This is a genomic window from Acinetobacter pseudolwoffii, from assembly GCF_002803605.1.
GTDB classification, from domain to species: Bacteria; Pseudomonadota; Gammaproteobacteria; order Pseudomonadales; family Moraxellaceae; genus Acinetobacter; species Acinetobacter pseudolwoffii.
This window is the reverse complement of record NZ_PHRG01000018.1, coordinates 1-48,864: the sequence shown is the minus strand read 5'-3', so window position 1 is coordinate 48,864 and position 48,864 is coordinate 1. Positions and strand designations below refer to the sequence as shown.

The 48,864-nt window shown below is 39.7% G+C and carries 39 protein-coding genes and 13 pseudogenes; 27 read left to right on the top strand and 25 right to left on the bottom strand.

Features of this window, described 5'->3' with window-relative positions; all coding sequences use genetic code 11:
• Positions 1 to 124 precede the first annotated feature (124 nt).
• The 3 genes and pseudogenes from CWI32_RS14825 to lldD all read left to right on the top strand — a co-directional run.
• Positions 125 to 1,090 (top strand): annotated as a pseudogene (locus tag CWI32_RS14825) (lactate permease LctP family transporter); the annotation flags it as partial.
• A gap of 17 nt (positions 1,091 to 1,107) precedes the next feature.
• The gene (gene lldR / locus CWI32_RS14820; RefSeq protein ID WP_100535630.1) at positions 1,108 to 1,851 is read left to right on the top strand and encodes a transcriptional regulator LldR; all 744 of its coding nucleotides are present in this window, start codon (positions 1,108 to 1,110) and stop codon (positions 1,849 to 1,851) included.
• Positions 1,852 to 1,854: 3 nt separating this feature from the next.
• On the top strand, positions 1,855 to 3,000 hold the full coding sequence (lldD, locus tag CWI32_RS14815) for an FMN-dependent L-lactate dehydrogenase LldD (RefSeq protein WP_004282143.1): 1,146 nt from the start codon (positions 1,855 to 1,857) through the stop codon (positions 2,998 to 3,000).
• A gap of 353 nt (positions 3,001 to 3,353) precedes the next feature.
• On the opposite strand, the pseudogene CWI32_RS14810 reads toward lldD, so the two are convergent.
• Positions 3,354 to 3,452, bottom strand: a pseudogene (locus CWI32_RS14810) (VF530 family DNA-binding protein); the annotation flags it as partial.
• Positions 3,453 to 3,568: 116 nt separating this feature from the next.
• Between CWI32_RS14810 and CWI32_RS15580 the strand changes: the two are divergent.
• From CWI32_RS15580 to CWI32_RS14795, 4 genes and pseudogenes are all read left to right on the top strand, one after another.
• Positions 3,569 to 3,925: pseudogene (locus tag CWI32_RS15580) on the top strand (PTS mannitol transporter subunit IIA); the annotation flags it as partial.
• A 261-nt stretch (positions 3,926 to 4,186) separates the two neighbouring features.
• Positions 4,187 to 6,433 (top strand): annotated as a pseudogene (ptsP, locus tag CWI32_RS14805) (phosphoenolpyruvate--protein phosphotransferase); the annotation flags it as partial.
• Positions 6,434 to 6,439: 6 nt separating this feature from the next.
• Complete coding sequence (gene pfkB / locus CWI32_RS14800; RefSeq protein WP_004282140.1) at positions 6,440 to 7,372, top strand: 1-phosphofructokinase; 933 nt, start codon at positions 6,440 to 6,442, stop codon at positions 7,370 to 7,372.
• Between the two features lie 4 nt (positions 7,373 to 7,376).
• Positions 7,377 to 9,059: a fructose-specific PTS transporter subunit EIIC gene (locus CWI32_RS14795; protein WP_004733119.1), complete on the top strand. Its 1,683-nt coding sequence runs from the start codon at positions 7,377 to 7,379 to the stop codon at positions 9,057 to 9,059.
• Positions 9,060 to 9,088: 29 nt separating this feature from the next.
• Here CWI32_RS14795 and CWI32_RS14790 read toward each other — a convergent pair.
• Positions 9,089 to 9,325 (bottom strand): annotated as a pseudogene (locus tag CWI32_RS14790) (hypothetical protein); the annotation flags it as partial.
• 247 nt (positions 9,326 to 9,572) lie between these two features.
• Between CWI32_RS14790 and CWI32_RS14785 the strand changes: the two are divergent.
• On the top strand, positions 9,573 to 12,920 hold the full coding sequence (locus tag CWI32_RS14785) for a DEAD/DEAH box helicase (protein WP_005093800.1): 3,348 nt from the start codon (positions 9,573 to 9,575) through the stop codon (positions 12,918 to 12,920).
• An 18-nt stretch (positions 12,921 to 12,938) separates the two neighbouring features.
• On the opposite strand, the gene CWI32_RS14780 is transcribed toward CWI32_RS14785, so the two are convergent.
• From CWI32_RS14780 to CWI32_RS14765, 4 genes and pseudogenes are all read right to left on the bottom strand, one after another.
• Positions 12,939 to 14,228 carry a type II toxin-antitoxin system HipA family toxin gene (locus CWI32_RS14780; protein WP_100535629.1) on the bottom strand — a complete coding sequence of 430 codons (1,290 nt, stop codon included), beginning with the start codon at positions 14,226 to 14,228 and terminating at the stop codon, positions 12,939 to 12,941.
• Positions 14,225 to 14,533, bottom strand: coding sequence for a helix-turn-helix transcriptional regulator (locus CWI32_RS14775; protein WP_004282130.1), 309 nt, complete (start codon positions 14,531 to 14,533; stop codon positions 14,225 to 14,227). The genes CWI32_RS14780 and CWI32_RS14775 overlap by 4 nt, the downstream gene beginning before the upstream one ends.
• Before the next feature lie 142 nt (positions 14,534 to 14,675).
• Positions 14,676 to 14,990, bottom strand: a pseudogene (locus CWI32_RS14770) (transposase); the annotation flags it as partial.
• Positions 14,991 to 15,122: 132 nt separating this feature from the next.
• Positions 15,123 to 15,318, bottom strand: a pseudogene (locus CWI32_RS14765) (IS3 family transposase); the annotation flags it as partial.
• A gap of 277 nt (positions 15,319 to 15,595) precedes the next feature.
• Between CWI32_RS14765 and CWI32_RS14760 the strand changes: the two are divergent.
• The 4 genes from CWI32_RS14760 to CWI32_RS14745 all read left to right on the top strand — a co-directional run bounded on the left by CWI32_RS14760 (position 15,596) and on the right by CWI32_RS14745 (position 19,108).
• Positions 15,596 to 16,579: a putative oxygenase MesX gene (locus CWI32_RS14760; protein WP_074382654.1), complete on the top strand. Its 984-nt coding sequence runs from the start codon at positions 15,596 to 15,598 to the stop codon at positions 16,577 to 16,579.
• Positions 16,580 to 16,629: 50 nt separating this feature from the next.
• The gene (locus CWI32_RS14755; RefSeq protein WP_004733166.1) at positions 16,630 to 17,673 is read left to right on the top strand and encodes a methionine synthase; all 1,044 of its coding nucleotides are present in this window, start codon (positions 16,630 to 16,632) and stop codon (positions 17,671 to 17,673) included.
• A 98-nt stretch (positions 17,674 to 17,771) separates the two neighbouring features.
• Positions 17,772 to 18,266, top strand: coding sequence for a flavin reductase (locus CWI32_RS14750; protein ID WP_005093807.1), 495 nt, complete (start codon positions 17,772 to 17,774; stop codon positions 18,264 to 18,266).
• 41 nt (positions 18,267 to 18,307) lie between these two features.
• Positions 18,308 to 19,108 (top strand): sulfite exporter TauE/SafE family protein, encoded by an 801-nt coding sequence (locus CWI32_RS14745; RefSeq protein WP_005093808.1) that lies wholly within the window; start codon positions 18,308 to 18,310, stop codon positions 19,106 to 19,108.
• A 40-nt stretch (positions 19,109 to 19,148) separates the two neighbouring features.
• Here the strand turns inward: CWI32_RS14745 and CWI32_RS14740 are convergent, their stop codons facing one another.
• A complete protein-coding gene (locus CWI32_RS14740) occupies positions 19,149 to 20,036 on the bottom strand; it encodes a LysR family transcriptional regulator (RefSeq protein WP_035337435.1) in 888 nt (295 codons plus the stop codon).
• A 98-nt stretch (positions 20,037 to 20,134) separates the two neighbouring features.
• Between CWI32_RS14740 and CWI32_RS14735 the strand changes: the two genes are divergently transcribed.
• Both CWI32_RS14735 and CWI32_RS14730 read left to right on the top strand, forming a co-directional pair.
• Positions 20,135 to 20,521 carry a CidA/LrgA family protein gene (locus CWI32_RS14735; RefSeq protein WP_005093813.1) on the top strand — a complete coding sequence of 129 codons (387 nt, stop codon included), beginning with the start codon at positions 20,135 to 20,137 and terminating at the stop codon, positions 20,519 to 20,521.
• Complete coding sequence (locus tag CWI32_RS14730; protein WP_074382655.1) at positions 20,515 to 21,192, top strand: LrgB family protein; 678 nt, start codon at positions 20,515 to 20,517, stop codon at positions 21,190 to 21,192. The genes CWI32_RS14735 and CWI32_RS14730 overlap by 7 nt, the downstream gene beginning before the upstream one ends.
• 947 nt (positions 21,193 to 22,139) lie before the next feature.
• Here the strand turns inward: CWI32_RS14730 and CWI32_RS14725 are convergent.
• The 4 genes and pseudogenes from CWI32_RS14725 to CWI32_RS14705 form a co-directional block, all read right to left on the bottom strand.
• Positions 22,140 to 22,601, bottom strand: a complete 462-nt coding sequence (locus tag CWI32_RS14725; RefSeq protein WP_004733111.1) for a DIP1984 family protein — start codon at positions 22,599 to 22,601, stop codon at positions 22,140 to 22,142.
• A 195-nt stretch (positions 22,602 to 22,796) separates the two neighbouring features.
• Positions 22,797 to 23,160: pseudogene (locus CWI32_RS14720) on the bottom strand (IS3 family transposase); the annotation flags it as partial.
• A pseudogene (locus CWI32_RS14715) lies at positions 23,154 to 23,435 on the bottom strand (helix-turn-helix domain-containing protein); the annotation flags it as partial. The pseudogenes CWI32_RS14720 and CWI32_RS14715, both read right to left, overlap by 7 nt.
• Positions 23,436 to 23,569: 134 nt before the next feature.
• Entirely contained in the window at positions 23,570 to 24,541 is a 972-nt protein-coding gene (locus CWI32_RS14705; RefSeq protein WP_004733159.1) for a GlxA family transcriptional regulator, read from the bottom strand.
• Positions 24,542 to 24,673: 132 nt separating this feature from the next.
• Here CWI32_RS14705 and CWI32_RS14700 point away from each other — a divergent pair, with 132 nt between their 5' ends.
• Both CWI32_RS14700 and CWI32_RS14695 read left to right on the top strand, forming a co-directional pair.
• Complete coding sequence (locus tag CWI32_RS14700; RefSeq protein ID WP_074382659.1) at positions 24,674 to 25,558, top strand: MBL fold metallo-hydrolase; 885 nt, start codon at positions 24,674 to 24,676, stop codon at positions 25,556 to 25,558.
• An 84-nt stretch (positions 25,559 to 25,642) separates the two neighbouring features.
• Complete coding sequence (locus tag CWI32_RS14695) at positions 25,643 to 26,185, top strand: cysteine hydrolase family protein (protein ID WP_005176773.1); 543 nt, start codon at positions 25,643 to 25,645, stop codon at positions 26,183 to 26,185.
• 209 nt (positions 26,186 to 26,394) lie between these two features.
• Here the strand turns inward: CWI32_RS14695 and CWI32_RS14690 are convergent, their stop codons facing one another.
• The 6 genes from CWI32_RS14690 to CWI32_RS14665 form a co-directional block, all read right to left on the bottom strand.
• On the bottom strand, positions 26,395 to 26,961 hold the full coding sequence (locus CWI32_RS14690; RefSeq protein WP_074382660.1) for a recombinase family protein: 567 nt from the start codon (positions 26,959 to 26,961) through the stop codon (positions 26,395 to 26,397).
• A 477-nt stretch (positions 26,962 to 27,438) separates the two neighbouring features.
• Complete coding sequence (locus CWI32_RS14685) at positions 27,439 to 28,332, bottom strand: LysR family transcriptional regulator (protein WP_100535628.1); 894 nt, start codon at positions 28,330 to 28,332, stop codon at positions 27,439 to 27,441.
• 204 nt (positions 28,333 to 28,536) lie between these two features.
• Entirely contained in the window at positions 28,537 to 30,234 is a 1,698-nt protein-coding gene (locus CWI32_RS14680; RefSeq protein ID WP_100535627.1) for an NAD-dependent malic enzyme, read from the bottom strand.
• Positions 30,235 to 30,395: 161 nt separating this feature from the next.
• Complete coding sequence (gene ttdB, locus CWI32_RS14675; protein ID WP_100535626.1) at positions 30,396 to 31,004, bottom strand: L(+)-tartrate dehydratase subunit beta; 609 nt, start codon at positions 31,002 to 31,004, stop codon at positions 30,396 to 30,398.
• The gene (ttdA, locus tag CWI32_RS14670; protein WP_100535625.1) at positions 31,001 to 31,900 is read right to left on the bottom strand and encodes a L(+)-tartrate dehydratase subunit alpha; all 900 of its coding nucleotides are present in this window, start codon (positions 31,898 to 31,900) and stop codon (positions 31,001 to 31,003) included. Before ttdA ends, ttdB begins: the two co-directional genes overlap by 4 nt.
• A gap of 36 nt (positions 31,901 to 31,936) precedes the next feature.
• On the bottom strand, positions 31,937 to 33,238 hold the full coding sequence (locus tag CWI32_RS14665) for an MFS transporter (protein ID WP_100535631.1): 1,302 nt from the start codon (positions 33,236 to 33,238) through the stop codon (positions 31,937 to 31,939).
• 246 nt (positions 33,239 to 33,484) lie between these two features.
• On the opposite strand from CWI32_RS14665, the gene CWI32_RS14660 reads away from it, so the two are divergent.
• Entirely contained in the window at positions 33,485 to 34,390 is a 906-nt protein-coding gene (locus tag CWI32_RS14660) for a LysR family transcriptional regulator (RefSeq protein ID WP_100535624.1), read from the top strand.
• Between the two features lie 315 nt (positions 34,391 to 34,705).
• Here the strand turns inward: CWI32_RS14660 and CWI32_RS14655 are convergent, their stop codons facing one another.
• Positions 34,706 to 35,410 (bottom strand): IS6-like element IS1006 family transposase, encoded by a 705-nt coding sequence (locus tag CWI32_RS14655; RefSeq protein WP_001067784.1) that lies wholly within the window; start codon positions 35,408 to 35,410, stop codon positions 34,706 to 34,708.
• A 301-nt stretch (positions 35,411 to 35,711) separates the two neighbouring features.
• Between CWI32_RS14655 and CWI32_RS14645 the strand changes: the two are divergent.
• A pseudogene (locus CWI32_RS14645) lies at positions 35,712 to 35,813 on the top strand (IS5/IS1182 family transposase); the annotation flags it as partial.
• Between the two features lie 37 nt (positions 35,814 to 35,850).
• Here CWI32_RS14645 and CWI32_RS14640 read toward each other — a convergent pair.
• The gene (locus CWI32_RS14640; RefSeq protein WP_100535623.1) at positions 35,851 to 36,750 is read right to left on the bottom strand and encodes a LysR family transcriptional regulator; all 900 of its coding nucleotides are present in this window, start codon (positions 36,748 to 36,750) and stop codon (positions 35,851 to 35,853) included.
• Positions 36,751 to 36,868: 118 nt separating this feature from the next.
• On the opposite strand from CWI32_RS14640, the gene CWI32_RS14635 reads away from it, so the two are divergent.
• From CWI32_RS14635 to CWI32_RS14620, 4 genes are read left to right on the top strand one after another with little or no spacing between them, the layout of a single operon-like run.
• A complete protein-coding gene (locus CWI32_RS14635) occupies positions 36,869 to 37,600 on the top strand; it encodes an SDR family NAD(P)-dependent oxidoreductase (RefSeq protein ID WP_100535622.1) in 732 nt (243 codons plus the stop codon).
• Between the two features lie 56 nt (positions 37,601 to 37,656).
• Positions 37,657 to 38,730, top strand: a complete 1,074-nt coding sequence (locus tag CWI32_RS14630) for an alkene reductase (protein ID WP_100535621.1) — start codon at positions 37,657 to 37,659, stop codon at positions 38,728 to 38,730.
• An 11-nt stretch (positions 38,731 to 38,741) separates the two neighbouring features.
• Positions 38,742 to 39,473, top strand: coding sequence for a pirin family protein (locus CWI32_RS14625; RefSeq protein WP_100535620.1), 732 nt, complete (start codon positions 38,742 to 38,744; stop codon positions 39,471 to 39,473).
• A gap of 24 nt (positions 39,474 to 39,497) precedes the next feature.
• Positions 39,498 to 40,103, top strand: a complete 606-nt coding sequence (locus tag CWI32_RS14620) for an isochorismatase family protein (protein ID WP_100535619.1) — start codon at positions 39,498 to 39,500, stop codon at positions 40,101 to 40,103.
• 98 nt (positions 40,104 to 40,201) lie between these two features.
• Here the strand turns inward: CWI32_RS14620 and CWI32_RS14615 are convergent, their stop codons facing one another.
• Together CWI32_RS14615 and CWI32_RS14610 are read right to left on the bottom strand one after the other, a co-directional pair.
• Positions 40,202 to 40,906, bottom strand: a complete 705-nt coding sequence (locus tag CWI32_RS14615) for an IS6-like element IS1007 family transposase (RefSeq protein WP_001067794.1) — start codon at positions 40,904 to 40,906, stop codon at positions 40,202 to 40,204.
• 62 nt (positions 40,907 to 40,968) lie between these two features.
• A pseudogene (locus CWI32_RS14610) lies at positions 40,969 to 41,130 on the bottom strand (helix-turn-helix domain-containing protein); the annotation flags it as partial.
• A gap of 204 nt (positions 41,131 to 41,334) precedes the next feature.
• On the opposite strand from CWI32_RS14610, the gene CWI32_RS14600 reads away from it, so the two are divergent.
• The 3 genes from CWI32_RS14600 to CWI32_RS14585 all read left to right on the top strand — a co-directional run bounded on the left by CWI32_RS14600 (position 41,335) and on the right by CWI32_RS14585 (position 43,861).
• Positions 41,335 to 42,660 (top strand): ISNCY family transposase, encoded by a 1,326-nt coding sequence (locus CWI32_RS14600; RefSeq protein WP_100535617.1) that lies wholly within the window; start codon positions 41,335 to 41,337, stop codon positions 42,658 to 42,660.
• A gap of 549 nt (positions 42,661 to 43,209) precedes the next feature.
• Positions 43,210 to 43,566, top strand: coding sequence for a type II toxin-antitoxin system RelE/ParE family toxin (locus CWI32_RS14590; RefSeq protein WP_004668307.1), 357 nt, complete (start codon positions 43,210 to 43,212; stop codon positions 43,564 to 43,566).
• On the top strand, positions 43,559 to 43,861 hold the full coding sequence (locus CWI32_RS14585; RefSeq protein WP_001140620.1) for a helix-turn-helix domain-containing protein: 303 nt from the start codon (positions 43,559 to 43,561) through the stop codon (positions 43,859 to 43,861). Before CWI32_RS14590 ends, CWI32_RS14585 begins: the two co-directional genes overlap by 8 nt.
• Before the next feature lie 41 nt (positions 43,862 to 43,902).
• Here CWI32_RS14585 and CWI32_RS14580 read toward each other — a convergent pair.
• Positions 43,903 to 44,064, bottom strand: a pseudogene (locus tag CWI32_RS14580) (IS6 family transposase); the annotation flags it as partial.
• Between the two features lie 93 nt (positions 44,065 to 44,157).
• Positions 44,158 to 44,550, bottom strand: a complete 393-nt coding sequence (cadR, locus tag CWI32_RS14575) for a Cd(II)/Pb(II)-responsive transcriptional regulator (protein ID WP_000550240.1) — start codon at positions 44,548 to 44,550, stop codon at positions 44,158 to 44,160.
• 89 nt (positions 44,551 to 44,639) lie between these two features.
• Between cadR and CWI32_RS14570 the strand changes: the two genes are divergently transcribed.
• On the top strand, positions 44,640 to 45,920 hold the full coding sequence (locus CWI32_RS14570; protein ID WP_004668302.1) for a cation efflux transmembrane domain-containing protein: 1,281 nt from the start codon (positions 44,640 to 44,642) through the stop codon (positions 45,918 to 45,920).
• Between the two features lie 274 nt (positions 45,921 to 46,194).
• Positions 46,195 to 47,529, top strand: coding sequence for an ISNCY family transposase (locus CWI32_RS14565; protein WP_015060273.1), 1,335 nt, complete (start codon positions 46,195 to 46,197; stop codon positions 47,527 to 47,529).
• Between the two features lie 320 nt (positions 47,530 to 47,849).
• Here CWI32_RS14565 and CWI32_RS14560 read toward each other — a convergent pair whose 3' ends face one another.
• Entirely contained in the window at positions 47,850 to 48,554 is a 705-nt protein-coding gene (locus tag CWI32_RS14560) for an IS6-like element IS1006 family transposase (protein WP_001067786.1), read from the bottom strand.
• A 97-nt stretch (positions 48,555 to 48,651) separates the two neighbouring features.
• Positions 48,652 to 48,864 (bottom strand): annotated as a pseudogene (locus CWI32_RS14555) (transposase); the annotation flags it as partial.

The following is a 48,864-nucleotide window of genomic DNA, read 5'->3' as shown; positions in this document are numbered from 1 at the left end:
CGGTTAGCACAATTAAAGTACGCCAATAATAAATGAGAAGTGTTTTCATTTGCAACTACTAATCATGCCTTTCACTGACTTTTTTTGCATCAAAACAAAAAAGGCACACTAAAAGTATGCCTTATCTTTTTCTTTAGCGCAATATCTAACATCAAATTTTGTTGGGCCTGAGTTACCCGATATCACTGCTGCAATTGCATCATTAATCAGTTTAACTATCTTACTTAAGTATTGGAAACCAAAACATATTTTTCTTTTTGAGGACAAAAATATACAGGTAGATGAAACTATTATCAAGCAAGCTCGTAAACAATATAGTGTGGCACAGATAGCCAAAGCCTGGTCTCCATTTCTGATACTTACAGCAATGGTGACGATCTGGAGCATCAAACCTTTTAAAGATTTATTTGTTAAGGACGGCCCATTAAGTGATTTAGTAGTTTCAATTAAAGTGCCGTATTTGCATCAATTGATTCAAAAGCTACCACCTGTCGTGCCTGAAATTAAAGATTATGATGCGATTTATAAGTTTGATTGGTTATCAGCAACGGGTACGGCGATTATATTGGCGGCATTGATCACGATTATTTATTTAAACATGAAACCTAAAGAGGCAGTTTCGACATTCTTTGAAACCGTGAATGAACTAAAAACCCCAATTTATTCGATTGGTATGGTACTGGCTTTTGCATTCATTGCAAACTATTCAGGTCTGTCAGCAACGCTTGCTTTAGCACTGGCACATACGGGTCAGGCTTTCACCTTCTTCTCACCATTCTTGGGTTGGGTTGGAGTGTTTCTTACAGGTTCAGATACTTCAGCTAACGCATTGTTTTCAGCGTTACAAGCAACTACAGCACAGCAAATCGGTGTGCCTGAAGTCTTGTTAGTTGCTGCCAATACCAGTGGTGGAGTAACAGGTAAGATGATTTCCCCTCAATCAATCGCGATTGCTTGTGCAGCAGTGGGTTTAGTTGGTAAAGAATCTGATTTATTTAGATTTACAGTAAAACACAGCATTATCTTTACGGTGATGATTGGTATTATTGTGACCTTACAAGCTTATGTTTTCCCGTGGATGATTCCGTAAACGGGTCAAGGAAAAAAATGAAAGTCTCCGACAAAGTGGTACAGCGTTTACGTCTGTTGATTGAAAAAAATAATGTGCAAGTCGGAGAGCGATTGCCTGCTGAACGCCAACTCTGTGAACAGTTAGGTGTGTCTCGTAGCTCTTTACGTGAGGCGATTCAACAACTGATTACCGCAGGGATTATTCAGAGCAAAGCGGGTGCAGGCACCTATTTAAAGCAGTTGCCTGCACATTGGTCACAGTATCAAATCGTTGAGCCATTATCCGGTTTGATGGATCAGGATCCTGAATATCGTTTTGATGTACAAGAAGCTCGTATGGTGCTTGAAGGTGGTACAGCATGGTATGCCGCACAACGTGCCACACCCAGTGATTTGATCAATATTCGTCAATGTTTTGAGCAGATTAGCCATTTTCAGGCTTTAGGTGATGATGCCCACGCAGCAATAGCGGATGCGAATTTTCATCTGGCGATTGCAGAAGCATCCCACAATCTAGTGCTGATCCAAATGATGCGTAGTTTGTTTGATTTATTGCAAGACAACGTGATGTTAGGGCGACGTAAAGTTTACACCACACCACAACATTTTGAACAATTGTATGACCAGCATTTTGAGGTGATGGACGCAATTGAACGTCAAGACTCAGAGACTGCACGTAAGGCAGCTTGTGGGCATATTGAATTTGTTGTTCAACGCGTACGTATGATCGATGAAGAAGAAGCTCGTCGTCAACGTTCGAGTCGATTAAATAGGACATAAGTTATGATTATTTCTTCTGCAAATGACTATCGTGAAGCTGCGAAACGTCGTTTACCGCCATTTTTATTTGAATACATCGATGGTGGTGCCTATGCGGAATATACTTTAAAGCGTAATGTAGACGATTTATCAAAAATCGCTTTACGTCAACGTGTGTTAAATGACATGTCTGAGCTGAGCTTAGAAACGCAATTGTTTGGTGAAAATTTGGCGTTGCCAGTGGCATTGTCACCTGTAGGTCTAACGGGTATGTATGCGCGTCGTGGTGAAGTTCAAGCCGCGGTTGCCGCAGATAAAAAGGGCATTCCATTTACCTTATCAACAGTTTCAGTTTGTCCAATTGAAGAAGTGGCACCTGCGATTCAACGTCCGATGTGGTTTCAACTGTATGTACTACGTGACCGTGGTTTTATGAAAAATGCCTTGGAACGTGCTAAAGCCGCAGGCTGTTCTACCTTAGTATTCACAGTCGATATGCCTGTTCCAGGTGCGCGTTATCGTGATGCACATTCAGGAATGAGTGGTAAAAATGCTGCAATACGTCGTTATATGCAATCGTGTATGCACCCACACTGGGCTTGGAATGTCGGTTTATTGGGTCGTCCGCATGATTTGGGTAACATTTCGAAATATTTAGGTAAGCCGACAGGTCTGGAAGATTATATCGGTTGGCTGGGAAATAACTTTGACCCTTCAATTTCTTGGAAAGATCTTGAGTGGATTCGTGATTATTGGGAGGGTCCCATGGTTATTAAGGGGATTTTAGATCCTGAGGATGCCAAGGATGCGGTACGTTTCGGAGCAGATGGAATTGTGGTCTCCAATCACGGTGGTCGTCAGCTTGATGGTGTTTTGTCTTCTGCTCGTGCGCTTCCTTCAATTGCAAGTGCGGTCAAAGGTGACATCAAAATTTTAGCAGATTCAGGGATTCGTAACGGTCTTGATGTGGTACGTATGTTGGCTATGGGTGCAGATATTTGCATGCTTGGTCGTGCATTTGTATACGCACTTGGTGCTGCCGGCGGTTCTGGGGTAAGTAATTTACTAGATTTGATTGAGAAAGAAATGCGTGTGGCAATGACATTGACTGGTGCAAGAACCATTGCAGATATTACATCGGATTGCCTGGTCAAGCTAGAGAAAGAGTAAGCGATTTAATTACTCACATTACTAAGGCTTTGCCAACTTTCCTTTGAAAAAAGAGATTTTTATCTGAATAATTTGGGTAAACAAAGCTTCCTTTTGAAAAAAACCAACCTTGGCAAGAGTCACCGACATAAAATACACTAAATAACATAATTGGTACGTTAATAAACTCTATATATAACAGTTATATAGAGTTTTTATTTTGTGTGACGTAATTTAAGGTGGGGTCGGATACTTTGATTTTTGGTCACTAATTTATTGTGATAATCAACAATAATAACCAACATACATATGCTTAATCTAAGGGTATTTTACTGACTGGTATAATTTTATGATGAGAGGGGTGTTGCCTGAGGTTACGGTTTCTGTTTGGCCTTTTGGCGTAAGACGTACAAATATAAGCTTTCTACTTTTTCACGTGCCCATGGTGTGGTACGCAAGAATCGTAATGATGATCATGAAGATAAAATCAAAAAATACAGATTTTTGTGTAAATCCTGAGTAGAATTCGACTTATTTTTTCTGCAGTAAAAAAGCATCTTCTCACTATGCTGCTTTGCAAGGACGTTTTATGCTCGCGCTAGATATACAACATGTTCGAATGAAACAACACGCCACTGATAAGGCACAAGCGTTGCAATGTCTAGTCGATATCTTGGTCGAAGACCAATTGGTTACACCTGATTATATTCATGGGTTGACCGTGCGCGAACAACAAAGTGCAACGTATTTAGGGCAAGGAATTGCCATTCCGCATGGGACGCCTCAGTCTCGCCAATGTATTTTAAAAACTGGTATTCGTCTGGCACACTTTCCTGAAGGAGTTGTTTGGGACGGTGAAAATAAAATTTATTTAGCAGTGGTGATTGCTGCGAAATCAGATGAGCATTTGCAAGTCTTACAAATTTTGACGCGAGCTTTAATTAATGATGTCGCTGATCAAGTGAAACAGGCTCAATCTGCAGAGCAAATTATTTCATTATTACAAGCCCAACCCGCATCTTTGGCATTGCATGAAAATTTAATCGCCACCCAAGTTCCCGCACTTGATGTAGAAGATTTAATTTGGCAGGCAACACAGTTGCTGAAACAGCAAAAAATGGTGGAGTGTGGTTTTCTGTCGGGTTTAAATCTAAACAGCATGATTCATTTAGGGGAGGCGGTCTGGTCGATCACTTCTAACCAGCATGTTTTGAGCCCAGCTGTAAGTTTGGTAAAAGCGGAACAGGTTTTAAGCCATCAGCAGGAAATGCTCAAGACTTTGGTGTGTATTGCCAGTAATGAGCAACTGGATATGCAACGGTTTCAACGGTTAATGGATATTTTGTTTGATACTGAACAAGTTCATACCCTCAACCAAGAGCAAGATAGTCACCAATTGGCGCAGTTAATTGGTGCTGAACTGATTCCTGATTGGCCATCTCGTCGTATTGTCTTAGCTAACGCTCATGGTCTACATGCGCGTCCCGCGACACACTTGGTCAATATGACCAAGAAATTTGCAGGGGATATTCTCGTTGCTGTAGATGAGGGGGCTTACGTTTCGGCAAAAAGTTTAACCAAATTATTAGCCATGGGATGCCGTCGTGGTCAAACTCTGACTTTTATTGCACAACCTGATACCGATGCTGTAGCAGGCTTAGAACAGATTATTGATGCAGTTCAACAGGGCTTAGGAGAAGAGGTTGAAGCTGTTGACCTTGTATCTCATCAGCATAGCAGTAGTGACCCAGTCGTAAATACTTTGGAATTAATGCCTTTTGAATCACATGGCGATACGGGTAGCTGCGGTATTGCTGCATCAACTGGCCTTGCTTTTGGTCCTGCACATGTGGTGAAGCCACGTGAATTTAGTTATGAACGTCGCGGACAGAGCTTTAAAGCTGAGAATGAAAAGCTTGAAATTGCGCTTCATCAGGTGAAAAATAGCTTACGTCAATTCATTGCACATACTGAATCTACTGCCATTAAACAGATATTCATGGCACATTTGGAAATGCTGGATGATCCAGACCTCCTCCAAAGTGTACAACGCGGTTTAAAACAAGGGTTGTCTGCTGCTGCAGCTTGGCATGATCATATTGAAGTAGCTGCTACCGCACAGGCTGCACTTAGCGATCGTTTACTGGCAGAGCGTGCGGCTGATTTAAGGGATATTGGTGAGCGTGTTTTGGCTGCTTTGTGTGGTGTGGCCGATGTCACAGAACCCGAGCAACCTTATATTTTAATTATGCATGATGTTGGTCCGAGTGATGTAGCGCGTCTGAATAAAGATCGTGTTGCAGGCATTTTGACCGCGGTTGGTGGAGCGAGTGCCCATAGCGCCATTGTGGCACGTGCTCTGGCTATTCCAGCAGTCGTAGGTGCAGGTGTAGCTGTTTTAAATATTGAGAACCATGCCACCGTGCTAATTAATGGGGATACTGGGGAGTATGTGGTCTCACCCGAGCAAAATCAGATTGATCATGCCATTGCAGAGCGCCAACGCCAGCGTGAGTTGCGAGAACAAGCGGAACAGCATTGTTTAGAACCTGCCATCACACTGGATCAACATCAAGTTGAAATCGCAGCCAATATTGGCAAAGTGGGCGCTACGATACAGGCTGTGGCCGATGGGGCAGAAGCAATTGGTTTGCTACGCACAGAATTGGTCTTTATGTCACACAGCAGTGCGCCTGATGAGGCTACACAGGAAGCCGATTATCGGGTGGTGTTAGATGCTTTGGCAGGTCGTCCATTGGTGGTACGTACACTTGATGTGGGCGGGGACAAACCTTTGCCGTATTTGCCTATTGAAAAGGAAGAAAATCCATTCTTGGGCTTACGTGGTATTCGTCTGACTTTACGTAAGCCAGAGTTGTTACGTCAGCAATTGGTTGCTTTACTTAAAGCAGCGGATAATCGCCCATTAAGAATTATGTTTCCGATGATTGGGCGGGTTGAAGAATGGCGAGCAGCAAAAGCAATTTTGGATGAGGTTCGCATACAGCATCCATGTGAAAACTTACAAGTCGGTATTATGATTGAGGTTCCTGCGGCAGCATTGTTGGCTCCAATTCTTGCTCAAGAAGTTGATTTTTTTAGTATTGGAACCAATGACTTGACTCAATATACTCTGGCGATTGACCGTGGTCATCCACTGTTGTCTGCTGAAGCTGATGGCTTACATCCGAGTATTTTGCTATTGATTGATCAAACTGTTCGGGCAGCACATCAGCATGGTAAATGGGTGGGCATTTGTGGTGAATTGGCTGCTGATCCAAAAGCTGTGCCTGTATTGATAGGCTTGGGCGTGGATGAGTTGAGTATGTCGAGTACCAGTATTCCATTGGTGAAGGCGCAAATTCGTGGTTTGAACTATATAAATTGCAAACAGGTCGCACAGCAAGCCTTAAGTTGTGACAGTGCGTCTGCCGTACGTGCATTGGTGGAGTAATTACGAATGGCTAAGATATTAAGCATTACTCTGAATCCTGCAATTGACCTCACCGTGCAATTGGATCAACTAAAAGTTGGCGAGGTCAATCGTCAGTTAACGGCCCAAAGCCATGCAGCAGGTAAAGGCTTAAACGTGGCACAGGTCCTTAAGGATTTGGGACATGAACTGATTGTGAGTGGCTTTTTGGGGCAAGAAAACCGTCAAATTTTTGACCATCATATCCAGCAAGAGCAATTTGATAACCAATTTATTTATGTTGCAGGTGAAACACGACAAAACATTAAAGTTGCAGAAGCTTCTGGTCAGATGACTGACATCAATGGCAAGGGCTTTTTTGTAGATACCTCAGCAAAACAACAACTATGTGAACGTTTATCTCAACTGATTTTAGAGGTTGATGTGATTGTGATTGCTGGCAGTTTGCCACAAGGGTTTTCTGCAGAAGAGCTTTCGACACTGATTTTATGGTTACAGTCTGCGGGTAAAAAAGTCGCAGTAGATACCAGTGGTGTTGCGTTGAAAGCAGCAATTGCTGCCCATCCTTGGTTGATTAAGCCTAATACAGATGAGTTGACGGAAACTTACCATTTGCCAGCAGAAACGTTTGCAGAACAGCAGCATCTTTTTGCCAGTTTAAATAGTCAGATCGAACATATTGTGGTCTCGATGGGTGAAAACGGGGTGAACTGGCTTCACCGCACGCACCCCCTGCATGCTACTGCACCGAAGGTCACCGTCCAAAGTACTGTGGGTGCGGGAGATTCTTTGCTGGCAGGTATGATTCATGGGTTGTTGAGTTCAACTTCCCCAGAAGAAACATTGAAAACAGCAACCGCAATTGCGAGCAATGCTGTGACCCAAATTGGGTTTGCCCTTCCAGACTTTGCTGTTATTGAAGATTTGAAATCGCAAATCTCAGTCCAATCATTGAGTTAATACGATGCCAGAGATAAAACATATTTTATTTGTGCCACATAGTCCCGAGCAGCCGATTAATGCAGTGATTTTGTCCAAAAAACTGTCCAAAGCAGCGACAGCACTTGGTATTTCCAATCATGTGGCGACATCAGTCGAGCATCTCGATTTATCAAATGTTATTGATACGGTTGTTTTTGTAGGACAGAAGTCGGCAGAAGCGGATCAACTGCGTGACAAGGTTGTGAAAGTCATTGGTTTGAATAACGCACAACACGATGCGATCATGCTTTTGCAACAAGTTCTTGAGCATTCAGATGCTTTAGATGAAACTATTGCAGCCAATGTAGGGGTTACACGGTTTGTCGCCATTACAGCATGTCCAACTGGTGTTGCGCATACGTTTATGGCGGCCGAAGCCTTACAACAAGGTGCAGTAAAGTACGGTTATCAGATTGATGTTGAAACCCAAGGATCGGTTGGGGCTAAAAATGTTTTATCGGCAGAAAGTATTGCCAAAGCAGATGTCGTGATCTTAGCAACGGATATTGAGGTCAATACAGATCGCTTTGTAGGCAAACGTGTATATCGCTGCAGTACAGGATTTGCTCTTAAGCAAACGGATAAGACTTTTGCAAATGCAATTGCTGAAGCCAAAGTGCTTGAAACGGGTAAGCAAACAGCCACTAAGACAGAAAATGAAAACAAAGAAAAAACTGGAATTTATAAACACCTTTTAACAGGGGTGTCTTTCATGCTGCCGATGGTGGTGGCGGGCGGTTTGATCATTGCCATCTCGTTTATGTTTGGCCTCAACCCTGTTGAAGGAAGCTTTGCCGCATCCTTAAAGCAAATAGGTGCTGCAGCATTTACTCTTATGGTACCTATGCTGGCAGGTTACATTGCTTATTCTATTGCGGATCGTCCGGGTTTAACTCCAGGTTTGATTGGCGGTTTACTTGCAACACAATTAGAGGCAGGCTTTCTCGGTGGATTAGTTGCAGGTTTTATTGCAGGTTATATTGCGTTATTTTTATCGAAACAGCTTAAACTCCCAAGTAGCCTAGAAGCATTAAAACCAATTTTGATTATTCCACTATTAGCGAGTTTAGCTGTTGGTTTAATCATGATTTATGTGGTTGGACAGCCTGTTGCACAATTGTTTGAATTACTCACACACTTCCTTGCCAATATGGGGACGACCAATGCCATGATCATGGGGATTATCCTTGGGAGTATGATGTGTATTGATGTTGGGGGGCCAATAAATAAAGCGGCTTATGCCTTTACGGTGGGCTTACTTACGTCACAAACATACGGACCGATGGCGATTACCATGGCTGCGGGTATGGTACCGCCATTGGGTATGGCAATTGCAACTTTTCTGGCAAAGCATAAATTTGCCAAACCTGAGCAAGATGCAGGGAAGGCTGCTGTAGTTCTGGGCCTATGTTTCATTTCGGAAGGGGCTATTCCGTTTGCTGCCAAAGACCCGATTCGAGTGCTTCCATGCGCGATCGCAGGTGGTGCTGTAACTGGGGCTTTGGTTGCATTATTTAAATGTGAACTAGTCACTCCTCATGGCGGTGTAATGGTACTGATCATTCCGAATGCGATGAATTATCCATTAAAATATTTATTGGCGATTGCGATTGGAAGTGTGGTGACTGGTGTAGCTTATGCCGTGATAAAACAACGGTTAGAGTAAGCCCTTCATAGAAGCTTTGTGAAGGCTATTTAGTGCAATAAATGAATATTATGCTCAATCCTATTTTGGATCAGTTGGAGAGTCTCTGCTTGAATTTGTCCAGGTAATAGGTCATGAGCGATATTGCTGAATCGGATTGCAACCTTACAAATCGAGCCAATAATTTCATCGACTTCTTGGACACAAAGTTCCGCTTCCTGAGTACCAAGTTTCACAAGAGCTTGTCGAGGAATATTCAGTGCCTCACCCATGATATCCATTTGATGTGCAGGAAAGTTCTAAACCTTTACTGATCGCTTCTGCACTGTATTCAAAGGCGATTAATGGCCGACCTGTGATTGCGGTTGAGGAGACCAATGTACCCCAAAGCCAATATTCACCCCATCCATTGTAGTAAACATTAAGTTTTTGAGCATGGATTTATTTCCTTTTGATACGTTGGCGAGCACTACTGTTCTGAAATGACAGCTTTGTCCGTTATAATTGTATAAACATTTTTGGTTTCTGGTAATTATGTCCTCATTGATCAATTTTCTATCTCGCTTTAGTACTGCAACTCTTCAGCGCAGTCTGAGCTATGCTAAACACATTGATAGAGAAACAATTGAGTTCTTTGAAGAAAATGATGATGTCACGATGTATGCTCAAATTGAAGGGACAGATTATTACGATACCGCGATTACCTATAATCTTAAAAAAGACCGTTTAATCGATGACGACTGCACTTGTCCGGTTGGATATAACTGTAAACATGCTGCTGCTTTAGCGCGATTATTCTTTCAAGAATATCGTCAGGAATTTCAACAGCGTTATGCTGAATCTCAATCCTCGCAGGGAATCGCAAAACGCCAACGGGGGGATGATCAGGCGCAGCGCTGGTTGAATGATTTTAAACGGTATTTACAACAGACTGAACCAGAGCAATCTGTCAAAACAAACAATTATTTAATTTACCTGCTAGATCAGTCTGTCAGCTTAAAGAAATTGACAGTTGATGTTCAGAAGGCCAGACGCAATAAAAACGGCTCAATTGCGGGGGAAAGTTATTATACCCAATATGAAAATATCACCAGAAAGCATCTGACTTTACCTGAACAAAAACGACAATTATTTAACCAGATTTATTATTATGCCAAAATAAACAGTGACGAACGCTTTTATCAAAGCAATCTTGATATCTCCAGAATTTTATTGGAACATTTCAAATCTTTTATTCAAAGTGGCGATGTGTACTGGCAAAAAAAGAGCCATACTGCACTTCAATGGTCAGAACAAGGCTATCACATCGAACTGATCTGGCAACAAGGTGTAAACAAACAGACAGAGCATTTAAACATTGAATTGGTCAATGGTGATATTCGACTCGATTTGAAATCAAATCCACATATTCAGATTCTCGCGAGCCATCCCCCATGTTATGTGGATATTCAACAGAACACGGTGGGCCAGTTATATGGTGAATATACGGCAAATCTTCTGTACCATTTTTTACAGATGCCTGATCTTCCATCTATGCTCTTGCCAGAGTTTGAGAAACTGACTCATCAATATTCAGACGTGAAAAATCTGCCTCAGCCCGAGTCTATTCAGCATATTGATGTCCTTGAGGGAAGTCCCCAGCCAATTTTACGCTTCGGTGTTTTAGATAAATTTGATTGGAAATGGGAAGAGTCTGTTTGTGCCGAAATTGAATTCTCCTATGTAGGCGGACGAATAAAAGCAGGTACATCAGGTGACAGTTTTATTGGTGAGCAGCATGGCAAAATGGTGCGACAGCTTCGGGACTTAGTTCAGGAACAACAGTCAATCCAGCGTTTACAGCTATTGGTCGAATCACTGAAGTGGGTGAAAGATCTTAATTATTACCAGCAATTAAAACTGGATAAACAACGTCTTGATTCTATGGTTTTTGCGTTCTATGGAGACTGGATCAAACAGCTGATGCCCATCAATCAAATTGAATTGATTGGATGGCAGATAGAGCATCTGGAACACAGCCCATTTAAGCTGCAATATGTTGAAAATTTAAATATTTCCATCACTGAATCTGAAAGCCAACAAGACTGGTTCAATATCGGGGCGACCGTTCAGGACAGTGCAGGCAATAGCTATGATTTACTCGATGCACTTGTGGCTTTGGTGAAAGAACAGCCTGATTTACTTGATCCACGGATTTTTGGTCATCTGAATGACAGTCAAATTTTCACCCTGAAAACTGCAGCGGATCAACCAGATTTGGCTTTATCCGCAAAGGACATTAAGCCGGTATTGTTGCATCTGCAGAGCATTTTACAGCAAGAAGAGCGTAGCATAGATCGCTATGATGCGAGTCAACTATTAGAATTACAGCATCATCTGGGGATGGTGTGGCAGGTCAGTAATCGCCTGCAGCAATTTGCGCAGAAATTCAAACAAGGCTATCAGCAACAACTGCCGACACCACAAGGTTTTCAGGGGGAATTACGTCCATACCAGCAGCAGGGCCTAGGCTGGTTACAGTTTTTAAGGGAAACCCAGCATGGCGGGATTCTGGCGGATGATATGGGTTTGGGTAAAACAGCACAAACTTTAGCCCACTTACTCATGGAAAAGCAGGCTGGTCATTTGCAGGACAGACCCGCCTTAATTGTTGCACCCACATCGCTGATGCATAACTGGTTCAAAGAAGCGGAAAAATTTACCCCTGAGCTCAAGGTACTGCTGCTACAAGGCCCCGACCGCCATCAGTATTTTGAGCAGATTTCACACTATGACATTGTGTTAACCACCTACCCGCTCTTGGCGAGAGATGAAGAGCAACTGAAGCAATATGAATATCATCAACTCATTCTGGATGAAGCGCAGAATATTAAAAATCCGCGTGCCAAAGCTGCACAGGTAGTACGGCAATTAACAGCGCGACATCGTCTATGTCTAACTGGTACACCTATGGAAAATCATTTGGGTGAGCTGTGGGCACTATTTTATTTTCTAATGCCAGGATTTTTATATTCACAAGAAATCTTTAATAAAAAGTACCGCTATCCTATTGAAAAACGCGGCGATCAGCAGTTAAGGCAAAAGTTGGTAAACCGCATTAAACCCTTTATTTTACGTCGCTTGAAAACTGACGTTGCCAAGGAATTGCCTGAAAAAACCACGATTGAAGTCAATATTGACATGAATGAGCAGCAATCCAAGCTATATGAGGCTGTTCGCGCCACGATGCAGGCAAATATTCAGAAAATTGTGGCAGAAAAAGGCTTTAAGCGTAGTCAAATCCAAATTTTAGATGCCTTGCTGAAGCTGCGTCAGGTCTGTTGTCATCCTAGCTTGCTGAAACTGGATTCAGTTAAAACCGGGCAGGCGTATTCTGCCAAACTTGAACAGTTGATGGATATGGTTGTTCCAATGGTGGAAGAGGGACGAAAAATTCTTATTTTCTCTCAGTTTACCTCAATGTTGGAACTGATTGAACAACAGCTCTATCACGCAGAAATTGGCTATGTGAAGCTGACTGGAAAGACCAAAAAGCGAGATGAAGTCATTACAGCATTTCAGTCTGGACAAGTGCCAGTATTTTTAATCAGTCTGAAAGCAGGAGGGGTCGGTCTGAATCTAACTGCCGCAGATACGGTCATTCACTATGATCCATGGTGGAACCCTGCTGCTGAAGATCAAGCTTCAGATCGTGCATGGCGGATTGGACAGGACAAGCCGGTATTTGTGTATAAGCTGATTACCAATAAAAGCATAGAAGAAAAAATTATTGCCTTGCAGCAGAATAAAGCAGAACTGGCACAGTCTATTCTAAGCACAGATCATGAGGGAGAAGCGAAACTGACGGAAAATGATGTGATGAAATTGTTTGAGAAATTTTAGCTTGGTTACAGGTTTCCTCTAATCATCTGTAAGTATCTGAAAGTCTGGATGCAATTTTTTCCAATGTTCTCTTAATTTTTCTTTATGAACAGAAATCATAGGTAAGTCTAGTAATAGCGCTGGCCATACTGACCGTGCTTTGTCCATAATGGCGTGAAGTTGTTTTTCAATAACACGCCATGGAACACCGACTTTTTCAGCCCATTGTTCAAAGTGTTTCATCTCAGCTAAATACCAATCTTTATTTTTGGCAAGATTCAATGCGAAATGAAGCTCATTTTCAATATATACACTAGTCATCAATATATCGTATGCGGGAGATAATCTTGGTGTTCTTTTGTCCTGATAAATCATACTCCAGTTTTTTAAGTGTGCATCTCCATTGGCGAGCAAAATGTTGACAAGTAAGCGGCTGGCAAATTGCTGAATATCAAGAATTTTGTTATCTGAAAATTGATAAATGATCTTTCCTATCTGCTCATAATTTGTGGTGCTGTATTTCTGCTGTGGATATGCACCGAAGATCTGAGCAAAGTCTTCGATGTGAATAAGCTCTGTAGTATCAGCAGTACTCTGTCTATCAAATCTTTTGATTGCGAAAGCATATTGCTCTTGGGGTAAATTTAATGGTGGAAGGTCTTGTAAAAGGGCCATATCCACCAAGCGAATCTCAGGGACATCTATTCCGACCGTTTTGGCAAGGCTCATCATAGAATATTCATTTAGCGGAACAAAAGCATGTCTGGAAGAAGGAGTTTTGATAATCCAGTCCCCGAGTAGAGACGATTCCGTTGCCTGGACTAGTGTAAAACGCCCATCTTTGGCTTTCATGGAAAACTTCATTTGGACGCCGGCCAAGGAAAACTTATTATCTGTTCGAATCTCTTGCTTTAAGATCTGATCTGGATTAGAGATCTGCAGTTTGAATTTTATTTCATCTGGAATTTCTTCTGGATCTAATGGAGTCGCAATGAGTGCTCCAGGTAAATCATGACCTAAAGCTGCCAATAACTGAAATTCATTGTCTATATGTACTTTGAGGCTTTGTGCAATCAGTTCGCGTAATGCACCTTCTGGTAGCAAGTTTGATAGCAAGGGATGTAAACGCTGATGTGTAACATAGGTCTTTTCTAAAATTTTATCCACTTGAGGATACAAGGGGGAAGTCAGCAGGCTCAAGGTCGGGCGTTGCTGATCAGAGCGGAAAGAATCTGTAAAAACCAGAATATTTTTTCCGCTCTGAAATCCTGCCAAGTATCCAACGATACCGTGATGTAATGTTAATTTCAGGACGGCAACAGTATTCATGGTTCCTCTCCTCCGAGAAGACCCTTCCATGGGTTAGTCATTAAGTCATCCTGATCTTCAATAGTGACTTTAATTTCATCATTCAATAATTGTCTGATCAAATGAACCTTATCATCAGGGATGAGCATCAGTTGAGCATTTAATCCTGCCGCTATAATTTCTAAGGTCTCTAATCGAGGGTTGCCCTGACTTTCCAGTTTTTGGTACTGCTGTCTTGAAATGCCTGTACGGGATTGCATATCAACTTGTTTTAAGCCCAATTGGGTTCGTCTTTTTTTGATTTGCTGAAGTAAAGACTTATTCATTGTAGATGCATTTATTGCTTTTAGGTTCTGTAAGAAACATATTAGTTTCTTTTTTTTTGAAAAGCAATTTATGACTTTATCATTTCGATCGGCTTTGTTGCACAAAGATTTGAAATGCAAAGCGCCCCTAATTGAGCCAAATTTAAGGCGTAACTTGGGTAAGTGGTCGACCTAATTCCGTAAATCTGTTAAGGACTGCTACACGTGCATGGATCTCATTCACTTGGCTATCAAAACTCCTTGCACTGATTTTATCTCCTAATAATTTGATGCAATGCATCTTAGTTTCAACCAAACTTCGCCGATGATAGCCTGACCATTTTTTCCATAGTGTCCTGCCTAAACGCTTAACTGTTCGAAGTAATTCATTTCGCTCTAGCGAGCTACTCTTTGTATCTTTCCATGGTTTCGCATTTTTTCTAGGTGGAATCACCGCATGCCCTTGCCGATCTGCAATGAACCGTACCGGGTTTGTCGGAGACTTTTATTTAAGTTAGGCCACCTGACCTAACGGGTTAATCTTATAATCGTACATTGCTTCAAGCTCAAAAGACGACACATAACTCAGCGCATCAAGCACCATATCTGTATTATTACCACGCCATACACCTTGTATTTCAAGATTTTGCATCAATCGAGAACTGTATAGCGCGCAATAACATAACTTCTCGTTGCAGTTGTTGCCAGACTTTACGAACGCCATACCGGCCCGAACTTTCTTTCCAAATTCGTTTGATTTGCTTAGCATGATGAAAATCATGTAGATCTCGTTTTGCTCGATGTTCCCTTGCGAAGTGATGCGCTTCTCATCGCAGGAAAGTTGGTCTCCGACAAACCCGGTACGGTTCAAGTTGCAAAAAACATTACCAATTTCAGATAAAGATTTTAGATAGCCGCTTAGCTTACTGAATAACTAAAAATCCTCAGCATCTTTAATTTATTAAGATGAGTATTTCTCATCTTAAGCTGAATTTATATCGTTTTACTCATGTTATGATTCACGCTTAAATACAGCCATACAGAAATTTAGCTTTTTATAAAAATTTAGGGTGGCCTATCTCCATGAGTACAGCATTTCAATGTTCAATTAAACGTATCCGTTTTGATGAGAACTATACGCCTGCAAACAACACACGTTTAACCACCAACTTTGCTAATTTGGCACGTGGCGAAAGCCGCCAAGAAAACCTTGCTCGTACCCTTGCAATGATCAACAATCGTTTCAATAGCTTGGCCACCGTGGACAATCCAAAAGGTGATCGCTATTCACTTGAAATCGATATCATCTCGGCTGAAATTGATATCGAAGGCAATGGTCAAACCTTTCCATTTATTGAAACTTTAAAAAGTACCATCCTTGACCACCACACCAATGAGCGTATTGAAGGCATGATCGGCAATAGCTTCTCATCTTATGTGCGTGATTACGACTTCAGCGTGGTATTGCCACAATTGGGTTGTGGTGTAGGTGAAAAACCTGAAGATTTTGGCAATCTACATGGCAAGCTTTATCAACATTTAGTCAATTCAGATGTATTTAAAGCAGAATTTAAAAAACAACCTGTCATTTGCTTAAGCGTTTCAACCTCTAAAACGTATTTCCGTACAGCCAACGTACATCCTATTTTGGGTGTGGAATACAAAAATGATGAATATTCACGTACCGATGAATATTTTGCAAAAATGGGTTTACGTGTACGCTACTTTAAACCAGAAGGTGGTAATGCACCATTAGCATTCTATTTCGCTGGCGATTTGGTCCGTGATTACACTGATTTTGAATTGATCAGTGCTATTGCGACCATGGAAAGTTTCCAAAAAATTTATCGTCCTGAAATTTACAACACCAACTCTCCGGCAGGTGTGGAGTATCAACCAAGCTTGAGCTATGGCGATTACTCACTGACACGTATCGTTTATGACCGTGTTGAACGTGGTGAGTTAGCGGTTAAGCAAGGTAAATGGACAGAAGAAAACTTCATTAAGCCTTATCAAGACATTTTAAATGAATGGGCTGCAAATTTCGAAGTCGAAACAGCTGCTTAATCCATTAAATTGATAAACAGATTTACGAATTTAGACAAAGAAGATTAGACATGGCGCTTACACAACCGAAACTTTTACTCCCAACTTCAACTGCGGGTAGCTTGCCAAAACCGTCTTGGTTAGCTGAACCTGAAAAATTATGGTCTGCATGGAAGCTTGAAGGCGAAGAATTATTAGAAGCTAAACGTGATGCTTTGAAATTATCATTACATGAGCAAGTCACTGCAGGTATCGATATCGTGAGTGATGGTGAGCAAACCCGTCAGCACTTTGTAACCACGTTTATTGAACATCTTGAAGGTGTAGATTTCGAAAAGCGTGAAACCATGCGTATTCGTAATCGTTATGATGCAAGTGTACCTTCAGTTGTGGGTGAAGTTTCTCGTAAAAAAGCAGTGTTTGTAGACGATGCGAAATTTTTACGCAGCCAAACCAGTCAGCCAATTAAATGGGCGTTGCCTGGTCCAATGACCATGATTGATACACTTTTTGACGGACACTACAAGAGCCGTGAAAAACTGGCTTGGGAATTTGCCAAAATTTTGAACCAAGAAGCTTTAGAACTTGAAGCAGCAGGCGTAGACATTATCCAATTTGATGAACCTGCGTTTAACGTATTCTTTGATGAAGTGAATGACTGGGGTGTACCAACCTTAGAACGTGCACTTGAAGGTCTAAAATGTGAAACTGCAGTTCATATTTGCTATGGTTACGGCATTAAAGCCAATACAGATTGGAAACAAACTTTAGGTAATGAATGGCGTCAATACGAAGAGTCATTCCCGAAACTACAACAATCTAAGCTCGATATTATTTCACTTGAATGCCAAAACTCACGTGTACCAATGGATTTGATTGAATTGATCCGTGGTAAGAAAGTGATGGTGGGTGCCATTGATGTAGCAACTAGCAAAGTTGAAACTGCAGAAGAAGTGGCGAATACCTTACGTAAAGCACTTCAATTTGTTGATGCAGATAAACTTTATCCTTCAACCAACTGTGGTATGACACCACTTTCTCGCCAAGTTGCACGTGGCAAGCTTGAGGCTTTAAGCGCAGGTGCTGCCATTGTTCGTAAAGAGCTAGAAGCTTAATCAAACGTAGTCTCGTGCGAAGCAGGGGCAAATTATTGCAAGATGATTTGTTCTACTTAAAGCACGAGCACGTGATATGTACATTTGAGATGAAAGAGATGATTGAAGCAACAGACTTTAGAAATGCAATGTCTTTACTCACCACAGCAGTGAATGTTATTACGACTGCGAGTAAAGCAGGTATGCATGGATTTACTGCATCTGCCGTATGTAGCGTGACGGATACACCGCCAACGTTATTGGTCTGTATGAATCAATCCTCCCGTTCACATGCCCATTTTGTTGAAAATAAAGTCTTGGCTGTAAACGTACTAAGTACTCAGCATGAACAGCTTTCAAATGCTTTTGCTTCAAGTAAATTCAGTTCTGAAGAGCGTTTCAACTTAGGTGAGTGGAGTGCGTTGGAAACTGGTTCACCTATTTTGCAAGATGCCTTGGTCAGTTTTGACTGTGAAATTCAGGACATTCAGCAAGTGGGTACACACAGTATTTTCATGTGTCGTGTGCTTCAAGTTCAACAAAGCGATCAAGAAGAAAGCCTGGTGTATTTTAACCGTGCTTATCATCAAGTGGGTCAGTTGGAACACGCTTAATTCAACGCCTTAATCCTTTCATTTTTTAAAGTTAGTCTATTGTGGAACTTATAACCTTTTTAGTCATCGGTGCTTTTGCTGGTTTTGCAGCAGGGCTGTTTGGTGTCGGCGGTGGTACGATTATTGTGCCACTGCTTTTTATTGTCTTTACTCAAATGGGTTATGACCCCGATGTGGTTATGCACCTCGCATTAGGCACATCTTTAGCAACCATTGTTGTTACTTCGATTAGCTCATTGATGGCGCATCATAAAAATGGGGCTGTGATTTGGTCGGTATTTAAAAATCTAGCACCACCCATGGCGATTGGTTGCTTTTTTGGGGCGGGTATTGCAGGTTTGATATCAGGATTACATCTACAAATCATTGTTGGCTTATTTCTGATTTGGGTTGCCTATACCATGTTTACAGGTGCCAAAAAAGTAATTGATCCAACGAAAACTTTACCTTCATCAGGTCAACAAATTGCTGCTGGTAGTGTGATTGGAGTTGCATCAGCAATCTTTGGGATTGGTGGCGGTAGCCTGACGGTTCCGTACCTGAATCGCTATGGTGTGGTCATGCAGAAGGCGGTTGGAACATCTGCGGCATGTGGACTCCCCATTGCTGTTGCTGGTGCATTAGGTTTTATTATTTTTGGTATAAATGCTGAGATTAATGTACCTAATACCATTGGTTATGTGCATATTTATGCATTTATTGGCATTAGCATCATGAGTTTCATTACGGCTAAGTTTGGTGCGAAGGCGGCACATGCTTTATCACCAGCAATGTTAAAGAAATGCTTTGCAGTTTTATTGGTCATTGTAGCAAGCTTCTTCCTTGTGAAGGGATTAATTTAATATTGGACTTCGCATAAGAGATTTTATGCTAAATGTAATTTTAAAGACTTATTTCATGACTATATTTATTTACTAAATTTAACCAGGCTTTTGTTGCATGAGAGATCTCTAATCCTTTATGCCAAGCCATATGTAATTGCCAGGTCATATCATCACTATTGAAGTATATTTTTTTTAAGTTACTAAATTTTCTACAGTAAATTTCTGGAAGAATAGCTATGCCCATATTTGCCTCTACCATTTTTACTATGAAATCCCATTGGCTACTTTTACAGACAATATTAGGTTCAAATCCTGCTTTTTGAGCTTCACTTAATATGATGGGGGTTAAACTGAAATCATCTGTATAAAATATAAAATTCTCATTTTTTAAATCATCAAAATTAATTTTCTCGTATTTCGTTAAATGTGAATCTTGTTTTGCTAATAAGCATAAAGGGGAATTTAATATTTTTATTGAGTACAGATCACTATGTGGATTTCCTAAAACTATTCCTACATCAATTTTTTTATTCACTAAGGCTTCTTCTATTTTTAACGAGCCTACTTCCAAAAAATTCAGCTTAATTTCAGGATAATTTCTATGATATCGCGCAATCAAACGATGCATTAAAATTGCACCTAATGGAGGTAAACCTAGACTCAATTCTCCTGCTTTGAGAGATCTTATATTTTGAATACTGTCTAGCATATCCTCATGTTGCTGCAATATAGATAGTGCATGTTTATAAACATGTTCCCCTATAAAGGTCAGTTTAACGTGACGTTTCCTATACCCAGTGATGAATAATTTTTCACCAATTTGTTGTTCTAATTGTTGTATAGATTTACTTATCGTTGGTTGTGTATAGCAGAGTTGTTCAGCGGCTGCTGAAAAACTACCTGATTTAACTACTTGTACAAAAATTCTAAGAAGCTTCAATTCCAAAATCAAAATATTCCTATTATGAATAATATTTATAGAATTATTCATAATAGGAAAATAATTAAAAGAATACAATTATATTTATTTAGGAAGACTTAGCTATGTGGAAATTCACACGATTCTTTTTACAATTGTCCTTGATAATGATTTTTTGGGGGTTAGGAGGGGGTATACAACATCTTTTTCATCTTAAAATTAGCGGTGATATTATAGGGTTAATATTATTACTATTTTTCTTATTAACCGGTTTTCTAAGGCTACAATCAGTTGAAATTGCCGGAAAATTTTTAATTCAGCACCTAGTACTATTTTTTATCCCTTGTGTAGTTGGATTGATCCAATTTAAAGAGCTATTTATTTTCTATGGATTTCAGGTAATTATTACTGTAGTTCTTAGTACTATCTGTGTCCTTATTAGCACTGCATATAGTGTTTATTGGGGGATTAGACTAGAAGGTCAATTTGCTAAGGAAAAAAACGAATGTTAAGTATAATTTTTTTATTACTTACGGTATTTGGCTACATTGTTTTCCTACGCATTTACCATAAATTTCCTAATATGTTATTAGCACCAGGTATCGCAGTACCACTCATCCTAATTATATTATTGTACGTGCTACAGGTTAAATACCAGCAATATATGCAATTTAACCAAGGTCTAGTTTGGATGATCGGACCAACTACTGTAGCTTTTGCTCTCCCTATTTATGAATATAAACATATTCTTACTAAACATTTTATTTCTATTAGCTTAGGGATTGTATTTGGTATGTTAAGTGGTGTGTTGAGTTCATACGCCTTAGCTCAGTATTTTTCTTTAGATAGAACACTAACACTTAGTTTAATGACCCGTTCTATTTCAACTCCATTTGCAATGGAACTCGCAAATCAAATTAATGGATCGATTGAGTTATCTATTTTATTTACTATGCTGACTGGAATTGCAGCAGTTTTAGTAGCTAATTTAGTTTTTGGACTTATTAACTTAAAGAATAATGTCGCACAAGGTGCAGCACTAGGAAATGCAGGTCATGGTTTTGGAACAGTAAAAGCTTTTTTGCGTCATACAGATGAAGGAGTAGCAGCATGTTTATGCATGATCTTATCTGGAATTTTAATGGTATTTGTTGGTCCCTATTTGATATTGATGCTGATTTAAGGCCTAGCTATAGAGATTAAGCAGTATAGAGAGTTATAGATTTCTCAGAAATAAGAAGTATTAAATATTTATAAAATTGACATAATTATATTAAGTAAATTCTAAAGCATGGCTTTCAGCCATGCTTTTCTTTATCAAAAAAGTATAGCTGAATGATTACGAGCCAAATCGCATACAATACCTATCATTAAACTTAATGCAATAATTAAATGATAGTAATAGACCTCTTGCGAAAGTCGTTATTACAAGTTCATTCGGTTTACCAGTGCAGCGATTAAGTTAGCCACTGATGTATCTGGCTGCTGGCATTGCTGAATAAGTTGATGTTTAAATTCAGCCGTGAAGGTTCGACGGGGCTTTTTTAGCATTGGTGTGCTGTCTATAACTGTCTTTAAATCCATAAATAGGTGTCCACTTAAAGTTTAGTGGACACTATCGTGGTATTCATGAGTGAGAAAAAGTGGGGCTCAGCGGACGCTTACTTTCATCTTGAGAGAGTTGGGTGTATTTCTTCATTGCGTGCTTTCCAATTGCGAGTTGAAAAAGTCTAATGATTCTACGAATACACCTAACTTTTTCACCTAACTACAAATGTGTCGCACTTGTGATTTGAATCCGCTATTTTCAAAATCTGTCTTTCAGCTCGTTATGCAACAAAGCCGAACCGAATTAAAAATAGGAATGTGCTTCAGCTGATGCTTGCTCATTTCTTTATTTTTAGTAATTGAGGTGAACATACTGTCAGTACATGGTAGTTATAAGTAACGTGTAACTTTGTTTGCACAAAGATTTGAGTTCTGCCAAGTGATGGATTGATTTGTACTTAAAATTTTAAGCTTATCCACTTGCTTTGCAAGCCACTACACTTTATTTACAATCCTATGTTGTGGAAGTAAGGGATCTTGTACTCGCCCAGTATGTTCAACTTGATTATATCTAAAGGACTATTAGGCTTCAATCAAATCAATTTTCCAATTATTCGACTGAATTAACACATTTAAATCACGTAATTTAAGACTAATATCATCAGCTTGTTTTTGTAATGATGAAACTGGAATAACTTTATGCCACTTTATTTCCCGCGTACTATAACGATCAGATTCACGAGATGTATTACTTATTGCTGCAGTTAGGGTTTTGTGCTGTTCTACAAATTCATCACGCAAAGACAATAAAGCAAGTAGAGAACGACCATCATTTAATTTTGTTAAAGCATTAGTTTCATGAATTGCATAACTTAATTTTTGAAATTCTTGAATTAAAGAAAATACTTGTTTTAATAGTTCATTAGGATCTTCAGATGGTTTATCACCATCTTGTACCAATACATTTGCATTGATACGTTGTTTTAGTGAAATAATTTTTTTTTGTTGATCACTTCGAAGTAAGAGAGCTTCTGCTAATTTCATTTTTCACCTATTAACCAATTAGAATTAAGTTTTAAGCAGCTAAGTAATTTCACAAATACTATATCCTCATTCTTTAAAGATCAAAACAATTGATTTTTTATAATTTTCAGAGGTAGAAGTCTTATATTTTGTCATTAGTCGAAGCTCAGAATTAAGCTAAAGGCCTTTTTCAGATGCAGAATCCTTTATCTGATCCTAGACAGTATTGTGGACAGTCGATCCCTCTAAATTCTTACAATATTTTTGTTCAAAGGCTTCAGGACTTAACCAGCCATTTGCAGAATGTCTTCTGATTCGATTGTAATAAATCTCGATATAGTCAAACAAGACAGCATTCGCTTCTTTTCGAGTGGCAAACACACGCCATGGATTACATGACCTTTCAATGTATGAAAGAAGCTTTCAGTCACTGCATTGTCCCAACATGAGCAGTGTACTGCGCAAGACTGCGTGACATACTTTGAATACAGTTATTCGTCAATAATAGTGCTCTAAAAGCACGACTACAGTACTGACTGCCTTGGTCAGAATGAACCATAACTCCTGTTGAATAAGCTTTTCATGCGCCAAGGTTGGTCCGAAACCATGCAGTTGATCAGAAACAATATTGAGGCACTTGAGTCTGAGTTCTTCAGAAAGCCTGGAATTGCTGGTTTGGCCACGACCCGTATGGGCTAATGCAGCTGGACCTTGAACTTTGTATTTCTGCAGTAAGCGTCTGACCTGACATTCTGAAATATGAAGTAGAAGTAGCTGAGCAGCCTGGGATTGAGTTATGCGTTGATCGCAGATTTCCTGCAAGACCGACAATCGTTTAAGTTCTTTATCCGACATAGACACCAACATATCAAACCGTCCGCTTCAATAATCGCAAAAGTGCATATTCTAAAAGCGGACATTTTTACTTTGGAGAAACCGGACATTTCTATTTTGGGCTTACAGACTGATTTCGTATAATATCCATTATGTTAAATGGGTGGATTATTTTCATTAATGATCCCAAAAGCTTTTCTCCATGCCTGAGGGCTGGTGCCATATTTTTCACGAAAATTTTTTCTAAATGACACGGTATTATTAAAACCTGAAAGCTCGGTTATCTTTTCGATAGACAAGTTTGTCGTTTCTAAAAGTTCACAACTTAATCTGATTCTTTCAGTATTCAGCCAATCGACTAGGGTCATGCCTGTCGCTTTCTTAAAATGCCGTGTGAACGTCCTGCGTGTCATATGTGTCCGTTCAGCGAGGCTTTCAATATTATGTTGTAAAGCTAAATTCTTTCTTAAAAAATCAAGTAATACATTAATTTGTGCATCTTGGCTCGATTCTGCGACTGGCTGTTCAATAAACTGAGCTTGCCCACCTTCACGGTGAGGCGGGATCACCATTACTCTAGAGACTTTATTCGCAATTCGTGCATTATAGATTTCACGTACCAAGTACAAGCAGCAGTCTAACGCTGCGCCTGTTCCAGCAGAGGTTACGATCCTTTGGTCCTCTACATACAGGGCGTCATTATCAAGCTGAACCTGTGGAAATCGTTCACTAAAATCTTGTTCAGCCATCCAGTGCGTAGCTGCTTTTTTATGGTCAAGCAGCCCTGCATATGCCAATGCATAAGTTCCATAGCATAACCCTACAATTCTAATTCCAGTCTGATATGCACAATTTAGGGCATTGATAAGTACTTCTTCAGGCTCATGATTAAAATCATCCCATCCAGGAATAATAATAAGATCCGACTCTTTAATGAGTTCGATCCCCCCATCAGGGATAATCATCATAGACTGTTCTGTTTTTACGGGTTGGCCATCTATAGAAAAAATTTTCAGATCAAATAAGCGTTTATCTTCAATCCTGATATTGAAAATGATATGGGGGATAGAGAAGTGAAATGGATTTATATTGGGATAAACGAACAATCCAATCACTGGTATAGCCATTCGGTCTACCTCTCTAAAATAATAAATATAGCATGTTGTCCCAATAGTTTCGATGATTGTCCTTAAAGACAATTTTATTGCTTAATTTTTCCTATCATGATTCGAGTATGACTAAATGATTGGATCTGGAACATGAATAAAATTTTAAGTAGCTCTGTTATTGCACTCTCTCTGGCAATGGCTTCAGTCCATTTATATGCGAATGATAAGGTGGTTCAGCGAGATACTTCTAAAGTTACGCATATACAAGAAATTCGCAATGCAACGATTAAAGTAACCTATGCTGATACGACTTTTTTAATTGACCCAATGTTTGCTAAAAAAGGATTCTATGAAGGTTTTCCTGATACTCATCGTAGCTATTTACGGAACCCATTAGTCGATTTGCCTATCAAGCCCGAAACGATTTTAGAAGGTGTAGATGCGGTAATCGTGACCCATACCCATTTAGATCATTGGGATGATGCAGCACAAGCGACTATTCCGAAAAACATGCCGTTGTTTGTACAGAATAAAGAAGACCAGAAAATCATTCAGTCACAAGGCTTCAAAGATGTTCGTGTATTAACTCAAGCGACCTTTGAAGGGATTAAGCTCACTAAAACTGGTGGTCAACACGGTACTGATGCCATGTACCGTATTCCTAAGCTTAAAGCTGGATTAGGTGAAGCAATGGGTGTGGTATTTGAAGCTGCTGGCCATGAAACTGTTTATGTGGCAGGAGATACCATCTGGCGTTCTGAAGTTGATCAAGCGATTCAAACATTTAAACCTGATGTGATTGTCTTGAATACAGGTAACGCCTTGGTTGATGGCTTTAAAGAATCCATTATTATGGGCAAAGAAGATACTTATCGTGCAACTCAGAAAGCACCAAATACTAAAGTGGTTGCTGTTCACATGGATGCAATTAACCACATGTCAGTAACACGTGCTGAGCTTGCAGAGTACGTAAAAGACAAAGGGATTCAAGATAAGGTTTTAATTCCTATTGATGGTGAAACGCTTTCTTTCTAAAGAAACTTAAAGAAGTGGAATACTTCCACTTCTTTAAAATCCTAAGCAGAACAAAACAAATATTAGTTAAGTAAAGGAATAGATATGTCAAAATCAGCTTTATTAGTTATCGACTTACAAAATGAATATCTACCTACAGGTAAATTACCATTGGTAAATATTGAACAAGCTGCTGCTAATGCAGTGAAAGTAATTGCGAAGGCCCGTAAACAGGGTACTCAAGTGATTCATGTCCAACATATTGCTGATGCTGAATCTCCTATATTTGAACCTAGCTCAAATGGTATTGAATTTCAGGACACAGTTAAGCCGCAAGAAGATGAATCTGTGATCATTAAAAATCACATCAATGCGTTCTTAAACACGAATCTCAAAGAAATTTTAGATAGCAATCAAGTGACTGAGTTAGTCGTGATTGGTGCTATGAGCCATATGTGTGTTGATGCTGCTGTTCGTGCTGCTTCTGATTTTGGTTATAAGGTAAAAGTTATTCATGATGCTTGTGCAACACTAGACTTGGAATTTAATGGCGTTAAAGTACCTGCTGGTCATGTCCATGCAACATTAATGGCCGCTTTTGAATTTGCATATGCTCAAGTGATATCAACTGAAGATTATGTTAGTTAAAGATTAAGATTTTCTAAAATCAACATAATACACCTTATACGTAATGCTTGATATTTCTCTTTAAATATCATTATATTAAAGCAAGCCGTTCTGGAATATAGGGCACCAGAGCGGCTTTTTATTGATTATTCATGTTCCACGCTTAAAATTCGAACAGTGTTTCATGATTTTTATAAGTTAAACTAAATTTAGTTGCTAATCCCAATAAGCTATTCACTAACTTGTAAATATCGGTATACCGCCTGACGACTAATCCCAAAAGCTTTCCCTAATGCCATTTTCGATGGATACTTCCCCTCCTTCCATGCTTCTCGTAAAGCTTCAGCTTGGTCAGGCTTTAGTTTATGCACCCGACCTTTGTACTTCCCCTGAGCAGAGGCGAGTTTTATTCCTTCCTTTTGCCGCTCTAAAATGATCTCACGTTCGAACTGTGCAAAAGCACCCATCATTTGAAGCATCAAATTATCCATCGGGGTGGATTCGGCTGTAAAAGTAATATTTTCTTTTACAAACTGGATGGAAATCCCTCGTTTGACCAGTTTATCTACTTCAGTGACCAAATCTTTTAAGCTTCGCGCAAAACGATCCATGGAATGTACTATCACCCTGTCCCCTTCCCGGACATAGTTCAACATTTCTTGAAATTTCGGTCGGTCAGTATTTTTACCCGAAGCACGGTCAACAAAAATCCGGTCGACTTCAATCCCCTCAAGTTGACGCCCAGTATTTTGCTCGACCGAACTCACTCGCACATAACCTACTTTTTGGCCTTTCACTCTTTCTCGCCCCAATTGGATAAAAATGAACAATTTTGTAAATTATAAATCTTTAATATCAAAGTTACATGTTACTTATGATTAAAAATCATTTAAATGGTACATGGTTTTACGAACTTTTAAAGTGTTACTTTAGGGTATACTTTAAAGATACATTAAAGCTTATAAAATACGATAAGTGACTCTTGCAAGATATCTTGTATTCGAATCAGTCATCTTAAGAATAGGTTTGTCTTATATCTAGAATTTTGGTGGTTATTCATGCAGATGAAAAATACCAACTTCATCTCACTACTTAGGAGATAAATCGAATGGCTAAGATTCTACAAAAATTGTTAGCTAGTCGCTCTCCAGAGGCCAAGCCCGTATTCAAAAAATGGCAGATGAATTACTGCTAAAAAATCAGCTTCTGAATAGCCACCTTTAAGGTAGCTTTTCTCTTTTCAAAAGAAAAATTTGCAAATAATGATCTGTTCGCTATTTTCTTAAAATTTCATAGAAGGTATGGCGTAGCCATTGATGACTAATTTTATGATGACAGGACATGTGCCAATATTGCTTGACTGAATATGACGGAAAAATAATCGGTGCATCAAAAATCTTCAGGTTGCCTCGTGATAGCAATACTTCGCTCAAATAATAAGGAACTGTAGCAATCGCATCTGTTTCCTGTACTACGAGACCCACCCCAAGATAACTCGGCAAACGCATCAGAATATCACGCTTGAGATTTAAGTTAAGCAATTCATTTTCAATATGGTAATGCCCCATGCCTGCATCAATATCAATATGGGTTTCGCGTAAATAATCTTCAGTCGTTAAACAATCGCCTGTCAGACGTGGATGGTCTTTTGCTGCAATAACTACATAATATTGTTCAAATAGTTTTTGCTGATAAAAACCATTTTCTAGGTTAGGTAAAAAGCCAAATGCCAAATCAATTTCACCATTGGCCATTTGATAACTGGTTTCTGATGTAATTGGTCGTACATTCAATCGTATACGTGAGGCATGCTGTTTAATATATTGAGAAATTTTAGGCAAAAATACCAAGTGCGAAACATCAGTCATAGCTAATGTAAACTGTTGCTGTGAAGTTGTTTGATCAAAATCAATACTAAAATTATTAATTGCTTCGACATTGCTTAGAGCTTCACTTACCAGTGGAAAAAGCTGTTTTGACAATTCCGTTGGCAGCATTTCATTGCCAATTCTCAAAAACAAAGGGTCATTATAATGTTGACGGACTTTATTAAGCAGATTGCTTACCGTTGGCTGGCCCATATTCAGATGCTCGCCAGCCAGTGATACGCTCTTAAATTTATAGATATAATAAAAGATCGTGAGTAATTTATAGTCAATATCAAACACAGCAACGCATTTCCTTTCGCTTTTCCATCATTCAGGCTGACTCATCATTCGCAGAATATTTCTGAATGCCAAAATAATAGTTATTACTGGTTGTTTTCTAAGCAATATTACAATGTCACCAACAGCTCCTGATCTGAAGATCTCCTAAAAAGTTTATAAGAAATGATTTCATAAACTTGATATTCACCAACTAACTCTTATCAATTAAACGATACGACTATAAGTTCTATACTCGGGTTTCCAGAAGTTATCTTCAATTTTTTGTTCTAACTCAATTAAGCTCATTTTCGATGCTATTTCATCATGCATTGCTGCTTGAGCAACTTTCAAGGCAATAATTTTTGAAATCTGCTGTATTTGACTTAAATCAGGCAATAAATCCGCTTCTGGATTTTGTAATTTTGGTGAGCAGTCAGCCAAAGCATTTGCTGCTGCCATTAGCATATTTTCTGTCACCCTTCTTGCTCCAGAAGCAATAACGCCGAGTCCTATACCCGGGAAAATATAAGAATTATTACATTGTGAAATATTATAGATTCGGTCTTGATATAGAACAGGGGCAAATGGACTTCCTGTTGCAATAAGTGCCTTACCTTTGGTCCATTCAATAATATCTGAAGGTACAGCTTCAGCTCGGCATGTTGGATTAGACAATGGGAATACTATCGGATATTCAGTATTCTCCACTAAAGCTTCAATAACATCTTTTGTGAAGAGACCTGGCTGCCCTGATACACCAATTAATACTGTCGGCTTCGCATGCTTTACTACATCTAATAGAGAAATAGCATCACTCTTATTTTCCCAAAGAGGAGTATTATCCAGTTTTTGTACAAGTTTATACTGAAAATCTAAGAGATTAGGCTGATTTTCTGTAATTAAACCATAGCGGTCAACCATGAATATACGTTTACGTGCTTCTGCTTCACTTAAACCCTCTCTCACCATTTGAGAGACAATTCGTTCTGCTATACCACAGCCAGCCGATCCTGCTCCAAGGAATGCAATGATTTGATCTTTTAATTGTTTTTTTGTAGCACGTGAAGCCGCAATTAAACTACCTATTGTTACTGCAGCGGTACCTTGAATATCGTCATTAAAACAGCAAATCTTGTCACGATATTTTTCTAGAAGAGGCATTGCATTCTTTTGTGCAAAATCCTCAAATTGAATTAATACGTTAGGCCATCTTCGCTGAATTGCTTGGATCACCCTATCTACAAAATTATAGTATTCTTCACCTGAAATACGTGGCTGCCGATATCCCATATATAGGGGATCATTAATTAATTGCTGATTATTAGTTCCTACATCAAGTGTAATTGGTAGTGTATATGCAGGACTGATTCCACCGCACGCTGTATACAATGATAGTTTACCTATCGGTATGCCCATTCCACCTATTCCTTGATCTCCTAGACCAAGAATACGCTCACCATCCGTAATCACAATGATTTTAACATTGCGACGGTTTACGTTGTGTAGGATTTCATCAATATGATCACGATCAGGATATGAAATGAAGATTCCACGATGACGACGATAAATATCAGAAAAACGCTGACAGGCTTCACCCACTGTTGGGGTATAAATAATTGGCATCATTTCAGTTAAATGATTACCAATTAAGTGATAAAAAAGTGTTTCATTCGTGTCTTGAATATTGCGTAAATAGATATGCTTATTGATTTCTGTGTTGAACGCAGAATACTGTTGATACGAGCGATGACTTTGCTCATCAATGGTTTCAATAGCATCAGGAATTAAGCCAAATAAGTTAAATTTACGACGCTCGTGAAGAGTGAAAGCAGAGCCTTTATTTAATAAAGGAAGCTCCAAAAGCATATTTCCAGCATACGGAATATATAACGGCCTTGTTAATACAGAACTATTTGTTTCCATTGTCCATCTCGTCAAATAAATTTAAAATCTTAAATCCTGTTTTTGAAACTCTATAAACTCAGCTCTACATAGCTACATATTGAGTTCATGAATTATTATTTTTATGAAAGATATTTGCAGATAACACACTCCAACTGAGTGTGTTATCTCTAATTAAAGTCTTATTTAATAAAACTTAATTGCTTACTGATACGATCAAGTACCGGTTGTTTCTTTTCTTGGAAATTAACTTTATTTTGTTGGATTAAATTATTTCCTTTAGTATCAATTGAAATAATTAAAGGACCAAACACTTTAACTCGATTTATCCAAAGTGTTTCCGGCATGCCTAAATCTAACCACTCTGCCCCTTCGATTTCCTCAACTTTAGTGGCTGCTAAAACTGCACAACCACCTGGGAAAATAGCATGTACAGCTTTATGCTCTTTGCAGCCTGCAGCTGTTTCTGGGCCCATGCCACCTTTACCAACAATCAGTTTTACGCCTGTTTTTTGGATAAACTCACGCTCAAACTTTTCCATACGCATACTTGTTGTTGGACCAATAGAAACCATTTCATATTTCCCATCCTCTATTTTTCGGACAATTGGACCAGCGTGGAAGATAGCACCACCTTCGAGGTTGACAGGCAGTTCTCGTCCTTGCTCAATTAAGCGACGATGAGCAACATCGCGACATGTCACTAGACGGCCCGTCAAATAGACAACGTCTCCAATTTTCAAATCTTCTAAGTCTTCATCTCTGAGTGGAGTGGTTAAAATTTTCTTCACAGTACAACTCCTTCGTGAGATAAAATTTCATATGACATATCTGGATTAATCTTGATTTTTCCACGTCGATGAGCCCAACATCCTGTATTTACTGCCACACCGATCGTTGAGGGATGACGTGCTGAGGACTCAATATTCACCCCCATAACACTATTATTTCCAGTCAACCCTTGTGGTCCAATCCCAATTTCATTCAAACCTTGTTCTAACAGATCTTCCATAAGTGCGGCTCGAGCATTGTCACTTTTAGAATCTACAGGACGCATAATTGCCAGTTTCGAAAGACGAGCTGCTGTTTCTACAGAGGTCGAAACTCCTACACCAACCAAAAGCGGTGGACATGCATTGACTCCGCGTTCAGTAATGACATCCATAACAAATTCGGCTACACCTTCATAACCTTGGCCTGGCATTAGAACTTTAGCTGCACCAGGCAAAGTACATCCTCCGCCTGCCATGTATACGTCTATCGTGCAAGTATCTGAATCAGGTACGATTCGCCAATCCAGCCAAGGAATTTGAGTTCCGGTATTAGTTCCTGTATTTTTTTCATCGAAAGTTTCTACAGCATTGTGTCGTAAAGGACCAGAACGGGTTGCCTCTTCAGTTGCTTCTCTTAGAATGTCTTGTAATTCACCTAAAAGTGGAAAATTAGCTCCTGCTTCAACAAAATATTGGATGACACCTGTATCTTGACAACTTGGGCGGTTTAGTCGGTCCGCAGCTTCTTGGTTCTCATCCATTGAATCATAAATTGACTTTGCCAATGGATTTGTTTCTAAGGTCCGCAGCTCAATCAATTTACGCTTAACATCTTTTGGTAAACGCTTACCAATATATGCAGTAAATTTCGCCATGGTATCAGTCAAAGACTCGACTGCAATATTCTTATCCATGTTGTGTTCCTCATTAAACATCTGAATAGTTTGAAATTAATTCTCTAAGACCTTAGACACACTCACTTTTGGTTTGTTCGTCATGCTGAGAATTAACGTTAATACGGTAGAAAGTACGAGTAATCCAGCCACAAAGTAGAGACCGCCTGCATAGCTTCCTGTTTGATCCTTAACCCAACCAATCATTACAGGTCCCGCAAAGCCGCCTAAATTTCCAATAGAGTTAATTGTTGCAATTCCTGTAGCTGCAGCAGTACCTGATAAAAATAATGTAGGCATACTCCAAAGAGGCGGTTTAGAACAGCTAATCCCAACATTGACAATTGTGAGTGCTGCAATTAGACCAACCATATTGTGAGTGCTAGCCGCAATTACTAAGCCAATGGCTGCAAGCATGCACGCTATAGCTACATGCCAAGTACGCTCACCTGTTCGATCCGAATGTCTAGACCAAAGCACCATTGCGACTACAGAAATAATTGGTGGAATAGCATTCACTAAGCCAACTGTCATAGATGACACACCCAAGTCTTTAATGATTTGTGGTGCCCAAATACTTAATGTATATAGACCAGCCGAGGTGCCAAAATACACAAGTGCTAATGCTAAAACGCGAGGATTTAACAGACCACGAAGAATGCTATGATGCTGATTATTATTCTTTCCAACATCTTCATCCTGCATTGTTTTAACGAGCCAGTTACGTTCATCTTCTTTTAACCATTTCGCTTTTTCTGGTCTATCAGTCATATAGAAAAATACGACAATACCTAAGATAACAGCAGGTATAGCTTCAATTAGGAACATCCATTGCCAACCTGCGAATCCCCAAATACCATCCATTTGGAGCAATGCAGCGGAAATAGGTGAACCAATCGCAACAGCTATTGGGGCAGCAGCCATAAACATAGCTATTACGCCGGCTCGATGACGGGCAGGGAACCAGTATGATAAATAGAGAATAATCCCAGGGAAAAAGCCGGCTTCTGCTACCCCTAATAAAAACCGCATGACATAAAAACTGGTTGTGCTATCAACAAAGGCCATACCACCGGCTATTAAGCCCCAAGTAAGCATTACACGAGCAATCCAGATACGTGCTCCAACTTTGTGTAGAATGACATTTGAAGGTACTTCAAATAAAAAGTAACCAAGAAAGAAAATTCCTGCACCAAATCCTAAGACTGAAGCGGTAAAGCCTAAATCTTCTTTCATAGTTAATGCAGCAAAGCCAATATTGACTCGATCTATGTAGGCAATTAAGTACAAAATCATGATGAAAGGAACGATACGCCAAGTAATTTTCTTGAGCGTCCTTTTTTCAATTTCCATATCCATCCGCATCTCCATATATTTACATCTATCGGTTAACCGTTTCCTATACAGCGGTACTTGATTAACCTGATGTCTCTGCTCTCCTCCCCAGTTAGTTATATTCCTTATATAACTAATTTTTGCTTATAAATTCAGCTTTCCTAAATCATTGGCTTATGTAGGGAGTAATGTCTGAAAAAATAATAGAGTGTTTGCAAAATGAATAAATCGATATAAAGTTAAAACACTATTGCAAAAATTTTACTAATCATGCAAACAGATAATGAATTAGCTTTCTTTTGTTTACTAATAAAGCAAGGTAGCTTAGTGGCAACAGCCAGAGAACTAAATCTGACACCCCCTGCAGTTTCACGTAGGCTCAGTCATTTAGAAGAACGTTTGGGTATTCGGCTCTTAAATAGAACCACAAGACGTATAAGTTTGACGCCTGAAGGAGAAATTTATTATGAAAATGCTGTGCGTATATTGAAAGAAATTAATGATATGGAACAACTGGTTGCAAGTAGCCGTACTTCACCTAAAGGGTTATTACGAGTAAATGCGCCTTTTGGTTTCGGTCGTAAATATATAGCAGCAGCCGTTTCATCTTTTATAAAAAAATTCCCTGAGATTGAGGTACAGCTTCATTTAACAGATCGTCCAGTTCATCTCCCTAGTGATACTATTGATGTTTCTATTCATTTTGGGCAAATCCCAGATTCAAGATTAATAGCAAAACGAATCGCAGCAAATAAAAGGCTAGTATGTGCCTCACCGTTTTATTTAAATGCAGCTGGAACTCCTTTAAATCCACGAGACCTTACGACTCATCAATGTATCGTATTGAGACAAAATGATGGGGCTTATGCCAATTGGCGTTTTTCTAAAGGTGATAAGGAAGAAACAGTTAAAGTTCGTGGAAAACTTAGTAGTAATGATGGGCAGGTGACACTAGACTGGGCTCTTGATGGTCATGGAATACTAATGAGGGCAGAATGGGATGTCTTAAAGTATTTAAAAAGTGGAAGATTAGTACAAATTTTAAAAGAATATGAAACTTTACCTGCTGATATTTACGCTGTATATGCAGACAGATTGGAGCATTCACCTCGAGTAGCACATTTTCTTGAGCATTTAAAAGACTATTTAAAAGATTATATTAATTCTCAAATGTAATTTTTAGGATTCTCTATATATTCAGTTACTTATATCATCCGGTACTAAATGAAGACTTTTTCCTATTCCTCTCCCTCCTTTAAAAAGTAAGCAAGGAGTTAAATATAGATTAAGCAGAGGAGCTAATCAAAATCGTGAAACATGGGAAAAGTATTAATCGTGGAACATAAAAATCAACAAAAAAGCCCACCTTGGGGAGGTTGGGCAAAAAAGGAACTACAGCTTTGAATTTTCAAGAGAATTATAACAAACGCATTTCGTATGGCACTGTTGCAAATAGAGATTTGAGTCGATGATGTTCCCTTTAAAAAGTACTTAGAGACCGAAAACCCTGTTGATTAGACACACTTCACCCTGAGGCTGACCATAATAAAATGACGATGCTTGGCCTTTACGTAGTGCACGCATGACTTCAATACCTTTAATTGTGGCATAAGCCGTCTTCATAGATTTGAATCCTAATGTGGCCCTGATGATCCGCTTTAGCTTGCCATGATCACATTCAATCACGTTATTTTTATACTTAATCTGCCTGTGCTCAAGGTCTGGTGGACATTTACCTTCCCGTTTTAACCGTGATAAAGCACGTCCATATGTGGGTGCTTTATCCGTGTTGATCACTTGTGGAATTTGCCACTTCTTCACATTATTTAAAATTTTTCCAAGAAAACAATATGCTGATTTGGTATTACGTCTAGAAGAAAGATAAAAATCAATGGTATCGCCACGTTGATCGACTGCACGATACAGATAAGACCATCGTCCATTCACTTTTACATAGGTTTCATCAATATGCCACGAGCTCAGATCTGTAGGATTACGCCAATACCAGCGTAAACGTTTTTCTATTTCAGGAGCATAACGTTGAACCCAACGGTAAATAGTCGTGTGATCAACATTCACACCCCGTTCGGCCAGCATTTCCTGCAGTTCACGATAGCTAATGCCATATTTACAATACCAGCGCACAGCCCAAAGAATGATTTCGCCCTGAAAATGCCGACCATGGAAAGGATTCATATGCTGCACCTTTAGCTAAAACAGTCTTCAGCTTACCATTCGTGGTTATTTGCAACAGTGCCTGTTTTTGTAACATATTGGTTCTCAAGACAAAATGTTATAAAACAAGGCTTCTCAATGGATCATATTACCGAATTATTTTGTATTTTGTATTTTGTATTTTGGATGATTTCTGCAAAAAATTTAATGAATCTTTAGAGAAAGCTTTAATTTCTAATCAAAAAACCAGGTTGAAAAAGTCAGCTTTAACCGTGATAAAGCATGGCCATAGGTCGCTGCTTTATCTGTATTGATGACCCCAGCAAGGAGTTTTCCTAGTCAGGTGAATGAGATTCATGCACGCGTAGCCGTCTTGAACAAATTCACAGAATTGGGGCGCCCTCACACCCAAGTTGTCACTTGAATTTGGCTCAATTAGGATCGCTCTATCTTTCAAAACTTTATGCAACAAAGCCAGAGTGACTTGTAAAATTCATTAATTTTTCTCGTAAAAAATCAATAAAAACTCGAACTTTTGCAGGAAGTAAACGAGTTTCTGTCAGTGCATAAACAGGTAAAAAATCGCCCTGCCATTCAGTAAGAATTGGTACTAATAACCCCTTATTAACATCATCATGAACTATCTCATGAGGTGTAAAAATAATTCCCTGGCCCAGAATTGACAATTTTCGCATCATACCAACACTATTCAGCATGAATCGTCCACTAATCTTAACTTCTACAGCTTCATTTTTATGATTCAATTTCCACACTAAATTGTTAGGAAAGCTCAGACATTGATGATGTGCTAAATCGTTAGGATGATTAGGGTGTCCATGTTTTTCTAAATAATCTGCGGATGCATAAAGTTGTCCTCGAAATTGCATTAATTTATGGCCGATTAAATTTGAACCTGGTGGATTCCCCATTCGAATAGCTACATCAATATTCTGTGCAACTAGATCAACCAGTTTAGAGGTCAAATCAATTTCAAAGTTAATGCCAGGATAAAGTTCTGCGAATTCTGTTAGTAGTGGAGCCAAAATCATTGCTCCAAAATCAACTGGTAAAGAAATACGTAGCAATCCACTGGGTTTAGATAGCATTTCTCCAAGCTGTTCATGAGCCAGTAGCGCTTCACTTACAATTCGTTTACAACGCTCAAAATAGACTTGGCCTGCTTCTGTTAGCTCCACTTTCCGTGTTGTCCGATGGAGCAATCGTAAACCTATTTCTTTTTCTAAATGACTAATTCTTCTTGATAATGTTGAACTTGGCATATTCAAGTTATCCGCAGCTTTTCTAAAACTCATCACTTTGCAAACTTCTACGAACAACGCCATATCATTAAGAAATTCCATCCGAATTATCCCATTAATGGATTAATGATTTCCATTTTACCATATTTATCCCAAAGGCTAACTCGTTAATACTATTTCTACTTACTGGCATATTTAACTTTTAATAAGGAATAGTGACATGTCTAAAGGAACTGCTGTCATCACTGGTGCAGCAAATGGTATTGGTCAAGCTTATGCTCAACGATTAGCTGCCGATGGTTTCGATATTGCTGTTGCAGACGTTGTAGATGCAGCCGCAACTCGTCAACTTGTTGCAGCAGAAGGACGTAAATTTTTCTCCGCTATTGTTGATGTCACCTCACCAGAGTCCACTCAAAAATTTGCAACTGAGGTTGCAGCTAATATGCCTCCTGTTGCCGCATTAGTGAACAATGCTGGAATTTATCCATGGAAATCATTTGAAGATACCGATTATGAAACATGGAAAAAAGTGATTTCTGTCAACTTAGATGGCGCATTTCTGATGAGCAAAGCATTTGTTCCTGTCATGAAAAATAATCATTTTGGCAGAATTGTAAATGTAGCAAGTACAACATTTTGGCTGAATGCGACAGAGATGACAGCTTATATCGCAAGCAAAGGTGGTGTGATTGGTTTTACTCGTGCGTTGGCTAGTGAAGTAGGTGCTTTTGGCATAAACGTTAACGCGATTGCACCTGGTTTAACCAATACCAAAACTATGCATGGAATTAACGCAGATATTTTTGAGTACTTACCAAAACAGCAAGCAATTCCTCGAATGATTGAACCACAGGACATCGTTGGAGTGGTTTCATTCTTATGCTCTACAGACTCAGGCTTTGTTACAGGTCAAACGATTGCAGCAGATGGCGGTCAAGTTCGTATCTAAGAAAATCAGACTAAGTTACATCAAATTATCTAAATCAATTTATTGGACAATGAATCATGAATCAAATATTTAAACCTATTCGTATCGGTCAGTATCAATTAGCAAATCGACTAGCTATGGCACCAATGACACGATCACGTGCTCAGTTTGATGGGACACCTGGCGAATTAGCAACCGAATACTATACTCAACGTGCAAGTGTTGGATTAATCATTGCAGAAGGCGCACAACCCTCTGAAGATGGCCAGGGCTATTTAGCAACACCTGGTATTTATACAGATTCACATATTGCGGGCTGGAAAAAAATTACTGATGCAATCCATGCTAAAGGTGGCCATATTTTCATTCAACTGATGCATGCTGGTCGTATGTCACACCCAGATAATACTCCGCATCATCGTCAAGCTGTAGCACCTTCATCAATTGCTCCAGGGACAGGTACATTCACACCAACTGGAATGCAAGAAATTCCAGTTCCTTGTGCTCTGACAACGGAAGAAATCAAACAGACTGTTCAAGATTTTAGACATGCTGCCCGTTGTGCGATTGAAGCAGGTGCTGATGGTGTGGAAATTCATGGTGCCAATGCCTACCTGATTCAACAATTTTTTGCACCAAGTGCAAACACTCGTACTGATGAATATGGTGGGTCTATTGAGAATCGCGCTCGATTTGCCATTGAAGTAGCAACTGCCATTGTAGAAGAAATTGGTGCCGATAAAACCGCGATTCGTCTTTCTCCAGGCGCGCTGCTTTGGGGAATTGATGAAGGTCAAGAAGGCCCTGAATTATATCGTTATCTCGTGAAAGAGCTTAATAAACTAGGACTCGTATATTTACATGTTATGCATCTTGGCAATGAAGAACTTTTGCAAGATATACGTCAAATATGGACACAGGCATTAATCATTAACCGCCCTGGACGTCCGCGCGAAAACATCGGAACAGATATCGAATCAGGTTTAGCAGATCTAGAGTCTTATGGACAAATGATCCTCGCGAACCCTGACTTTGTAAGTCGTCTGCAACAGAATTTACCAATGAATGAAGCGGATAATACGACATATTACGGTGGTGATGCACAAGGTTATGTCGATTATCCAACTTTAAATACATCTACTGAAATTTAAAGGCTGCAATTATGTCTATTGTTATCGCTCAAGTTCAACGCGCTAACCATGGTCGTCAATTTCATGGCTATGGATTACGTACGCAAGAATCGCTTATTTCTCCAATCCTTGGTGTCGATCACTATTGGATGAATGCTCCGACTTTCCCTCCTCACCGTCATCAGGGCATGTCAGCTGTCTCTTACTTGTTAGAAGATTCTGAAACAGGAATGGCGAATCGTGACTCCATTGGGACCCAGAATCTCATTCAGGCAGGGGGACTACATTGGACCACGGCAGGTCGTGGTGTATCACACGAAGAAGTTCCTGCTGAGGTTGGAAAAACTGTCCATGGATTACAATTTTTTGTAGATCTCTCTGAATCTAACAGTCAAATTGAGCCTTTTCCATTAATTCTTGAGGCTCAAGATGTCCCTGTAATTCACCTATCAAACGCAAAAGTACGTGTGCCATTAGGTAGTTATGGTGATGTTCATTCCCCAATGAACCCACCAACTGAAGTGACGATGCTCGATATTTCACTACAAGATGGTGCTGAGATCACTGTACCAATTGCTATTGGTCACAACATGTTTGCCATGCCTATAGCGGGAATGTTTGAAGTAGAAGGTCAAGAATTTAATCCAGAGAGTCTTAAACTTCCAGTATTCCCAGCCCAAAAAGTTTCTCGCGATATGACGTTTAAAGCCATACAAGGCAATGCCCATATCGTATTGTTCAGCGGACCTCCGCTATTTGCTTAATCCAATCCAAAGAAGGAATTTACTATGACTAACCAATACTTTACTGCTGAAAATTCAGCATTACTACTTATTGATCATCAAGTTGGTACGATGCAACTGATCAAAAATATAGACAAGGAACTTGCTGCTAAGCAGTCAATTGCATTGGCTAAGATGGCTAAGATTCTTGGCATGCCGGTAGTTATTACCTCTAGCCAAGAAGAGAATGCTCAAGGACCAATTCTGCCAGAAATCGCAGAGATTTTACCTGAAGCTTATGAAGCTCGTGTTAAGCGTCCAGGTGTAGTTAATGCTTGGGCCTATAAAGAATTCCATGATGCAGTGGTTGCAACAGGTCGCAAAAATCTAATTATGGCGGGTGTTACTACAGATGTCTGCCTTATTTTTCCAGCAATAGATGCTGCAACTGAAGGTTTTTCTGTGCAAGCTGTGATGGATGCTTCTGGCTCACCAAGTGATTTGTCAGAAGAGTTTTCTCGTCAGCGTATGCACGATGCAGGCGTTGTACTCACAGCTACTAATACGCTCATGGCTGAAATCGCGCAAGACTGGTCTACTCCTACTGGACAACAATTGATTGGTCTGTTGTTTACAGATGTATTCCCAGCACTAGGTGCTCAAATTGCTTAACTGCAAGTAGATGGTTAAGGCTATTTGTTACGACAGATAGCCTTAACGGCACTGTTGCAAATAGGGATCTGAGTCGATGATTTTCCCTTCAAAAAAGCTTAGAGACCGAAAACTCTATTTACTAGCCAAACTTCTCCTAGAATATTACCGTTATAAAATAATGAAGCTTGTCCTTTGCGTAGAGCACGCATAACCTCAATACCTTTAATTGTGGCATAAGCCGTTTTCATAGACTTGAATCCCAACGTAGCCTTGATGATCCGTTTGAGCTTGCCATGATCACATTCAATCACGTTATTCTTGTATTTAATCTGTCGATGCTCCAGGTCTTCAGGACACTTTCCTTCCTGTTTTAGTCGCGACAAAGCACGGCCATAGGTATGAGCCTTATCAGTGTTTATGACTCGTGGAATCTGCCATTTTTTGACATGATTCAAAATCTTACCAAGAAAACAATAAGCTGAATGGGTATTTCGTCTAGCAGAAAGATAGAAATCAAGAGTATGGCCACGTTGGTCAACTGCACGGTATAGATATGCCCATTTGCCATTCACTTTTACGTAAGTTTCATCCAGATGCCATAAATGTCGATCTGTAGGATTACGCCAATACCAACGTAAACGTTTTTCCATTTCTGGAGCATAACGCTGAACCCAGCGATAAATCGTGGTGTGATCGACATTCACACCACGTTCGGCCAACATTTCCTGAAGTTCACGATAGCTGATGCCATATTTACAATACCAACGAACAGCCCAAAGAATGATTTCACCTTGAAAGTGCCGACCGTGGAAGGGATTCATCTGCTGTATCTCGAAATAAATAAGATATTTAGCTTATCATGTCAGCCTATTTGCAACAGTGCCCCTGAAACCCCATCTTGATTAAGCTTCTGCAATAACCGGGTAATTTGACGGGTAGAAAGATTAAGGATTTCAGCAGCACGGACCTGGGTAATACGATGATCTCGAACGTCTTGCAGAACAGCAAGACGTTGAATTTCTTTGTCAGACATAGTGATCAGCATCTATATTTCATATCCAGTCCATGATGTTTAAGCCATCATAAACTAGACATTTTTATTGGTGAGAATATAGACATTTTGAATGGGTTCTAACAACTTGTGTAAGCCCAAAATAGAAATGTCCGGTTTCTCCAAAGTAAAAATGTCCGCTTTTAGAATATGCACTTTTGCGATTATTGAAGCGGACGGTTTGATATGTTGGTGTCTATGTCGGATAAAGAACTTAAACGATTGTCGGTCTTGCAGGAAATCTGCGATCAACGCATAACTCAGTCCCAGGCTGCTCAGCTACTTCATATTTCAGAACGTCAGATCAGACGCTTACTGCAGAAATACAAAGCTCAAGGCCCAGCTGCATTAGCCCATGCTGGTCGTGGCCAAACCAGCAACTGCAAACTTCCTGAAGAACTCAGACTCAAGTGCCTCAATATTGTTTCGGATCAACTCCATGGTTTCGGACCCACTTTAGCGCATGAAAAGCTCACTACCGTTCATGGATTCGATCTTTCAGTGGAAACCCTGCGTTGCTGGATGATTGCAGCCGATTTATGGATTCCTCGCTCCAAGCGCCTGAAACGCCCATATCAGCCTCGATATAACCAAGATTGTTATGGTGAACTGGTACAAATCGATGGCTCACACCATGACTGGTTTGAAGGAAGAGCCGCTAAATGCTGTCTGCTAGTCTTTATCGATGATGCCACAGGCAAATTGCAGCATTTACGCTTCTGTGAATCAGAATCAGCCTTTGACTATATGATTTCGACACGCTTGTATGTTGAACAGCATGGTAAGCCTTTAGCGTTTTACAGCGACAAACATTCAGTCTTTAGGGTGAATCAAAGCAGCAAGAAAGACAGCAAGATTACCCAGTTTGGACGCGTACTCAGTACCCTCAATATCGATATCATCTTCGCTAACTCCCCTCAGGCCAAAGGACGGGTGGAACGGGCCAACAGAACCCTTCAGGACCGTCTGATTAAGGAGATGCGCCTGGAAGGTATCAGTTCGATTGCAGATGCGAATAAGTGGTTACCCTGCTTTATTGAGCAGTTCAATCTCAAGTTTGCAAAGATGGCCTTTAATCCTAAGAACTTACACCGCTCTGCCACCGAAACAGCTGAGCAATTAGATGATATTTTTACCTGGCGAGAGCCACGTAGAGTCACCAATAGCCTGACCATTACTTATGATAAATGTGTATATCTCCTGGAGAGTACAGAAGAAAACCAGAGGCTGATTGGTAAATATCTTGAGTTTCTAGAATACCCGGATGGTACTGTAGCCATCATGCATGAAGGCCGGAAGATCAATTACAGCATCTTCGATAAATTAAGTCAGCTCAACCAGCGAGAGATTGTTGAGAATAAACGGTTGGGTGCTGTTCTGAATCATATCCAACAACAGCATGAAGAACTGGAACAACAAAACAAACGCAATCGTTCTCAAAAGATGCCAAGCAGACGTGCACAGAAAACAGCAATTCAACAACGAAATCTGAATCCTGTGCTTGACTTGGAAATGTCCATATAGGACATTTCTATTTGGTTATTAGGTAGGACATTTCTACTTGGGAATAACAATACTTGTATATTAATATAAATATCATATACTTATTCAAACCATAAAAATCTAAAAACCATAAAAAAGCCGATTTTGAAACAAGTCGGCTTATTTATGAGCAGTTTTGATAGTTCTTGCCAATAAATTTGTTTAAAAAGTAGTCGATTTTGCGATTTTTAAAATTTTATCAATGCCTCAATGTCCAAAATTATCCACATTTTTTGTGGATAAAATTTAGGCTATTTTGTACGCTTTGGCTCACATAAAACTCGGCCCTTTGCGGCTATCCAGGATAGGTGAATTTTCCTATGATGAAGTCATAGAGAACAGGATGTTCCAAACAACAAGAATAAGAAAGATCGCACCAGGAGCGTGAGGTAAGACAGGAGTCATACCTAGCAACCCAATATGAGAAACCCCGGCAGGATGCTGGGGTTTTTTATTGCCTATCCTTTCTCATTTGCAAAACAAACATAATGCCCCTAAAATATAGACTATAATCTATATTTTGGTTGTGGTATGTGGACAGTCATTACGACAGATCTATTTAATCAGTGGCTTGAACAGCAAGATGAACCTACACAAGAGAAGGTCCTAGCTGCCCTGGTTGTTCTACAGCAGCAGGGACCGAGTTTAGGCCGTCCTTTAGTAGATACTGTGTATGAGTCTAAATTTACCAATATGAAAGAACTGCGTGTTCAACATCGCGGTAGACCCTTAAGAGCTTTCTTCGCATTTGATCCCTTACGACAGGCTATTGTTCTATGTATTGCTGATAAAGGCGGTAAAAAGCGTTTTTATAAAGACATGCTGGATATTGCAGATGAACAATACCAACTTCATCTCACTACCCTAGGAGATAAATCTAATGGCTAAGACTCTGCAAGAATTGTTAGCTAGCCGCTCTCCAGAGAGCCAAGCCCGTATTCAAAAAATGGCTGATGAATTACTGCTAGAAAATCAGCTTCATCTTATTCGTGAAGAACTCGAAATTTCTCAAAAAGAGCTTGCTGAAACTTTGGGAATAAAACAGCCATCGCTTTCAGCAATAGAAAATCGTGGCAATGATCTTAAGATTTCAACCATGAAAAAGTATGTTGAGGCAATGGGTGGGAAGCTCCGTATTGATGTAGAGCTTCCAACAGGAAAACATATAGGATTCAACGTTTAACAATAAAAATGGGAGCTATAGGCTCCCATTTTTAGATTCGTATAACGTTGAACCCAACGGTAAATATTCGTGTGATCAACATTCACACCCCGTTCGGCCAGCATTTCCTGCAGTTCACGATAGCTAATGCCATATTTACAATACCAGCGCACAGCCCAAAGAATGATTTCGCCCTGAAAATGCCGACCATGGAAAGGATTCATATGCTGCACCTTTAGCTAAAACAGTCTTCAGCTTACCATTCGTGGTTATTTGCAACAGTGCCGATTTTTTGAAAAAAGCATAGGTCTAGATAATCAAGCTAGATTTTTTAAAACTCCACATTGGTCAATTGTACATAAACCATCACAAGTACCTCTTAAATCAGATAGTTGTTCAATAAGCTTTTGTTGCTTGATTATATTTTCTCTGATAGCACTGACATGTAAGTCAATTAATTCATTCACATCTGAACAATTTTTCTCAGGTTTGTCTTTATAGGTAAGTAATTGACGAATTTCATTCAAACTCATATTTAAAGTTCGGCAATTCAAAATAAATTTAATTCGCTCAACATAGCCTACATCGTAAAGGCGGTAATTTCCTTCCGTTCTTTCCGGTTCCGGAATTAAACCTTCCTTTTCATAAAACCTAATTGTTAATACTGAACATGAGGTTTTTTTAGAGAGTTCACCAATTTTTAAATGCATTGAGTTAGTATTTCCAAAGATTCTTGACTCTATAGTAACTATAGGGATTCTAATATTCAAAGTTTATAATTTTTTTAATGGGTATAATTATGAGTGGTTGTGGATGTAGTAAAGAAACACCATGCGAAGATAAGAAATCTCAACAAGAAAATCATCCATCAATTGCAGAAGCAAACAATTCAAAGAATTGTGATAATACGCTTAGCTGTTGTGGTGAAGAGGAAGAAAAAAAATCTTCATCTCCTTGCTGTAACACTTCAAACAGTTGTGAAGATACCGCTCAATCCTGTTATGGTTCTGATCCCAAAGAAAATTTAAGCACTGAAGACGTTTTAAAAGATTCGCACTACATGAGTGAATACTTAGTTCCCAAAATGGATTGTTCTGCGGAAGAACAGATGGTTCGTATGGCGCTATCTTCAATTGATGGTGTTCAAAAACTCATCTTTGATTTACCTAACCGTTCTTTAAAGGTTCTACATAATCAAAAAGATGAAAATATAACCACCAAACTTGAAGCTTTGGGTTTTGGTGCAAAGCTTGTGAAGACTGAAACTTATATAAGCAATCAACAGGCTAAGCAAACAAGTACCTACACCATTCCTAAAATGGATTGCTCTGCTGAAGAGCAAATGGTCCGTATGGCTCTTGCAGATATTGAAGCAGTTAAAGGTCTTACTTTTGATCTTCCCAATCGAAAACTGAAAGTCTTCCATAATGAAGGGATTCAGCAAATTACGGCTAAACTCGAAGGACTGGGTTTTGGGGCGAAACTTGATGAAACACAGCTTTCTTCAGGCGATATACCTAATGAACCTGATCCTGTGAGACAAGCTAAAGTACTTAAACTGTTATTAGGTATTAATGCTCTACTTTTCTTTATAGAATTCATCAGCGGTATTATTGCTGCGTCTACAGGATTGATTGCTGATTCTCTAGATATGTTTGCCGATGCAGCCGTTTATGGTATTGCGCTATATGCCGTCGGAAAAGCTGCGAAATATCAAATAAAAGCAGCCCATTTCGCAGGTTGGATTCAGTTATTACTTGCTGTTATCGTGATTGTTGATGTCATTAGACGATTCATGTTTGGAAGCGAGCCAGAATCAACGCTCATGATTGTTATTGGCCTGCTCGCACTTATAGCTAACGTGACATGCTTATATCTTATTTCTGGTCATCGAGAAGATGGCGCACATATGAAAGCCAGTTGGATTTTCTCGGCGAATGACGTTGTCGTAAATATGGGCGTTATATTTGCCGGTGTACTCGTGGCGTGGACGGGATCAGCTTATCCAGACTTAATCATTGGCATACTGGTTTCTTTATTCGTACTTAATGGTGCCCGAAAAATTTTGGCTTTGAAGTAAGAGTATCGAAAATGAATCTATTTGGCACTATTGCAAATAACCACGAATGGTAAGCTGAAGACTGTTTTAGCTAAAGGTGCAGCATATGAATCCTTATGTCTTAAAAGCATGTAATTTTTAGTATTAAAAATAGCCCTCTGTTGAGGGCTATTTAACATAAAATCTCTTATTCGCAATTTTAATGTTACTCACCATTCAAAATGTCTATATTCTCACCAATAAAAATGTCTAGTTTATGATGGTTTAAACATCATGGACTGGATATGAAATATAGATGCTGATCACTATGTCTGACAAAGAAATTCAACGTCTTGCTGTTCTGCAAGACGTTCGAGATCATCGTATTACACAAGTCCGTGCTGCTGAAATCCTTAATCTTTCAACCCGTCAAATTACCCGGTTATTACAGAAGCTCAATCAAGATGGTGTTTCAGGTATGGCGCATGCCAGCCGTGGTCAACCTGGCCATCGTCGCCATGATGATTTATTAAAATCAAAATGTCTTTCCATTATTTCCGAACATCTGCTGGGATTTGGACCTACCTTGGCCCATGAGAAGCTCAGCAGCATATTTGACCTGAATATCCCGGTAGAAACGCTTCGGCGCTGGATGACTGCAAATGACCTCTGGATTCCGCGATCCAAGCGCCTTAAACGTCCATATCAGCCACGTTATAACCGTGATTGCTTCGGTGAGCTGATCCAGATTGATGGCTCATATCATGACTGGTTCGAAGGACGCGCTGCTAAGTGCTGTTTATTGGTGTATATCGATGATGCCACTGGAAAGCTGTTGCATCTGCGCTTCTGTGAGGCAGAAACGACCTTCGACTATATGCTTTCAACCCGAGCCTACATTGAACAATACGGTAAGCCTCTGGCCTTTTATAGCGATAAACATTCGGTCTTCCGAGTGAACCAGAAATCGAGCCAGGACAGCAAGATCACGCAATTTGGCCGGATTCTGAATGAGTTAAACATTGATATTATCTTTGCCAACTCACCACAGGCTAAAGGTCGCGTAGAACGCGCGAATAGAACCCTTCAAGACCGTTTGATCAAGGAGATGCGTCTGGAAGGCATCAGTTCAATTGCCGAAGCCAATGCCTGGTTACCCTGCTTTATTGAGCATTTCAACCAGAAGTTCGCCAAGTGTGCGCGAAATTCAAAGAACTTACATCGTCCGCTAACAGAGTCTGATGCTGAGCTGGAGGATATATTCACCTGGCAGGAACCGCGTAAGGTCACCAAGAACCTGACGATTACCTATGACAAGTGTATTTATCTGCTTGAACCGACAGAGCTGAATCATAAGCTTGTTGGGCAATACATTTCATTTCTGGAGTACCCGGATGGCACTGTGGCGATCATGCATGAAGGACGGAAGATCAACTATAGTGTCTTCAATAAACTGGCTGGACTACAGCAGAATGAAGTGGTTGAGAATAAAAGATTAGGCTCGGTTCTGGCGCATATCCAGCAACAGCATGAAGAGTTGGAAAAACAAAATAAACGTTCCCGTCTCAAGAAAAGTATGCCGAGTCGTAAAGCTCAGAAAGCGGTTATTGAACAAAGAAATTTAAATCCTGTGCTTGACTCTTGCAGTTAAAAACAGGACATTTTAAATGGTTTATCGCATAGACATTTCTACTTGGGAATAACATATTTTAATTTTTAATTAAAAATCAATTACCTAATTATATAAAAAATCCCAATAAAACCAGATTGGGGTTTTTGTATGAATTATTGTCGTGGCATCAATAACTACTCGGACAATAATGGCATGATATACCAATGGCACATACCATGCTGGGAGAATAAAAATGAAAATTGCTAAAGTTTTTCAAGCAGGTCGGAGTCAGGCTGTTAGATTGCCCGGCACTGTTGCAAATAGAAATTTGAGTCGATGATGTTCCCTTTAAAAAGTGCTTAGAGACCGAAAACTCTATTCACCAGATAGACTTCACCCTGAGGCTGACCATAATAAAATGACGATGCTTGGCCTTTACGTAGTGCACGCATGACTTCAATACCTTTAATTGTGGCATAAGCCGTCTTCATAGATTTGAATCCTAACGTGGCCCTGATGATCCGCTTTAGCTTACCATGATCACATTCAATCACGTTATTTTTATACTTAATCTGCCTGTGCTCAAGGTCTGGTGGACATTTACCTTCCCGTTTTAACCGTGATAAAGCACGTCCATATGTGGGCGCTTTATCCGTGTTGATCACTTGTGGAATTTGCCACTTCTTCACATTATTTAAAATTTTTCCAAGAAAACAATATGCTGATTTGGTATTACGTCTAGAAGAAAGATAAAAATCAATGGTATCGCCACGTTGATCGACTGCACGATACAGATAAGACCATCGTCCATTCACTTTTACATAGGTTTCATCAATATGCCACGAGCTCAGACCTGTAGGATTACGCCAATACCAGCGTAAACGTTTTTCTATTTCAGGAGCATAACGTTGAACCCAACGATAAATCGTCGTGTGATCAACATTCACACCACGTTCGGCCAGCATTTCCTGCAGTTCACGATAGCTAATGCCATATTTACAATACCAGCGCACAGCCCAAAGAATGATTTCGCCCTGAAAATGCCGACCATGGAAAGGATTCATATACTGCACCTTTAGCTAGAACAGTCTTCAGCTTACCATTCGTGGTTATTTGCAACAGTGCCCTTCAGCTTACCATTAGTCGTTATTTGCAACAGTGCCTGCAGCACTTCGTGTCGTACGCCCCATCGGTATAGACAGAATCTATTCGCTCATTTGGTGGGATTTGATCCAGTAAATCACCTAGTACTTGTGAATCACTGACATTATTTGTCGTAAGCTGAACGGCACGTATTTGCAGTGTTTCAGCATCTATACCAATATGCAGTTTACGCCATTGCCGACGGTATTCAGGCTGATGTTTCTTACGCTT

What these genes read in the sequence shown, in the direction of transcription:
- CWI32_RS14755 (WP_004733166.1), top strand. Translation starts at nt 16,630, where the DNA reads ATGGCGCTTACACAACCGAAACTTTTACTCCCAACTTCAACTGCGGGT.
- CWI32_RS14590 (WP_004668307.1), top strand. Translation starts at nt 43,210, where the DNA reads ATGTGGACAGTCATTACGACAGATCTATTTAATCAGTGGCTTGAACAG.
- CWI32_RS14725 (WP_004733111.1), bottom strand. Translation starts at nt 22,601, where the DNA reads ATGAAATTAGCAGAAGCTCTCTTACTTCGAAGTGATCAACAAAAAAAA.
- CWI32_RS14655 (WP_001067784.1), bottom strand. Translation starts at nt 35,410, where the DNA reads ATGAATCCTTTCCATGGTCGGCATTTTCAGGGCGAAATCATTCTTTGG.
- CWI32_RS14620 (WP_100535619.1), top strand. Translation starts at nt 39,498, where the DNA reads ATGACTAACCAATACTTTACTGCTGAAAATTCAGCATTACTACTTATT.
- CWI32_RS14785 (WP_005093800.1), top strand. Translation starts at nt 9,573, where the DNA reads ATGTCCTCATTGATCAATTTTCTATCTCGCTTTAGTACTGCAACTCTT.
- CWI32_RS14660 (WP_100535624.1), top strand. Translation starts at nt 33,485, where the DNA reads ATGCAAACAGATAATGAATTAGCTTTCTTTTGTTTACTAATAAAGCAA.
- CWI32_RS14600 (WP_100535617.1), top strand. Translation starts at nt 41,335, where the DNA reads ATGTCGGATAAAGAACTTAAACGATTGTCGGTCTTGCAGGAAATCTGC.
- ttdA (WP_100535625.1), bottom strand. Translation starts at nt 31,900, where the DNA reads ATGGATAAGAATATTGCAGTCGAGTCTTTGACTGATACCATGGCGAAA.
- CWI32_RS14750 (WP_005093807.1), top strand. Translation starts at nt 17,772, where the DNA reads ATGATTGAAGCAACAGACTTTAGAAATGCAATGTCTTTACTCACCACA.
- CWI32_RS14665 (WP_100535631.1), bottom strand. Translation starts at nt 33,238, where the DNA reads ATGGATATGGAAATTGAAAAAAGGACGCTCAAGAAAATTACTTGGCGT.
- CWI32_RS14775 (WP_004282130.1), bottom strand. Translation starts at nt 14,533, where the DNA reads ATGAATAAGTCTTTACTTCAGCAAATCAAAAAAAGACGAACCCAATTG.
- CWI32_RS14630 (WP_100535621.1), top strand. Translation starts at nt 37,657, where the DNA reads ATGAATCAAATATTTAAACCTATTCGTATCGGTCAGTATCAATTAGCA.
- CWI32_RS14565 (WP_015060273.1), top strand. Translation starts at nt 46,195, where the DNA reads ATGCTGATCACTATGTCTGACAAAGAAATTCAACGTCTTGCTGTTCTG.
- CWI32_RS14680 (WP_100535627.1), bottom strand. Translation starts at nt 30,234, where the DNA reads ATGGAAACAAATAGTTCTGTATTAACAAGGCCGTTATATATTCCGTAT.
- CWI32_RS14705 (WP_004733159.1), bottom strand. Translation starts at nt 24,541, where the DNA reads ATGGCTATACCAGTGATTGGATTGTTCGTTTATCCCAATATAAATCCA.
- lldD (WP_004282143.1), top strand. Translation starts at nt 1,855, where the DNA reads ATGATTATTTCTTCTGCAAATGACTATCGTGAAGCTGCGAAACGTCGT.
- CWI32_RS14700 (WP_074382659.1), top strand. Translation starts at nt 24,674, where the DNA reads ATGAATAAAATTTTAAGTAGCTCTGTTATTGCACTCTCTCTGGCAATG.
- CWI32_RS14615 (WP_001067794.1), bottom strand. Translation starts at nt 40,906, where the DNA reads ATGAATCCCTTCCACGGTCGGCACTTTCAAGGTGAAATCATTCTTTGG.
- CWI32_RS14735 (WP_005093813.1), top strand. Translation starts at nt 20,135, where the DNA reads ATGTGGAAATTCACACGATTCTTTTTACAATTGTCCTTGATAATGATT.
- CWI32_RS14560 (WP_001067786.1), bottom strand. Translation starts at nt 48,554, where the DNA reads ATGAATCCTTTCCATGGTCGGCATTTTCAGGGCGAAATCATTCTTTGG.
- cadR (WP_000550240.1), bottom strand. Translation starts at nt 44,550, where the DNA reads ATGCATTTAAAAATTGGTGAACTCTCTAAAAAAACCTCATGTTCAGTA.
- pfkB (WP_004282140.1), top strand. Translation starts at nt 6,440, where the DNA reads ATGGCTAAGATATTAAGCATTACTCTGAATCCTGCAATTGACCTCACC.
- CWI32_RS14570 (WP_004668302.1), top strand. Translation starts at nt 44,640, where the DNA reads ATGAGTGGTTGTGGATGTAGTAAAGAAACACCATGCGAAGATAAGAAA.
- CWI32_RS14695 (WP_005176773.1), top strand. Translation starts at nt 25,643, where the DNA reads ATGTCAAAATCAGCTTTATTAGTTATCGACTTACAAAATGAATATCTA.
- CWI32_RS14760 (WP_074382654.1), top strand. Translation starts at nt 15,596, where the DNA reads ATGAGTACAGCATTTCAATGTTCAATTAAACGTATCCGTTTTGATGAG.
- CWI32_RS14730 (WP_074382655.1), top strand. Translation starts at nt 20,515, where the DNA reads ATGTTAAGTATAATTTTTTTATTACTTACGGTATTTGGCTACATTGTT.
- CWI32_RS14780 (WP_100535629.1), bottom strand. Translation starts at nt 14,228, where the DNA reads ATGAATACTGTTGCCGTCCTGAAATTAACATTACATCACGGTATCGTT.
- CWI32_RS14625 (WP_100535620.1), top strand. Translation starts at nt 38,742, where the DNA reads ATGTCTATTGTTATCGCTCAAGTTCAACGCGCTAACCATGGTCGTCAA.
- CWI32_RS14640 (WP_100535623.1), bottom strand. Translation starts at nt 36,750, where the DNA reads ATGGAATTTCTTAATGATATGGCGTTGTTCGTAGAAGTTTGCAAAGTG.
- CWI32_RS14635 (WP_100535622.1), top strand. Translation starts at nt 36,869, where the DNA reads ATGTCTAAAGGAACTGCTGTCATCACTGGTGCAGCAAATGGTATTGGT.
- CWI32_RS14585 (WP_001140620.1), top strand. Translation starts at nt 43,559, where the DNA reads ATGGCTAAGACTCTGCAAGAATTGTTAGCTAGCCGCTCTCCAGAGAGC.
- lldR (WP_100535630.1), top strand. Translation starts at nt 1,108, where the DNA reads ATGAAAGTCTCCGACAAAGTGGTACAGCGTTTACGTCTGTTGATTGAA.
- CWI32_RS14795 (WP_004733119.1), top strand. Translation starts at nt 7,377, where the DNA reads ATGCCAGAGATAAAACATATTTTATTTGTGCCACATAGTCCCGAGCAG.